At 64.4% G+C, this 54,321-nt stretch carries 46 protein-coding genes, 1 tRNA gene and 1 pseudogene; 17 read left to right on the forward strand and 31 right to left on the reverse strand.

Features of this window, described 5'->3' with window-relative positions; genetic code table 11:
• Positions 1 to 1,955, reverse strand: a 1,955-nt coding sequence (locus OSH12_RS25155) for an autotransporter outer membrane beta-barrel domain-containing protein (protein ID WP_266346399.1), incomplete at its 3' end; no start/stop codon positions are given.
• A 417-nt stretch (positions 1,956 to 2,372) separates the two neighbouring features.
• On the opposite strand from OSH12_RS25155, the gene OSH12_RS25160 reads away from it, so the two are divergent.
• From OSH12_RS25160 to OSH12_RS25170, 3 genes are all read left to right on the forward strand, one after another.
• Positions 2,373 to 3,992 (forward strand): winged helix-turn-helix domain-containing protein, encoded by a 1,620-nt coding sequence (locus tag OSH12_RS25160; protein WP_266346400.1) that lies wholly within the window; start codon positions 2,373 to 2,375, stop codon positions 3,990 to 3,992.
• A gap of 560 nt (positions 3,993 to 4,552) precedes the next feature.
• Entirely contained in the window at positions 4,553 to 8,839 is a 4,287-nt protein-coding gene (locus tag OSH12_RS25165) for an autotransporter domain-containing protein (RefSeq protein ID WP_266346401.1), read from the forward strand.
• A 92-nt stretch (positions 8,840 to 8,931) separates the two neighbouring features.
• Positions 8,932 to 10,374, forward strand: a complete 1,443-nt coding sequence (locus tag OSH12_RS25170; RefSeq protein WP_266346402.1) for an APC family permease — start codon at positions 8,932 to 8,934, stop codon at positions 10,372 to 10,374.
• A 35-nt stretch (positions 10,375 to 10,409) separates the two neighbouring features.
• Here the strand turns inward: OSH12_RS25170 and OSH12_RS25175 are convergent, their stop codons facing one another.
• Positions 10,410 to 12,107 (reverse strand): serine hydrolase, encoded by a 1,698-nt coding sequence (locus OSH12_RS25175; RefSeq protein WP_266346403.1) that lies wholly within the window; start codon positions 12,105 to 12,107, stop codon positions 10,410 to 10,412.
• Positions 12,108 to 12,433: 326 nt separating this feature from the next.
• Between OSH12_RS25175 and OSH12_RS25180 the strand changes: the two genes are divergently transcribed.
• Positions 12,434 to 14,944: a hypothetical protein gene (locus OSH12_RS25180; RefSeq protein ID WP_266346404.1), complete on the forward strand. Its 2,511-nt coding sequence runs from the start codon at positions 12,434 to 12,436 to the stop codon at positions 14,942 to 14,944.
• The gene (locus OSH12_RS25185) at positions 14,914 to 15,942 is read left to right on the forward strand and encodes an NAD(P)/FAD-dependent oxidoreductase (RefSeq protein ID WP_266346405.1); all 1,029 of its coding nucleotides are present in this window, start codon (positions 14,914 to 14,916) and stop codon (positions 15,940 to 15,942) included. Before OSH12_RS25180 ends, OSH12_RS25185 begins: the two co-directional genes overlap by 31 nt.
• A 133-nt stretch (positions 15,943 to 16,075) precedes the next feature.
• Here the strand turns inward: OSH12_RS25185 and OSH12_RS25190 are convergent.
• Together OSH12_RS25190 and OSH12_RS25195 are read right to left on the reverse strand one after the other, a co-directional pair.
• Positions 16,076 to 16,422: pseudogene (locus OSH12_RS25190) on the reverse strand (transposase); the annotation flags it as partial.
• A 123-nt stretch (positions 16,423 to 16,545) separates the two neighbouring features.
• The gene (locus OSH12_RS25195; protein ID WP_266346406.1) at positions 16,546 to 17,370 is read right to left on the reverse strand and encodes a hypothetical protein; all 825 of its coding nucleotides are present in this window, start codon (positions 17,368 to 17,370) and stop codon (positions 16,546 to 16,548) included.
• Positions 17,371 to 17,450: 80 nt separating this feature from the next.
• Here OSH12_RS25195 and OSH12_RS25200 point away from each other — a divergent pair, with 80 nt between their 5' ends.
• On the forward strand, positions 17,451 to 17,678 hold the full coding sequence (locus OSH12_RS25200) for a helix-turn-helix domain-containing protein (protein ID WP_266346407.1): 228 nt from the start codon (positions 17,451 to 17,453) through the stop codon (positions 17,676 to 17,678).
• 430 nt (positions 17,679 to 18,108) lie between these two features.
• Here the strand turns inward: OSH12_RS25200 and OSH12_RS25205 are convergent.
• Positions 18,109 to 18,184 (reverse strand) — tRNA-Ala (locus tag OSH12_RS25205).
• A 456-nt stretch (positions 18,185 to 18,640) separates the two neighbouring features.
• Here OSH12_RS25205 and OSH12_RS25210 point away from each other — a divergent pair.
• Positions 18,641 to 18,931 carry a YggT family protein gene (locus tag OSH12_RS25210; RefSeq protein ID WP_266346408.1) on the forward strand — a complete coding sequence of 97 codons (291 nt, stop codon included), beginning with the start codon at positions 18,641 to 18,643 and terminating at the stop codon, positions 18,929 to 18,931.
• The gene (locus tag OSH12_RS25215; protein ID WP_266346409.1) at positions 18,928 to 19,245 is read left to right on the forward strand and encodes a DUF167 family protein; all 318 of its coding nucleotides are present in this window, start codon (positions 18,928 to 18,930) and stop codon (positions 19,243 to 19,245) included. The genes OSH12_RS25210 and OSH12_RS25215 overlap by 4 nt, the downstream gene beginning before the upstream one ends.
• A gap of 149 nt (positions 19,246 to 19,394) precedes the next feature.
• On the opposite strand, the gene OSH12_RS25220 is transcribed toward OSH12_RS25215, so the two are convergent.
• The 4 genes from OSH12_RS25220 to typA all read right to left on the reverse strand — a co-directional run bounded on the left by OSH12_RS25220 (position 19,395) and on the right by typA (position 23,147).
• Positions 19,395 to 19,898 (reverse strand): DUF3828 domain-containing protein, encoded by a 504-nt coding sequence (locus tag OSH12_RS25220; protein ID WP_266346410.1) that lies wholly within the window; start codon positions 19,896 to 19,898, stop codon positions 19,395 to 19,397.
• A gap of 5 nt (positions 19,899 to 19,903) precedes the next feature.
• Positions 19,904 to 20,434, reverse strand: a complete 531-nt coding sequence (gene ppa / locus OSH12_RS25225) for an inorganic diphosphatase (RefSeq protein WP_266346411.1) — start codon at positions 20,432 to 20,434, stop codon at positions 19,904 to 19,906.
• A 142-nt stretch (positions 20,435 to 20,576) separates the two neighbouring features.
• Entirely contained in the window at positions 20,577 to 21,089 is a 513-nt protein-coding gene (locus OSH12_RS25230; protein WP_266346439.1) for a GNAT family N-acetyltransferase, read from the reverse strand.
• Positions 21,090 to 21,326: 237 nt separating this feature from the next.
• Positions 21,327 to 23,147, reverse strand: a complete 1,821-nt coding sequence (typA, locus tag OSH12_RS25235) for a translational GTPase TypA (protein ID WP_266346412.1) — start codon at positions 23,145 to 23,147, stop codon at positions 21,327 to 21,329.
• A 286-nt stretch (positions 23,148 to 23,433) separates the two neighbouring features.
• Here typA and OSH12_RS25240 point away from each other — a divergent pair, with 286 nt between their 5' ends.
• The gene (locus OSH12_RS25240; RefSeq protein ID WP_266346440.1) at positions 23,434 to 23,877 is read left to right on the forward strand and encodes a MarR family winged helix-turn-helix transcriptional regulator; all 444 of its coding nucleotides are present in this window, start codon (positions 23,434 to 23,436) and stop codon (positions 23,875 to 23,877) included.
• 139 nt (positions 23,878 to 24,016) lie between these two features.
• Here the strand turns inward: OSH12_RS25240 and OSH12_RS25245 are convergent, their stop codons facing one another.
• The 3 genes from OSH12_RS25245 to OSH12_RS25255 are packed head-to-tail and all read right to left on the reverse strand — an operon-like array spanning position 24,017 to position 27,142.
• On the reverse strand, positions 24,017 to 24,922 hold the full coding sequence (locus tag OSH12_RS25245) for a phosphate/phosphite/phosphonate ABC transporter substrate-binding protein (protein WP_266346413.1): 906 nt from the start codon (positions 24,920 to 24,922) through the stop codon (positions 24,017 to 24,019).
• 9 nt (positions 24,923 to 24,931) lie between these two features.
• A complete protein-coding gene (locus OSH12_RS25250; protein WP_266346414.1) occupies positions 24,932 to 25,909 on the reverse strand; it encodes an adenosine deaminase in 978 nt (325 codons plus the stop codon).
• On the reverse strand, positions 25,910 to 27,142 hold the full coding sequence (locus OSH12_RS25255) for a phosphopentomutase (protein WP_266346415.1): 1,233 nt from the start codon (positions 27,140 to 27,142) through the stop codon (positions 25,910 to 25,912).
• A gap of 176 nt (positions 27,143 to 27,318) precedes the next feature.
• Between OSH12_RS25255 and upp the strand changes: the two genes are divergently transcribed.
• Positions 27,319 to 27,948: a uracil phosphoribosyltransferase gene (gene upp, locus OSH12_RS25260; protein WP_266346441.1), complete on the forward strand. Its 630-nt coding sequence runs from the start codon at positions 27,319 to 27,321 to the stop codon at positions 27,946 to 27,948.
• On the opposite strand, the gene OSH12_RS25265 is transcribed toward upp, so the two are convergent.
• The gene (locus OSH12_RS25265; RefSeq protein WP_266346416.1) at positions 27,910 to 28,839 is read right to left on the reverse strand and encodes a transglutaminase-like domain-containing protein; all 930 of its coding nucleotides are present in this window, start codon (positions 28,837 to 28,839) and stop codon (positions 27,910 to 27,912) included. The two genes, upp and OSH12_RS25265, sit on opposite strands and share 39 nt — an antisense overlap.
• A 239-nt stretch (positions 28,840 to 29,078) precedes the next feature.
• Between OSH12_RS25265 and moeB the strand changes: the two genes are divergently transcribed.
• Positions 29,079 to 29,840 carry a molybdopterin-synthase adenylyltransferase MoeB gene (gene moeB, locus OSH12_RS25270; protein WP_266346417.1) on the forward strand — a complete coding sequence of 254 codons (762 nt, stop codon included), beginning with the start codon at positions 29,079 to 29,081 and terminating at the stop codon, positions 29,838 to 29,840.
• A 400-nt stretch (positions 29,841 to 30,240) separates the two neighbouring features.
• Here moeB and OSH12_RS25275 read toward each other — a convergent pair whose 3' ends face one another.
• Positions 30,241 to 30,414, reverse strand: coding sequence for a hypothetical protein (locus OSH12_RS25275; RefSeq protein ID WP_266346418.1), 174 nt, complete (start codon positions 30,412 to 30,414; stop codon positions 30,241 to 30,243).
• A gap of 269 nt (positions 30,415 to 30,683) precedes the next feature.
• On the opposite strand from OSH12_RS25275, the gene OSH12_RS25280 reads away from it, so the two are divergent.
• Entirely contained in the window at positions 30,684 to 31,736 is a 1,053-nt protein-coding gene (locus OSH12_RS25280) for a LacI family DNA-binding transcriptional regulator (RefSeq protein WP_266346419.1), read from the forward strand.
• A 222-nt stretch (positions 31,737 to 31,958) separates the two neighbouring features.
• Here OSH12_RS25280 and OSH12_RS25285 read toward each other — a convergent pair whose 3' ends face one another.
• Entirely contained in the window at positions 31,959 to 32,954 is a 996-nt protein-coding gene (locus tag OSH12_RS25285) for a 2-hydroxyacid dehydrogenase (RefSeq protein ID WP_266346420.1), read from the reverse strand.
• Between the two features lie 216 nt (positions 32,955 to 33,170).
• Here OSH12_RS25285 and OSH12_RS25290 point away from each other — a divergent pair, with 216 nt between their 5' ends.
• Positions 33,171 to 33,737, forward strand: coding sequence for an SH3 domain-containing protein (locus tag OSH12_RS25290; RefSeq protein ID WP_266346421.1), 567 nt, complete (start codon positions 33,171 to 33,173; stop codon positions 33,735 to 33,737).
• Between the two features lie 288 nt (positions 33,738 to 34,025).
• Here OSH12_RS25290 and irrA read toward each other — a convergent pair whose 3' ends face one another.
• The 7 genes from irrA to OSH12_RS25325 form a co-directional block, all read right to left on the reverse strand.
• Positions 34,026 to 34,478 carry an iron response transcriptional regulator IrrA gene (irrA, locus tag OSH12_RS25295; protein WP_323180733.1) on the reverse strand — a complete coding sequence of 151 codons (453 nt, stop codon included), beginning with the start codon at positions 34,476 to 34,478 and terminating at the stop codon, positions 34,026 to 34,028.
• Positions 34,479 to 34,622: 144 nt separating this feature from the next.
• The gene (locus OSH12_RS25300) at positions 34,623 to 35,837 is read right to left on the reverse strand and encodes an argininosuccinate synthase (RefSeq protein WP_266346422.1); all 1,215 of its coding nucleotides are present in this window, start codon (positions 35,835 to 35,837) and stop codon (positions 34,623 to 34,625) included.
• A gap of 208 nt (positions 35,838 to 36,045) precedes the next feature.
• A complete protein-coding gene (gene bfr, locus OSH12_RS25305) occupies positions 36,046 to 36,531 on the reverse strand; it encodes a bacterioferritin (protein ID WP_266346423.1) in 486 nt (161 codons plus the stop codon).
• Between the two features lie 95 nt (positions 36,532 to 36,626).
• Positions 36,627 to 36,878 (reverse strand): (2Fe-2S)-binding protein, encoded by a 252-nt coding sequence (locus tag OSH12_RS25310; RefSeq protein ID WP_266346424.1) that lies wholly within the window; start codon positions 36,876 to 36,878, stop codon positions 36,627 to 36,629.
• Between the two features lie 170 nt (positions 36,879 to 37,048).
• Positions 37,049 to 37,855 carry an FAD binding domain-containing protein gene (locus OSH12_RS25315; RefSeq protein WP_266346425.1) on the reverse strand — a complete coding sequence of 269 codons (807 nt, stop codon included), beginning with the start codon at positions 37,853 to 37,855 and terminating at the stop codon, positions 37,049 to 37,051.
• Between the two features lie 6 nt (positions 37,856 to 37,861).
• Positions 37,862 to 38,365, reverse strand: coding sequence for a (2Fe-2S)-binding protein (locus tag OSH12_RS25320; protein WP_266346443.1), 504 nt, complete (start codon positions 38,363 to 38,365; stop codon positions 37,862 to 37,864).
• A gap of 119 nt (positions 38,366 to 38,484) precedes the next feature.
• Positions 38,485 to 39,153 carry a CoxG family protein gene (locus OSH12_RS25325; RefSeq protein ID WP_266346426.1) on the reverse strand — a complete coding sequence of 223 codons (669 nt, stop codon included), beginning with the start codon at positions 39,151 to 39,153 and terminating at the stop codon, positions 38,485 to 38,487.
• A gap of 281 nt (positions 39,154 to 39,434) precedes the next feature.
• Between OSH12_RS25325 and OSH12_RS25330 the strand changes: the two genes are divergently transcribed.
• The 3 genes from OSH12_RS25330 to lspA are packed head-to-tail and all read left to right on the forward strand — an operon-like array spanning position 39,435 to position 41,762.
• The gene (locus OSH12_RS25330) at positions 39,435 to 40,415 is read left to right on the forward strand and encodes a class I SAM-dependent methyltransferase (protein ID WP_266346427.1); all 981 of its coding nucleotides are present in this window, start codon (positions 39,435 to 39,437) and stop codon (positions 40,413 to 40,415) included.
• A complete protein-coding gene (locus tag OSH12_RS25335; RefSeq protein WP_266346428.1) occupies positions 40,408 to 41,244 on the forward strand; it encodes a TrmH family RNA methyltransferase in 837 nt (278 codons plus the stop codon). The genes OSH12_RS25330 and OSH12_RS25335 overlap by 8 nt, the downstream gene beginning before the upstream one ends.
• Before the next feature lie 5 nt (positions 41,245 to 41,249).
• Positions 41,250 to 41,762, forward strand: a complete 513-nt coding sequence (lspA, locus tag OSH12_RS25340; protein WP_266346429.1) for a signal peptidase II — start codon at positions 41,250 to 41,252, stop codon at positions 41,760 to 41,762.
• Positions 41,763 to 41,771: 9 nt separating this feature from the next.
• Here lspA and OSH12_RS25345 read toward each other — a convergent pair whose 3' ends face one another.
• The 5 genes from OSH12_RS25345 to OSH12_RS25365 form a co-directional block, all read right to left on the reverse strand.
• Complete coding sequence (locus tag OSH12_RS25345; protein ID WP_266346430.1) at positions 41,772 to 42,218, reverse strand: hypothetical protein; 447 nt, start codon at positions 42,216 to 42,218, stop codon at positions 41,772 to 41,774.
• 141 nt (positions 42,219 to 42,359) lie between these two features.
• On the reverse strand, positions 42,360 to 43,496 hold the full coding sequence (locus tag OSH12_RS25350) for a DUF1688 family protein (RefSeq protein ID WP_323180734.1): 1,137 nt from the start codon (positions 43,494 to 43,496) through the stop codon (positions 42,360 to 42,362).
• Between the two features lie 160 nt (positions 43,497 to 43,656).
• A complete protein-coding gene (locus tag OSH12_RS25355; protein WP_266346431.1) occupies positions 43,657 to 44,031 on the reverse strand; it encodes a tudor domain-containing protein in 375 nt (124 codons plus the stop codon).
• Positions 44,032 to 44,323: 292 nt separating this feature from the next.
• On the reverse strand, positions 44,324 to 45,337 hold the full coding sequence (locus tag OSH12_RS25360) for an aldose epimerase family protein (protein WP_266346432.1): 1,014 nt from the start codon (positions 45,335 to 45,337) through the stop codon (positions 44,324 to 44,326).
• A 236-nt stretch (positions 45,338 to 45,573) separates the two neighbouring features.
• Positions 45,574 to 47,073 carry a phosphomannomutase/phosphoglucomutase gene (locus OSH12_RS25365; RefSeq protein ID WP_266346433.1) on the reverse strand — a complete coding sequence of 500 codons (1,500 nt, stop codon included), beginning with the start codon at positions 47,071 to 47,073 and terminating at the stop codon, positions 45,574 to 45,576.
• A gap of 280 nt (positions 47,074 to 47,353) precedes the next feature.
• Between OSH12_RS25365 and OSH12_RS25370 the strand changes: the two genes are divergently transcribed.
• Complete coding sequence (locus OSH12_RS25370; protein WP_266346434.1) at positions 47,354 to 48,313, forward strand: nucleoside hydrolase; 960 nt, start codon at positions 47,354 to 47,356, stop codon at positions 48,311 to 48,313.
• 277 nt (positions 48,314 to 48,590) lie between these two features.
• Here OSH12_RS25370 and OSH12_RS25375 read toward each other — a convergent pair whose 3' ends face one another.
• The 4 genes from OSH12_RS25375 to OSH12_RS25390 form a co-directional block, all read right to left on the reverse strand.
• On the reverse strand, positions 48,591 to 50,261 hold the full coding sequence (locus OSH12_RS25375; RefSeq protein WP_266346435.1) for a urocanate hydratase: 1,671 nt from the start codon (positions 50,259 to 50,261) through the stop codon (positions 48,591 to 48,593).
• 136 nt (positions 50,262 to 50,397) lie between these two features.
• Positions 50,398 to 51,531: a DUF917 domain-containing protein gene (locus OSH12_RS25380; protein WP_266346436.1), complete on the reverse strand. Its 1,134-nt coding sequence runs from the start codon at positions 51,529 to 51,531 to the stop codon at positions 50,398 to 50,400.
• Between the two features lie 19 nt (positions 51,532 to 51,550).
• On the reverse strand, positions 51,551 to 52,810 hold the full coding sequence (locus OSH12_RS25385) for a Zn-dependent hydrolase (protein ID WP_266346437.1): 1,260 nt from the start codon (positions 52,808 to 52,810) through the stop codon (positions 51,551 to 51,553).
• A 7-nt stretch (positions 52,811 to 52,817) separates the two neighbouring features.
• Positions 52,818 to 54,191 carry a dihydroorotase gene (locus tag OSH12_RS25390; protein WP_266346438.1) on the reverse strand — a complete coding sequence of 458 codons (1,374 nt, stop codon included), beginning with the start codon at positions 54,189 to 54,191 and terminating at the stop codon, positions 52,818 to 52,820.
• Between the last annotated feature and the right edge of the window lie 130 nt (positions 54,192 to 54,321).

The raw sequence follows: 54,321 nt of genomic DNA on the forward strand, positions 1-54,321 counted from the left end.
TCCTGCACATCGCCGATCCCGACAACCTGGACCTGGCGCGACGTGTCGATGTCGTTCCACGAATACGCAGCACCACCGCGCACGGCCCAACCATCCGACTGCCATCCGCCATAAAGCGCGACGTGATAGCTGTCGCTGGAACCGGAGGCCGCGATATCCGTGGCCTCGAAGGAGCTGTGGCTGTAGCCGCCGGCGATACCGAAACGCCATGTCTCGGCGACCGATACATCCACGCCGGTGACGAGGCCGCCGATCGAATCCGTGACCCGCGTCGCGTTGCTGCTGCCGTCGAATGCGCCCCAACTACCGAGGACCTGTCCCCACATCGCATAGGCCGGGTCAGACGCGGTCGCCGTCGCCGGATCGTTCGTCGCCGACAGGCCATCGATAGCCTGGAGCCGGCCCGCGTTCGCGCCGGCCAGCCGGTTGATCACCGCGTCGCGCAGGAAATGCGATTGGTTGGACAATACGCTGAGCGCGCTGGCGTGAAAGGACGCCCCGCCGAGGCTGGTGAAGGCGGAGCGTGCCTGCGCCTCGCTTGCGCCGACAACCTGCTCCCAGGCCGTGCCCGAACCGATCCCGTCCAGCACGTTCGCAACCGCGATCTCGTTCGGCGTGGAAGCCAACTCCGCGAACCGCTCGCTGCTGCGCGACGTGGTGAGATAGCCGTTGAAGCCGTCCTCGCTCAGGGTAAAGTTCAGGAACGGAAAATCGGCGACGGCGACCGTTGGCGATTGCACGGTGAGGCCGCCCGCAGTCTTCAGAATGGTATAGGTGGTGCCCGGCAAGACTGGCGACTGCGCAGTATCGTAGCGCTGGATCTCGAACGTGGAACTCAGAATGGTTGCGCTTCCGCCGACATCGATGAGATCGCTTGCACTGCCGTTGATCTCGACCGTGTAGTCCGACTCCGCCTCCATCGTCAGGTCGCCGCTGATATGCAGCGTGCCGATCGAATTGCCCGGTTCGATCTTGCCGTTGCCCTTGATGGTCGCGCTCTTCACGGCGCCATTGCCAGCCAGTACGCCCCACACATTGACGTCGGAACCGGCCAGCGAGCCCTTGACGACCAGCGTGCCCTTCTCGCGGACATTGGTGGTGCCGGTGAAGGCGCTGCTGTTGGCGGTCATCACGGTGGCGCCGTTGATGAACTCAAGGGTACCCGCGCCGGTGAATGCCGGCGCAAATTCGTATTTGCGGGTCTGGTCCGTGTGATTGAAGTTGATGGCGGCCCCGGATCGCAGGGAAATAACTCCCTGAAATTGTTTGACATATCCGGGCGCCACGGCGTCCGCCGCGTTGGTAGACCCCGCGCCAATGAACAGGTTCGAGGTGTTTTCCAGATCGGGGGACCCGTAGAGAGACAATTGCCCCCCGTCCGAGACGATGAATTTTCCAGCCTCCATGCGAAGATTGCCGGTCAGCCATTCCGATCCGGCTCCGGTGACCGTAATTGAACTGCTGCCGGACTTCAGATTGGTATTGTTCGAGCGGATATTTCCACCGTTGGACACAGTCACCGTACCTGTCCCGCCATTCGGGCCGAGTATGATGGTGCCGTTCGATATCCATGCGGCTCCCGCACTACTCACGGTCGCCGTGGTGACGTTATCGACGCCACTGCCCAGTTGCGCCGAATTCGTCGTCAGCGTCCCGCCTGCGGTGATAGCGAGCGAACTGTTGGAGCCGCCAAAGATGATTCCAGCGACGGCGGCACCGGGGGTGCTGATGGTCGGTCCCGGGATATAGACGACGGCGGTGTCTGCCGGCTTCGGTACACCGTTGGGGCCACTCGGTGGAATCTGCCAGTTTGCGGCGTCGAACCAGCTGCCTCCGGCAGGGCCTTTCCATTCGACGGTATCCGCGCGTGCAGCCGTGCCGGCCATCCACAGGCAGAGCGCCATCGCCGGCAGGATCGCGGCACCCGTCAACAGGCTGCGGCGATGACGTGTCAAACGGGCGTCCTGTCGCAAACCCTTTCGCGAAACCTGCATCGACTCGGCGCGATGCTGGATCGGACGATTTGTTGACTGCGCCATGGCGTCCCCCGTTTGCCGGTCGTCTTTGCGCACAGATGAATGACGGGGCTGGCCGGACACTATGTCTATGCGGCCATTTCTGGCTCAGATCGCCTATAGCAGGCGATTGTTTGCCTGATATTTGAAAGCGGCCATCATTCGAACGGGGGCCGCGGTCACGTACGACCCCTGCCGCCGGCAGACATGGACCGATCTTCGCCCGGCCGCCGCGTCCTGGGCATGGTAAGTTATGTGCCCTTACGGCATGGACCGAACCTCAAGCTTCGTACATTCTGCTGCCGTGGGTTTTCAGGGTTGCATGCCGTGTCGAGCGGCAGTCTGGGGCAAGTTCGGATGAAGCGTGGGATACCGCAGCTCGGCGGATGGGTGCTGGGGGATGTCGTGTTGGACGAGACCTGCCTGTTCGCGCATCGCAACGGGGAGCAGATCCGCTTCACGCGCAGCGAGCGCGCCCTCCTTCTCGTGCTTTCCCGGAACCCGCACCGCCTGATGCAGCGCAGCCAGCTGCTCGACGCGATCGCGCCGACCCAGCCCGACGCGTCCGACCGCAATGTCGACTTTCTCGTCAACCGCCTGCGTACCAAGCTCGGCGATAGCGCACGATCCCCACGATTTATCGCCACGCAATATGGCGAGGGCTACGTCTGGATCGCGACGAGTCCGCCGCCCGTTGCCCCCAGACCCGATCCGGCCCCGGTCAGCGGGCTTCTGGGGATAGCCCCCGTCGTCCCGCCACATGACAAGCGCCTTACCGACCGTGCGGACGCTGTCACCACGCATCTGCGCGACAGCATCGCGGGCCGGCTCGGCGCCGGCGAGACCGTGATCGTCCTGGGGCGTGACGAGGGCTCGGCGACGCAGGCAACGCGCTATGTCCTGAAGGTAAGCTTCCAGCAGAACGGGGATCGATTGGATTGCACCGCTACCCTGCGCGATGGCCCGTCACGGCGCATTGTCCGGGCTTTCCGGCTCGAGTTCGGCAACGCCACGATGGCCTCGATTATTCCGGAGGTGGAACGCGCCTCGATCGGCATCGTCGAGGCATTGCAGCGCAATCTGGCCGAGGCCTCGGAGGGGCTAGGCACACCCGCCGATCAGCCGCACGAAATCCGCCTGCGCAAGGCGTCGACCCTGCTGTCGGCCTCCAATCCGAACTGGCTGGAGAAAGGGCTGCAACTGCGTGACGCGCGGGCGGCTAATCCGGCCAGTGCGGACATCGCCCTGCAATGGTGCCTGCATCTGTTTGCGCGCCTTGTCCTCGCCAATCCCTTCACCGGCATCGGCCGCGATGAGCGCGACGAGATCGAGAGCGAGATCGAGGCAACCGTGCTGGATTGCCTGCCACTCATCGACACCAACCCGCTGCTGACGCTGACCGCAGCCAAGCTGCTCTATTTCGTCGATCGCGGTCATCTCGAGCTTGCCGAGGATCTTGCAGACAGGGCTTTTGACCGTATGGCTGACTCGGCTGCCGCCCTGCCGGTGCTCGGGCAACTGCGGCAGGCACGCGGCGACTTCGCCGCTGCGGTGGCATTCTTCGATCGCGGCATCGAGATGGCCGATCCCGATTCCGCGTTCGAAGTGCACATGCGGGTCCTCAAATATATCGCGCTGCTGGCGGCGGGCGACCGCGAGGCGCTGAATGTGCCGGCGGAGTTCTCCTACGAAAGCCCGCATTCGCCGCCGGACCTCAGCGTGATGGTCACCACACTGATCACGCCGGCCGGCCAACAACTGCCGAAGGCCGTCACCGATGTGCTGATCGCAGCCGGCCGCGAAGGCGCGCGCAACGCGATCGAATACACCTACATGACGTCCGTGCGCCATCTCACCTCGCTGCAGGCGCGCGCCAACATCATGCGGGGGCTCATCGGCCATTTGACCAGGCTGCATGGCAAGGATGTGGTTTCGCCTGCCGTCCTTGTCGGAGCAGGTCTGATCGCGGCGGCCTAGGCACGCGGTTCACCGCACTTTCACACGGTTGAAAGGGGAACCGCGACGACGGCTGGACCCTGCCGGCACGAACCGGACGAAGACCGAAACGCGCCGTCAGGTTGCGAGAGTCCGGATTGTTGACCAGGGCTCGAGTGCCTCGGCGACGCGCCTGCTCGCACTTTGCGAATCCCGGCGTCGAGCCGAAAGAGCCCGTCACCGATGGCAGCCGTCCCGATACGATAGGACGCCTTCCAGGCAGACGCGTTTGACGGAGCCCCGTGACCAGCGAGGGACGGGCCGAAACAGATGAACAGCCCGCGCTCGTCTTGCCGATTTGTTCCCGGCGAGACGGACGATGCTGGTTGGACAGTCCGATCCGCCACGGAACGACTGTCGCTTTCAAATACCAGACAAACAATCGCCTGCTATAGGCGGATCTCAGCCAGTCATGGCCGCACAGGCAGATTGTCCGGCAAGCCCAGTAGTTCGGGGATGAGGTTTCCTCCAACAGCAGGCCACCGGAAAAGAAGTCGCGGTCGTGTCCCAAGGCGGCAGTGGTGCGGGGTTCGGGGGCGATCATGGATAGCGAAACAATCCAGCGCGGCGGCGAACGGGTGACAGCGCGCCGGGCAACGTTTGCCGGCGTTCTTCGTCACGTCAATCCCCGCAATTCTATCTCGAGTTTCGCTTGCGTGATGCTCCTTGCGCTAGGGGTATCGGCGTACACGGCGCCGGCCTTCGCGCATGAATACCACGTCAGCAGCGAGGCGGGCCTGCGCAGCGCCCTCGGCATGGCGACGTTCGGTGACTCGATCACCTTCACGTCCGACATCACGATCACCTCGGACCTTCCGGTGATCTACAAGAGCCTCACCATCAACGGCAACGGCAAGACGTTGTCCGGCGGCGGAACGGCGCGGGCGTTCAACGTCTATGCCGATACCAATCTCTTTCCCGATCGCCGCGTGGCGCTGGAAATCAACGACCTGACGATCGCCGACGCCAAGGTCGTGGGCGGCAAAGGCGGTGATTCATCCCGCCTTGACCAGCAGAACAACACGTTCGTTTCCGGGGCGGGCGGCGGCGGCGGCGGTCTTGGAGGCGGCCTGTATGTCGGCGCCGGCGCCGACGTCACGCTGACCAATGTCAACTTCTCGAACAATCTCGCCAAGGGTGGCGATGGCGGCAGCTTCAAGATCCAGGCGGGCGGCGGCGGCGGGGGCGGCGGCGGCACGCGCGGCGATGGCGGCGAACCCCTGGCTTTCGGGCATGGCGGCTATGGCGGTGCCGGCTATGGCGGCGCCGGTCGCGGCGGCGACGGCGCCAGCAGCAATCTTGGCGGCGGCGGCGCCTATCCGGCGCAAAATGGCGGCATTGGCGGCGGTGGCGGCGGCGCCGGGACGAGCAACGGCCCCGCGGGGAATGGCGGTATTGGCGGCGGCGGCGGCGGCAACAGTTCGGGCGGCAAGTTCGGGGACGCCGGCCAGGGTGGCTTTGGCGGCATCGGCGGCGGACATGGCGCTTTGTGGGTCGATGCCCAGAACAGGCAGGATGCCGGCGGCGGCGGCGGTGGCGGCGGGGTCGGCGGCGCCATCTTCGTCGAGAGCTCCGGCTCGCTGGTCCTCAAGGGAAATCTCACCATCGCCGGCAACCAGGTGGCCGGAGGGGCCGGCGGCGGCGCCCACGGCCAGGCGGGCACCGGCGCCATCACCGGCATCTTCCTGCAGGGGTCGGGTATGCTCACCCTGGCGCCCGGCGCCGGCCAGGTACAGCGCATCAGCGACGAGATCGGGACCGAAACCGGGGTCGCGGGGGCGGGTGGCGACTATTACCTGTACAAGGAGGGGGAAGGCACCACCATCCTGACCGGCAGGAACCGCTTCACGGATCTGATCCAGATCGAAGCCGGAACCTTGCAGGGCAATGCGACGAGCCTCAGCGCTGATATCGAGAACAACGCCACGCTGATCTTCGACCAGTCCGTCGGCGGAACCTACGCCTACAACATCGCGGGCACGGGAATATTGTTCAAGGAGGGCGCCGGCACGCTCACCCTGACCGGAAACAACACCTATACCGGTCGCACCGGAATCCGGGATGGCACGCTGATCCTTGGCTCGTCCACCGCTCTCCATTTGTCCAGCCTCGTCACGCTCGACGGCGGCATGCTCGGCGTGGAAAACACCACGTTCAGCCTGGGCAACAAGGTCGAGATCTTCGAGGAGACGGTTCGGCCGAGCGGATTCTATGCCGGAACCGGCGGAAGGCTGGAGGTCAATGGCGTCGTCAGCGGCGGCCACCTCACCAAGACGGGCGCCGGCGACGTCGCGCTCAACGCATCAAACACGTTCGATGGCGCCACAGTAGCGGGCGGCCGGCTGCTGTTCAGCACAGACGCCAATCTCGGCGCGGCTCTCGGCACCATCATCCTCGACGGCGGCTACATCGGCACCACGAGCTCGGCCCCCGGCGGCCAGACCATCCAACGAAGCCTCGAACTTGCCAGCAATGGCGGCATCGACGTCGCTCAGAACACGCTGATCTGGGGCGGACAGATCTCGGGAAACGGCACCTTCGTCAAGACCGGAGAAGGCACGCTCCGCTTGACGAACGCCAATACCTATTCCGGCGGAACGGCCATCCTCGGCGGCACGCTGCGGGTCACGGCCGACAATGGGCTCGGCAAGGCCAAGACGGCCTTGAACATCGCCGGCGGGACGCTTTGGGCAAGCACAGGGTTCCAGAGTGACCGTCCCGTGACGCTCGGCATCGACGGCGGCGCCTTCAGGGTCAGCGATGGCGAGATTTTGACCCTCAGCGGCGAAATCGGCGGCGGCGGCCTCATCAAATATGGCGAAGGCACTCTGGAGCTACGGGGCGAGAGCAACACCTATACCGGACCGAACACCATCTATGCCGGGACGCTGGCGGGCCAGAGCAACACGATACGTGGCGACGTCGCCTTCGTCCAGGATAGCGAAAATCCCGATCCGGGCGTGCTGCTCTTCAACCAGACGACGGACGGCACCTTCGAATACAGCATCACGGGCGGCGGCTCGCTGGTGAAGGACGGGGCGGCAACCCTGACGCTGGCGGGAGTAAGCCGCTACACCGGCGGCACGACGGTGAACGCCGGCACGCTCAAGGGCAGCACGGTCAGCCTGCAGGGTGACATCCTCAACAACAGCGCGCTGGTGTTCGACCAATCGTTCGACGGCAGCCATATCGGTGAGCTGAGCGGGTCGGGCACGCTGACCAAGCAGGGTACCGGCCGGGTCGCCCTGACCGGCCAGGACAGCGCTGGCGGCGGCACCGTGATCAATGGCGGCACGCTGGCCGTGAACGGCAAGCTGACCAGCAACGTGACGGTGAACAAGGGCGGCACCCTGGCCGGCGCCGGCAATGTCGTCGGCAATATCGACGTCAATGGCGGCTCGATCGCGCCCGGCAATTCGATCGGAACGGTGCATATAAGCGGCGACCTGACAATGGCTGCCGGCTCCGACTATTACATCGAGATCAACGGTGCCGAGAGCGACCGGATCGACGTTGATGGCACGGCGACGATCCTCTCCTCGCGCTTCGAGATCGCGCGCTACGGCACGGCGAACGCGCCCGTCCTGCCCGGCAAGACCTATACGATCCTGACCACAGGCGGCGGTTTGACCGTGCAATCGCCGACAGTCGCCGTGGCCGACTTCCCCTTCATCAGTTTTGAGCTAAGCGAGGATGGCTTCAACGGCTATCTCACCACGGCAAGGAGCGACGAGCGCTTCGCCGACTACGCCGCGACGCCGAACGAGATCGCTGTGGCGAACGCGCTGGATGCCGCCGCGGGAAGCGCCGCCTGGCAGCAGGTAGTCGGCGCGTCGGAGGCGCAAGCCGAAGCGGCCTTCAGCAGCCTTGCCAATGCCTCGATCCATGCCAGCGCCCTCGGCGTCCTGTCCGAGCAGTCGCATTTCCTGCGGGATGCGCTGAATGATCGGCTGCGCGGGGCGATCGGTGGCAAGGCCAGCCCGGCCGCAGCGGGTGTGACCACAGTGCCGTCTGGCACGGCCTATGCGATCTGGGGCCGGGCGCTCGGCAGTTGGGGCTCGGCGGATGGCGACGGCAACACGGCCGACATCAGTTCCTCGATCGGCGGCATGATCTCCGGCGTCGACGTCACGGTCGACGATGCCTGGCGCTTCGGTATCGCCGGCGGCTATAGCCAGACGTCCTTCTCGTCGTCCGACATCGCCGCCTCCGGCTCCAGCGACAGCTATCACCTGGCGCTCTATGCCGGCTGGCAGGACGTGTCCGGCTTAGCGCTGCGGGGCGGCGCCGCCTATTCCTGGAACAAGATCGACACGACACGTCATGTCGCGGTGGTCGGTCTCGCCGGGCCGACGGAGGCCTCCTATGACGCGCCCACGGCCCAGGTTTTCGGAGAAGCCGCCTACAAGTTCGCCTATGGCGCAGCCGCCTTGGAGCCCTTCGCCAACCTCGCCTATGTGCATATCGACGGCGACATCAACGAGACCGGTACTGCTGCGATGGCCGGCAGCTCGGAGCTCGACACGACCTATACGACGGTCGGACTGCGCGCCTCGGCCGCGCTTGCGGCGGGCCTGACGGTGCGCGGCACCCTGGGATGGCGACATGCCTTCGGGGATGTCACTCCGGAAGCGACACTCGGGTTCCAGCCCGGCGCGGCGGCCTTTTCCCTTGCCGGCGTGCCGATCGCGGAAAACGCCCTCGTGACCGAACTCGGTGTCGACTTCGCGGTCAGCGAGAACGCCACGCTCGGCCTTTCCTATTCAGGCCAATACGCCACCGACGCCTACGAGAATTCGGCTCAGGCCAACTTCTCATTGAAGTTCTGATTCCAAGGACCGCCCCCGAAAACTGGCGGGGCGGCGCATGTGCTGCCCGCTTGCAAGTCTTGAAGATAGCCAAAATCGGTCGGGAGATATGAATGGCTTCAGCTGCGACTCTCGGACTATCGCTGTTTCGCCGCAAGCCGGTTCGCTCCATGGCCGAGCACGCCGCCGCCAATGCGGTGCACGGCACCCTCAGCCGATCGATTGGCTTGTTCCCACTGGTGATGCTGGGTATTGGCGCAACGGTTGGCAGCGGCATCTTCGTCGCCCTAACGGCAGCCGTTCCGGTATCCGGGCCTTCCGTGATCCTGTCCTTCGTCATCGCCGGTATCACGGCAGGCCTGACCGCGCTTTGCTACGCTGAATTGTCATCTACGATGCCCGTTTCGGGGTCCGCCTATTCCTACGCTTACGCAACGCTCGGCGAGTTCTCCGCCTTCGTCGTGGGGGCGTGTCTTTTGCTGGAATATGCGGTGTCGGCGTCGGCCATAGCGGTCGGCTGGGGACAGTATCTCAACGAGCTGTTCGGCGATGTAACCGGCTGGCGCATGCCGGACGCCATATCTCAGCCGCCGGGCGAAGGTGGCGTCGTCAACCTGCCGGCAGTCGCGCTGATCGCCATCTGCGCCACGCTGCTGATCCGCGGCACACGGGAGTCGACGACGGTCAATGCCATCCTGGTGGCCGTGAAGCTAGGCGTGCTGGCGCTATTCGTCGTCATCGCGCTGACAGCCTTCAGAAGCGAAAACCTCATCCCGTTCATGCCGCTTGGCTGGAGTGGCATCGGCACGGCGTCCGCGATGATCTTCTTCTCCTATATCGGTCTCGACACCATCTCGACCGCCGGCGACGAAGCCAAGGACCCGGCGCGGACTCTGCCGCTCGCCATCGTGATCTCCCTGCTGGTCGTGACGGCCATCTACCTGCTCGTGGCGATCGCCGCGGTCGGCGCCCAGCCATGGACCGCCTTTTCGGACCAGAACGCGGGACTGGCTGTGATCCTGCGCAATGTCACGGGCGCCACGTGGCCATCGATCCTGTTCTCCATCGGCGCCATCGTCTCGATCTTCAGCGTGACGCTGGCCGCGATGTTCGGACAGACCCGCATCCTGATGGCCATGAGCCGCGACGGCCTTCTGCCGACGGTCTTCGGCAAGGTGGACCCGGCGACGCAATCGCCCCGATACAACACCTATATCGTGGCGACATTCATTGCTGTCCTGGCGGCGGTGGTGCCGCTCGATGTGCTCGTCAATCTGACGAGTATGGGAACGCTGACGGCATTCGCCGTGGTTTCGCTCGGCGTCATGATCCTGCGCCGCACGCGCCCGGACCTCGAGCGTGGCTTCAAGGTGCCGCTCTACCCGTTCGTGCCGGTCGCCAGCGTCGCCTTCTGCCTCTATCTGATCATCGAATTGCCCCGGCTGACCCATCTGCTCTTCCTGGCCTGGGTAACCGGAGCGCTGTTGCTGTATTTCAGCTACTCGTTTCGCAACTCGGTCCTGGCGAAACCGCAGCCAGCAGGTTCGCCGCTTTGATCAGCAAGCAGGCCGCCGCCGCCGGCCCCCTCCCGTCATCGATGCCATGTCCCCATGCCGTTGCCGTCGAGATAGCCGACGCTGAAGGATACCGCCTTGCCGTCCTTCACCTCGAACTTGACCGAGGACAGCGAGCCAAAGGGCTGGTTCTCGCCGCGCGGGGCGACGGAGAATTCATCGCCGGTCCAAGGGGTGAGTTTCAGCCTGGCGGCTTTCGGACCGGCCGAAAAGAAGAGGTCCTGCCGGTCGAGATCGATCCTTGCCGGGCCAAAGTATTCGTTGAGATACGTGCCGACATAGGCAGCGGGCGCGCTGGCGGCAGCGGCTTTGGCGGGAGGCTTGGGGTCGACAAGATCGCCGGCCGGCTCGTAATAGTTCAGCAGGAGTGGGTGATACAGCGTGAACCAGTCGCGCGCCGAAGCGCCGTACCGGACGAAATCCATGAATTGGGTCGAAACGGTCTCCGCCGCTCCGACCGGGCCCGCATTCGTCAGCACGACGATCGCGACATCGGCGGTTGGAATCATCTGCATGTTGGTGGCGCCCCCCAGCGAGAAGGCACCGGAGTGGCTCATCATCGGCCGCCCATCGGCATCGACGCTGACATTAAAGCCATAGCCGTAGAAGCCCGATCGGGCATCCGGCGCTGGCGCAGGCGCGCTGAAGGCCTGGGCGCGCAGCATCGGCGCCAGTGCCTCGGCGCTGATCATCTGCGTGCCGCCGAACTTTCCGCCTGCCAGCAGAAGCTTCAGCCATTTGGCGAGATCGACAACATTCGACGACACCCCGCCGGCCGGGGACTGAGCGTCGGCATTCCGGTCATAGAGCGCCTGAAAGCGCCCATCCTCGAGAGCATGAAGCACGGTGCGGTTCTTGCGGGCGAGGAATTCCTGGTGCCGCGCGCTGGTGGACGCCATGCCCAATGGCGCAAACAGCGCCTTGGCGGCGAGTTCTTCCCATGTCTGTCCGGAGGCGGCGGCCACCGCCTCGGCGCCGGTTGTTATGCCGAAATTGGCGTAGTGATAGGAAATACGGAACGGGTCGAGCGGCAACAGGCGCAGCCGCTCGATGATGGTGCTCCGGTCGAAACCGAGATCCTCGAGATCATCACCCGCCGCGAGCGGCAAGCCCGAACGGTGCGCAAAGAAATCACCGATCGTGGCATTCGCTGTGACATAGGGATCGGCGAGCGCAAAGGAGGGCAGGAAGCGCACCACCTTGTCATCCCAGCTGACCTTGCCGGCAGTGACCTCGATGGCGGCAACCGTTCCGGAGATCGGCTTGGAAAGCGAGGCGATCTGGAACACCGTCTCTGGGTCGACGGCAGCGTCCTTGCCGATTTCGCGAACGCCGAAACCCTGGACGAAGACCGTCTTTCCGCCATGCACGACGGCTACCGCCAAGCCTGGAACCCCGCTCCGCTTCATCGTGTCCTCGACGATGGCCGGGAGCGCGGCAATCCCCTTCTCGATACCGCCGGGCGCCAGGGCGATCATGTCCTGGGGCGGGATGGCGCCGAGTTCAAGCGGGATCGCCAGAGGCGAAGATGCGGTCTGCGCATGGACCGAGGTCGCGGCAAGGGCGATCGAGCCGAGGAAGATCGCGCAGGCGGCACCCCGTCCGGTTACGCAGAATCTCGAAATGGCATGACGAAGCCGCAAGGCCGTAACCGCGCCACCGGCACGACCGCAATCGTCTCGCGACACCGTCACACTCATCTTGTTGGCCATCATGACGCCCCCTCCCTTTGCGTAGCGCCGGATGTACCGCCGCGATGATACACGAAGATGTTATTCTCCAGCCTGTCCGCGCGCCAGCGTGGCGCCTGCGAATTGCTTGGACCATCCGCATCGACGCTAGGGCAAGCGCTGCAATAGACCGGCCCCGTGCAGGGCTAGTGCGCATGCGGGAACAGCGCGGCCAGAACTTATACTTGGTGACACTCCCGCGGTGGCGGGCGCACCAGCAATTGGATGCGCAAGTGATTGTTTCGTTCAGCTAATTTCGTGCCAATATGACGTTGGGTCAGCCTGCGAAAGGCGCCCGGCTTGGGGGAGCCATGACAACCAGACGGGACTTTCTTCGGTACGCGGCGCTCGGGGCCGGCGCTTTCACCCTCTCACGCGCGTTGCCTGCCTTCGCGCATGAAGCGCCACGTCTGGTCGATGCGGTTTCGGCCGCCCTGGAACGCCTCGGCGGGGCGGGATGGCGATCGCTTCTCCTGGAAGCCACGGGCGGCGAACTGGATATCGGCGCACACGACCTTGCGAGCGAACTGACGAAGCCCTTGTCGCGCATCGACCGGACCTATCCCGGCTTCGGTGATTTCTCGCTCGCCGGCAAAAGCGCGGTCGAACCGGGCAGCCCTGACCGGAGCCTGCTTTATCATGCGTTCGCCTCGCCAACCGTCGTCATGGACCGCGCCGGTCGATCGCTCGGCGACTTCCCGAGCCTTGCCGAAATCGAAGCGGTGGAGAACTTCGTCTACGGCGTCCATCCTCCGACCATGAAGGATCTGCGGGACCGCGCCGGGGGAAATCCGTTCGGCATCGTCGTGTTCGCGCCGCAATATCAGAATGCGCCGATGTCCGTGCATGGCCGCCATGCGGAGCTTTGCTTCTCCCGTTCCGGCATCGCGCGCCTCGGCACGCTCGCCCCGACCTACGACGCGAAAGAGCGCGGCTTCGTTGCGGCGGACGAGGCGCGACCGTTCGACTTCCCCGTTCTGCCGCGACGCTTCGCGCCCTATCTCGCGATCGAGATGACTGGCGCGGCGGAGACCTTTGGGCCCCAGGATCCGCAGCCTGGAGACGAGAAACGCGCCTTCTGGGTGCCAATCCACAAGCTCTTCGGCGGCAGCGAATGCATCGCGGATCTCGACCTGGAGGTCGATCTGCGCCGCAACCTTCGCAATGACGGCCTCGCGCAGTTCCACCGCTTTCTCGACCTGCAGGGCCTCAAGAACAACTGGCGCGGCGAGGATCTCGAGAATTTTCCGTTCCTGATCAAAGACGAAAGGATCGGCTCCCTCTCGCAACGGCGCGGGTTCGGTGGCGGTCTACTGGAACCCCGTGCCAATCCGCTCGTCACGGCTGCCCAGTATGAAGGACGGTTGCTGACGTTTCCGGTCGACGGGAAACACACGTCGGACCTCGGCAATCTGCAACTCTCCACGATGCAGGTCCTGCCATTGGGCGATGAGGACGATCAGCCGAGCTACATGCTGGATTCGGCGCAGGATGCGCAGCGGCCAGCCCCTGAATACATCAACATCCGTCACCGCGTCCTTCCCAACGGGCAGGTCGAGAACCTGAATCTCCGGCCGGACATGGGCGAAATCATCGCGGCGGGAGGCTATGAGGCGCTGCACTACCATGATGGCGTCGGAGACGGCTGGATCGAGGCAATCTGCCCGCAACTCACCGAAAGCGTCGATGCGGTGAAGCCCGCCTATGCCATGGTGGCCCTGCCAGACTTCTTCCCTAGCGTCACGCAGCGCGACCTGATGACGTGGTGGCAGACCGAGGTTCCCGAGGCAATCCGGGGCTCGCTCTGGACCATCCACCCGCTCGCGCTTTCGCAGACGCGGATTGCCGGCAACATAACGCTGCCGGCCGGCTTCAGCCTGGACGACACCACGATCACGGCGATCGTCACCCAGCCCGGAGCGGCGCCTCGCGTCGCGCAGACGCCCAACGGCCCCTGGACGGTCCGCAAGACAGGCCTCCCGGACGGCTCGCCCGGTATGTTTGATCCAGGCTGGGATACGAGCCAAGGCCTCTATTATTCGGACCCGAACCTGCCGCTGCAGCGATTCATGGCCGGCTATGGCCTTGGCTCGCCCTTCATCGAGGATGCCAAGCTGTGTGCGGCGCTCGGGGCCTACTGGCCGGGCGTGGCGCCGGACTCGACGCGAACCTTCGCGCCCGACAAGCAGGCCGGCGGTCGCCCCTATTCCTATCCCACCATCGCCCCGCTGACGGATGAGGAAATCGGCAGCGCGCCGCTCGCCGACGGCCGGTATCTGTCCTGGGACGGCGTGCGCGGCCCGCAACTCATCGCCATCGAGGACCAACCGGTCGTCGCCTATCCCAATGCCTACCGGGTCGACTACATCGACATGGTCGGTACCATGACAGCCGCGCTGACCGCGCGCATCGATGCCAAGGAATACAAGCGACGCATCCTTGCCATGGCCGCCATCTACTGGGCGCTCGACATCCGCGATCCAGATTTCGTCCAACGCTTCGGGGCCGTCGACGCGGTCAATCAGGCATTGCGGGAAAAGGCTACCTGGGCCGTCCTCTCCTTCCGCACCGTCCCGGACGGCGATGCCGGGCTGAGCGAGGCCGAAACGGCGGCGTGCGAAAGCCTTGGCGATCCGGCTGGCGGTTCGCCCCGCTATCGGTTTCACGTCTTCCGCTGGGGCGCGCAGACGGTCGATCCGTCCGACATGCATACCACGCATGTCGAAGTGCTCGAGCAGGCAACAGCCTATGTCCGTGGCAACACAGTCTTGATAAAGCGCGCAGGGAAGCCATGGACCGCCGATCGTTCGATGCCGACATAGTCGTTGTCGGCGGCGGCCCGGCAGGCAGCGCCGCCGCCATTTCCTGCGCCCAGCGTGGGCTGAAGGTCATACTTTGCGAGCGCGAAAAAGGCGATCGCGACCGACCCGGAGAAACGCTGCATCCCGGCGCGGAGCCGATCCTGGCCCAGCTTGGCGTCGCCGGCCATCTTGCCGGCGTGACCGGCGCGCGCCACGAGGGGATCTGGATCGAAAAGTCCGGTAAACGCCACTTCGAGGCGTTCGGCGGCGGCGCCGGCGACCGCTGGATGGGCCTGCAGGTCTGGCGCGCCGATTTCGACGCCCTGCTGCTCGGCCGTGCCGCCGAGCTTGGCGTCGATATCCGCAGGGGATGCGCGCCGCGTGACGTGCTTCGCGCCGGCCCGTCCATTTGCGGCCTGCGGATGGCCGATGGCGATATCTCGGCCCGGATGGTGGTCGACGCAACAGGCTCCGCGCGCTGGCTCGGGCGCATTCTTGAGATCGATATGCCTCCCCGTTCGCCACGATTGATCGCCTTTTACGGCTACGTCGAGGGTGCATGCCCCGAACGTGACCTGGCTCCGCTCCTTGTCGCCGACGCCGCGGGCTGGACATGGACGGCACGCGTGAAACCGGGGCTCTATCAGTGGACGCGCATGCGGTTCGGCGAGACGGCCTCCGCGATCGTCCCACCCGAGGAACTGAGCCGCCTTGCTCCGGTCGGCCGCATGAAGGGGGCGGATGTCACATGGCGAATGGCGAGCCAAATCTCCGGTCCGGGTTGGTTTATCGTCGGCGACGCGGCGGCGGTGCTGGACCCGGCATCTTCGCATGGCGTGCTGAAGGCGCTGATGTCCGGAATCCTCGCCGGCCAGCTGATCGAGGCGAGCCTCTCCGGCAAGGCGCCGCCCGCCGAATTGTCGGCTAGCTATCACCGCTGGCTGGCCAGATGGTTCGAGACCGACATCCTTCAACTGGGGCGCTTCTATCGCGAACTCGGCGCGACGGAATTCGCCTGACCCGATCCGGCGTTCCGATGGGGAGCCGTCAACTTGATCGCCAGCGATCGGAGGGCATCGCGCAGAGTCGTGGCTATGAACTCCGGGCCGTTGTCGTAGTGTACATAAGCGGGCGGCCCGCGCAGGATCATAAAGCGCGACGCTCCGACACCTTTAGCTCTGCCCGCACCTTGTCGATGCACGCCCGGCGACGGGAAGGGCTCAGAAGTTTCCCCGGGCCGCCTCCGGCAGGATGAGCTTGTCAAGCGTCAGGTCCGGCACCGCACGACGCAGCCGCATGTTCTCGACCTCCAGCGCCTTCAGCCGTTTGACCTGGTCGGTCTTCATGCCGCCGTACTCCGACCGCCAGCGAAAGTACGTCGTCTCCGTCACCACGATCGTCTTCACCGCCTCCGAGATCGACCGACTCCAACCTGTCAGCACGTCAACCTCCCGCAGCTTGGCTATCATCTGTTCGGGCTTGTGACGCTTCCTGGCCATGTTCGGCTCCATTCATTCTGGTCATCAGACCAAGATAAGGAATGGATCACTTCAAAGGCGCAGACCAGTCAGCCAAGACCTCCGATTTGACCGACACCGGAGGCCTCAAGGCTGGCATCAGCGCTAAAGACGATTGCCATCGGCCATCCAGCGCAGAAGAGCCATAACGACGTCAGACCGATATCGCCCTTCGATGTCGAACCGTAGGGCGACATTAGGCGAGCGCTCCATGAGGGTTTTCTTATCGCTGGCGTAAACACTATACGGCTGACGAAGCTGATGACGATGTATGCCAAGTTCAAGCTGTCCTTTCAGTCGGCAGTGAGAAAGTTTGAGTGAGAAGCTGCCGTTGCTGATCGCCCCTTCTCTGTCGAGATAGATAGCGGTCATTCTCCGTGACCGCATGCTATCCAAAGCGACCGATACAACCGACTTGATCGGGGTGTCGCTCTCCATTCCGATCTTGACTGCGCCAGCGCGGAGGTCGGCACAAAGCTCCTCTAAGCATGGTTGAAATGTCAGCTTGCGGATTAACGACAGCAAATGGCGGATAGCCTTGTGGCGGCGTCCTTTAAAGAACAAGCCCTCCTCGTTTTTTCTAACATGGGTGCCGTCGAGAAACATAATTTCCATGGTGGATGATTTAATGTACGGGATGAGATTCATCCGACTCTCAAAAGCGCCTCCCTCCACCGCAACTACGTCAGTGAAGCGATAATCCCTGTTTCCAATCGATATATGGGTATCGAAGACAGATATTTCTTCGAACTCCGCCATTGGAGCTTTCGGCCTGCTCTCCAAGGGGGCGGTATGGCTGCGCGTCGGGATAGCGACACCCTGAAGGGCTTCGAGACGCCTGCGGTAGTCGTCAACATCGATTGCGCCTGTTGCGAGTTGCCGGTCGAGAGTTTGCTTAGCCGACCGATCCAGGCCTCCCATTTCAGTCATCCCCAAATCCTCCAGCGCGCATCGCACGTTACATACTATAGTTGATAAAATCGAGGTGCGTAAACTGCGATCGATGGGCCATGGACATTCGGGCCCTAGTTGGAAGGAATTTCGCGCGCATCCGGCGGGAGAAGGGGCTTACCCAAGAGCAAGTCGAAGAGCGCTCCGGCTTTAGTCAGCAGTACCTCAGCGGCCTCGAACGCGGTAAGCGAAACCCGACCATCCTCAGCCTACATGAGCTCGCACACGCCCTTGGCGTCACCCACCTAGATCTTGTTCGGCCGGACGGCCGAGAAGACAGCCGATGAGAGATCTATTCGTCGTGCGGTCGGAGCGCCTACTACATGACCGCGGCTAACGATGGCCGGTGGCTGGACCGCCTAAGGTAGTGCGATTAGCGTCGTCATCTTTCCGACGGGGCCGATCACGAAATGGCTCACCGATCCGGACGCCAAGTTAGCGGCGCAAAGCTGAGCGGAGTTCTACGTTGCGCTCACGCCCGCCTGTCACAGTGTAGCCATAGCTACAGATCGGAATGCGGCTTCGCTGCCGCCGGGCTTTTCGTACTACGAGGCACCAGCCATCTGACGCCGGGATTTCAACGGTTTTGAGAAGCCTGCATTTCATGGCAGATTGAAGTCTCGCCCGAAGGACGTCGATACACTCCCATTTTGGTGAGTGCATGGTGAGTCGGTGGTTCGGTTCCCTAGGACAATACATCTAAGCTATTGAAATAATTGGTGGAGCCGAGGGGAATCGAACCCCTGACCTCTGCAGTGCGATTGCAGCGCTCTCCCATCTGAGCTACGGCCCCGTCGCGTGGCGACGCCGATATTTAGGAAGACCGGCGGAAGGCTGTCAAGCGACACGAAAACGTCGCGGCAGCATCGTGCTCGCACTGGGTAAGCCCTCGTGCCAGAGGCCGAACCACGCCTTGTGGGCGCCTCCTGCCAGCGGTCAGAACTTGGCACGTGGCATGCCGCTTCGCCTGGGGCCAGAACCGGGCCCGTGGATGCCGCTCCGCTGAGAGCGAAATCGGCGCCGCTTCGCGTGGCGAAAACGCGACCAAGCAGGGCGGTGGAGCCTTGCGCCGTTTCGGAGAGCCGACGAAATTCTCCAGCGGATGGCCCTTGCGCGAAAGCCTGGCGCTGCCGGCCGAGGGGCTGGCGCTTCGGCTCGGGGCTCGCGTTGTCGCCCGTGGGTTGCGGTGGGGGCAGCCGGTCGCTACATCAGGACTTCCAAATTCTTCCGCGACCATCCCGGGAAACCCATGCGCGCTATCCTCGACGTCGTTATGATCGCCCTCAACCTCTATTGGTGGATCGTGATCGCCAGCGCCCTGTTCAGCTGGCTCTACGCTTTTGGCGTGGTCAATCCGCGCAACCAGGTCGTCGCCTCGATCGGAAAATTCCTGTACCAGGCGACCGAACCGCTGCTGCGCCGGATCCGCGCCTTCATGCCAAGCCTCGGCGCCATCGACATTTCGCCGATCATCCTGCTGCTCGGTATCATCCTGATCCAGCAGGTCATAATCCGCTACATCTACCCCAACGTCTTTTGAGTGATAACGGCTTCTTTCGCGTCGGCGCCGACCATGTCGTGGTCCAGTTGCGCCTGACGCCGAAGGGCGGCCGGGACGGGATCGATGGGATCGGCGCGCTGGCCGACGGCCGCGCGGTCATCCTGGCCCGCGTGCGGGCAGCGCCCGACAAGGGGGCGGCCAATACGGCGGTCGAGATCGTGCTGGCGAAGGCGGTCGGTGTGCCGCGTTCGGCCGTGTCGCTGATCTCAGGCCATACGGCGCGGCTGAAGAGCCTGCGCGTCGACGGCGATGTTCCGGAAATTGTCGCACGGCTGGAGGCGCTGGCGGGGTAGGGCGCTTTCGAGCAACCTGTGCCCTGCCTGCCGACAGACCCTCACCCTGACGTCCCTCAAGCGGTGCGGGAGCGCACAGCGCCCGATCTCCCCGTGGACACCAGGCTGGTCGTAGCGCCCTGTCCCGCTGGGGGAGAGGGCGAAGGGCTTCAGTGCGAGTAGAGCCCGCGCAGGGATCTGTTCGGGAAGAGGATGTCGCGGATGCGCCAGCCGTCCTCGAGCAGCACGAGCTGCAGGTCGATCCGCTTGGCTTCGCCGAAATTCACGAAGGTGACATGGCCCTCGGCCCGCTCGGGCGTGCTCGCCTCGACATCGATGCGGATGTCGGCAATGTCCCAGTCCTGCGCGTCGATGAAGGGATCGCCGTCGAGTTTTGGCGCGTCGCCGATCGCCGCCGCTTCGGCGCTATCGTCGATCATCCGCTGGGCGAGGCGCGGCTCGAACAGGCTGCGGATGGTTTCGGCGCTGTCGAGCGGCATGCCCTCGCCGCCGGGCTCATAGCGTTCGTAGATCGCCGAGACAAAAGCGGCCGGATCTCCGAAGAATGGCGGATCGTCGGCGGCAACCGACGATCCGATGCTTGTCGAGGTCAGGCTCACGCCGAGCGTTGCGACCAGCAGGAGGTGCGCGATGCCGCGCCGCGTGAGCGACATCGAGATCAGGCCTTCTTGGCGCGTTCGATGGCGTCGACGATCAGCTGCTGCGCCTCGTCAATGTCGCCCCAGCCGGTGATCTCGACCCACTTGCCGTTTTCGAGATCCTTGTAGTGGCGGAAGAAGTGCTCGATCTGCTGCAGCGTGATCTCGGGCAGGTCCTTGTAGGACTTCACGTTTTCGTAGCGGCGGGTCAGCTTGGTCGACGGCACGGCCAGGATCTTCTCGTCCTCGCCGCCCTCGTCGCGCATCTTCAGAACGCCGACCGGGCGGCAGTTCATGATCGCGCCGGGGATGATCGCGCGCTGGTTGGCGACGAGCACGTCGATCGGGTCGCCATCGCCGCAAAGCGTATGCGGCACGAAGCCGTAATTACCGGGGTAGCGCATCGGGGTGTAGAGGAAGCGGTCGACGTAGAGCGCGCCGGCCTCCTTGTCCATCTCGTACTTGATCGGCTCGCCGCCGACCGGAACTTCGATGATGACGTTGATGTCGTGCGGGGGGTTCTTGCCGATCGGAACAGCATCGATGTTCATAGCGGGTACCTCAATGGGAAAGAGGGCTTCCCTTTACGAGGCGCCATCCCGGCCTGCAAGCCCGAATTCGCCGCAGCCCAGCTGTGCCCAAGGGGATCGCATGGGGGAACGGGGAACATGGGTGGATGGGATGATGCCCGGCTCAGCCGCGGGCGAAGGCGAAAGCGATCTTGACCAGCACCTTGTCACCGAAGCGTTCGCTGCCGCGCGCGATCTTGCGGCCGCCTGCATTCTTGTAGAAGCGGCAGGCGCCCTCGTTTTCGGCCAGCGCCCAGACGACGGCGGAATCGAAGCCGTGCCGCAGCAATTCGCGCCGGGCCGCCAGGAAAAGCCGCGTGCCCAGGCCGACGCCCTGATATTCCGGCCGCATGTAGATTTCGTAGACTTCGCCACGCTGGACCAGGTTTCGCGCCCGGTTGGGGCCATAGGTCGCGTAGCCGACCACCGTGCCGCCGACATCGATGACGACGATGCCCGTGCCGCGCCGGATGGCTCGATGCCACCAGGCCGCGCCACGCCGCGTGATCATCCGGCCGAGTTCCCTGGCCGGGATCAACCCATCATACGCCTGACGCCAAGCGCTATCGTGAACGGCGGCGATGGCCTCCGCATCACTGGCTTCTGCGCGACGTACATCGATCGACAGCGTGCTCATGTCGACCAAGATATGTCCGAGCTTCGCGTCGGGGAAGAGGCTTTTTGGTTTCCGTCGTTCGTCTTTGTCGCGACGTGACAAGGCGGTCACGCCAAAGCGCCGCGAAGGCTCATGCGCCAGCACCAAAACCGGGGCGAGGCGCCGCCCGAAAATGAAAGAAAAACGGCGGCGCCCTGGGGCGCCGCCGTAAAATCTTCGTGCTTGAGGCGAGAGCCGCCGATCCGCAATCGTGCTGGATCAGGCAGTCTTGCTGGAACGGTCAGCGCGCTTGCGGGCCGTGGGGTCGAGGATCGCCTTGCGCAGGCGGATCGACTTCGGCGTCACTTCGACCAGCTCGTCATCCGAGATCCAGGAGAGCGAACGCTCGAGGGTCATGCGGATCGGCGGCGTCAGGCGGACGGCTTCGTCCTTGCCGGCCGAACGAACGTTCGAGAGCTTCTTGCCCTTGAGCACGTTCACTTCGAGGTCGTTGTCGCGGGTGTGCTCGCCGACGATCATGCCCTCATAGACCTTCCAGCCGGGCTCGATCATCATCGGGCCGCGATCTTCGAGGTTCCAGAGTGCGAAGGCGACAGCCTCGCCCGACTCGTTGGCGATCAGAACGCCATTGCGACGGCCGACGATCTCGCCCTTGTGCGGGGCGTAGGAGTGGAACAGGCGGTTCATGATCGCCGTGCCGCGCGTGTCGGTCAGAAGCTCGCCCTGGTAGCCGATCAGGCCGCGGGTCGGAGCGTGGAAGACCAGACGCAGGCGGTCGCCGCCGGAGGGGCGCAGCTCGATCATGTCGGCCTTACGCTCGGACATCTTCTGGACGACGATGCCGGAATGCTCCTCATCCACGTCGATGATGACTTCTTCGATCGGCTCGAGCGTCTGGCCCGAAAGGTCCTTCTGGAAGACCACGCGCGGACGCGAAACGCCGAGCTCATAGCCTTCGCGGCGCATGTTCTCGATCAGGATGGCCAGCAGAAGCTCGCCGCGGCCCGAAACGATGAAGGCGTCCTTGCCGTCCGACTCTTCGATCTTCAGCGCGACGTTGCCCTCGGCTTCCTTCATCAGGCGGTCGCGGATCATGCGGCTGGTGACCTTGTCACCTTCGGTGCCGGCGAGCGGGCTGTCATTGACCATGAAGGTCATCGACACGGTCGGCGGATCGATCGGCTGCGCCTTGATCGCCTCGGTGACGGCCGGATCGCAGAACGTGTCGGCGACGGTGCCCTTGGTCATGCCGGCGATGGCGACGATGTCGCCTGCCACGCCTTCCTCGATCGGCTGACGCTCGATGCCGCGGAAAGCCATGATCTTGGAAACGCGGAACGACTCGACCGTCGAGCCGTCCTGCGACAGGACCTTCAGCGTCTGGTTCGGCTTGACCGAGCCCGACGTGATGCGGCCCGTGATCAGGCGGCCGAGATAGGGGTTCGCCTCGAGCAGGGTTCCGATCATGCTGAACGGACCTTCCTCGACATGCGGCTCCGGCACATGCTTCAGCACCAGCTCGAACAGCGGCGTCATGCCATCTTCCGGCGAGCCGTCGGGCGAATTGGCCATCCAGCCGTTCTTGCCGGATCCGTAGAGGATCGGGAAGTCGAGCTGCTCGTCGGTGGCGTCGAGGGCGGCGAAGAGGTCGAACACCTCGTTCACGACTTCCTGGATGCGGGCGTCGGCCTTGTCGACCTTGTTGATCGCGACGATCGGCTTCAGGCCGAGCTTCAGCGCCTTGCCGACCACGAACTTGGTCTGCGGCATCGGGCCTTCAGCGGCGTCGACGAGAACGATCACGCCGTCGACCATGTTCAGGATGCGCTCGACTTCGCCGCCGAAATCGGCGTGGCCCGGCGTATCGACGATGTTGATGCGGTTCTCGTGCCAGGTGATCGAGGTCGCCTTGGCGAGAATGGTAATGCCGCGCTCTTTTTCGATGTCGTTCGAATCCATGACGCGCTCGGCGACGCGCTGGTTGTCACGGAAAGAACCGGACTGCTGAAGCAGCTTGTCCACGAGCGTTGTTTTGCCATGATCGACGTGCGCGATGATGGCGATATTGCGAAGTGTCATTTGCGAATCCGAAAAGGCGCGGCGGCGTCGGACAGGTGCCTCGAGACGGCCAGCATATTTTGCGGCGCAAAATGATCGAAAAGGCTACGAAACGCAACCTCCCATCCTGAGCCGTTCTTTGCAGGCCACCTATCTCGCAATTGTGACGGGGTCAAGTGGGGAGGTGAAGCCGTGCCATCTGTTCGTCAGCTTGACTGTTTTATCGAATTTCCTGATAATAAGATGAGAAATTGGTATAATAGTTTGGTATACTTATGCTTAATCGGAGAGTCACATCTTGGCCGCCATGATGGAAGATCCGCTCGGATTAGTGTTGGTTGACGTGGCGCGGTTACTGCGGAGGCGCTTCGAGAAGGCGCTTGAAAACGCAGGGCTCGGGTTGACGGTCGCCGAAGCGCGAACGCTTGCTTTCGTGAGCAGGCGTCCGGGGCTGCGACAATCGACCCTCGCCGACGAGCTCAGCGTCGAGCCCATGACCCTGGTGGGGTTCCTGGATCGGCTGGAGGCTGCGACTCTGGTCGAGCGGATACAGGATCCTGCCGACCGTCGGGCCAAGCTGATCCGTCTCACCCCGAACGCCGCCGGCGTTGTCAGGCGCATCCGAACGATCGGAAAGTCCGTTCGTGAAGACGCTGAACGCGGCATCGATCCCGACGTGGCCGAGACGATGCGGCTGGCGCTGCTGAAAATGCAGGATAACCTCTTGAGCCGCGACGACCTGCTCGCCTGAGCGGCCCCGTCAAAACTCGCTCCGTAATACAGAGCCCATTCCGTTCGGCCGATCGGATGGGCTTTCTTGTTTGTGGGAGAGGGCCCCGCTTCTGAGCCGCCCCGCTTTTCTCACGCGATCTCGCGTCGCTCGAAAACGGCTAGTCCTTGCCGGGGGCGATGTTCAAGAATTCGGCCAGGTGTCGATAGAGCACGGGGTCGGCGGCGACGAAGCCACCGGGATAGCCGCGCTCGATGGCGTCATAGGCGTCGGGGTTGGTGTTGCGCATGTCCGTCAACGCTTGCAGCAGCCGCGATTTCGCCATGTCCGGCAAATCCTTTCGCACCACATGCGGACCGAACGGGATCAGCTCGGATTGCCAGATCACCCGCAGGGTCGAGGGGGACAGCGCGCCATCGCCGGCAAGGACGGCGAGCGGGCCGGAGCCGATCGCCGGGCTGAGCGGCTCGCTGGACGAGGACCAGGCCGTGGCGAGATCGACCTCCCCGGCGATGAGCGCGCGCAGCGCCGTCTCGCTGTCAGCGGTCTCGACGATACGCAGGAAATAGCTTTCGGGATAGATCCCCTCGCTGGCAAGCCCCGCGAAGGGCGCGCGGCGGCCGGATAGCGAATCCTTGGCGCCGACGGCAATCCGCGTGTTTCTCGCATCGGCGAGCGAGGTGATCGCGCTATCGCTCTTCGTCACCAGCAGGGCGCGAAAACCGCGAGCGTGGTCGGCTGTTGTCGGTTGAACCAGCGGCTCGGCGCAGACGCATCGCTGGTCGAGCGCGAGGAACGCGAGCGAAGACAGCACAGTATACTGGACGCGTCCGGTCGATTGCGCCTCGATCAGCGCTTCATAGGAGCGGGCCGGGAACAATTCGACTGGAACCGCCAGCGCGTAGTGCAGGTACGAGCGGAATTTTTCCAGCCGCGCCACCTCATAGGCGGGATTGTCGCCCGCGATGAAGCCAACCCGCAACGTGCCGACATCGTCGCGCCAGTCCGCCAGCGCGGGCGAAGTGAGGGCCAGCAGCAGGGCGAACCAGGCGATGATGTGGCGCATGTCTTGTCCTCAGCTGGGCAGTCGGGCGAGCAGGCGGGCCCGCGTCGGTTCATCGACGAAGGCGGCTTCAAGCGAGGTGCGCGTCGCCGCGATCAGCTCGGCGTCGGACAATCCGAGATCCGTCGACAACCACTCATATTCCGCCCCGATCGAAGAACCGAAATAGGGCGGATCGTCGGAACTGACAGTGACGCGGGCACCGGCATCCTGCAGGCGGCTATAAGGGTGGGCGGCAATGTCCGGATAAAGCCCGAGCGCGACGTTCGAGCCGGGGCAAAGCTCCAGCACGATGCCTTCCTCGACGATGCGGCGAACCAGGTCGGCATCCTCGATGGCGCGCACACCATGGCCGATCCGGCTGACGCCGAGATGGTCGAGCGCGTCGCGCACGCTCTGCGGGCCGCCGAATTCGCCGGCATGGACCGTCAAGCCAAGGCCGGCCTCGCCGGCAATGCGAAACGCATCCGCGAAATCGCGCGGGTGATGCATGCGTTCATCGCCCGCCACGCCAAAGCCGGTGACGAGCGGGTGCGGTTCGTTGGCGACCGTCTCGGCGGCGACCAGAATCCGGTCCGGGCCGTAATGGCGCACGCCGGTGGCGATCATCCGTCCGACGATGCCCGTCGCAGCCTCGGCGTCGCGAATGCCCTGCGCCAGCCCCTCGACATAATCCTTGTAGGTCAGGCCGGAGGCTATCGCGTGATCGGACGAGATGAAGACCTCGCCATAGATCGCGCCCTCGGCGGCAAGGCTGGAGAAGTAGGTGAAGGTGAGGTCGCGATAGTCTTCCGGCGTGCGGAACACCGCGGCGGCGCGGTCATAGGCGTTGAGGAAGCTGGTGAAATCATGCCAGGCGAAGTCGCCGTTCTCATCGAACAGGCCGGCGAGGTCGACGCCGTGCCGCGCGCCGATACGGCGCACGAGATCGGGCGAGGCCGCGCCCTCGACGTGGCAATGCAGTTCGGCCTTGGGGATATGGGCAACCATCTAGAGAAGACTCCGTCCATGTCGTCCGGGCGCCAGCCCGAGATGCGCCGCGACCGTCTCGCCGATATCGGCAAAACTTTTTCGCGCGCCAATGTTTTTTCCCGGCATCGGGGTGCCGTCCGCGTTTCGTCCGAAGGCGAGGATCGGCACCTGTTCGCGGGTATGGTCGGTGCCGCGCCAGGTCGGGTCGCAGCCATGATCGGCCGTGATGACGACGAGATCGCCGGGCCGAAGCGCCGCCTCGATCTCCGGCAGTCTTGCGTCGAACGCCTCCAGCGCCGCTGCATAGCCCGGAACGTCGCGACGGTGGCCGTAGAGCATGTCGAAATCGACCAGGTTGGCGAAGACGAGATCGCCGTCCTTCGCCGCTTCCATCGCGGCCAGCGTCGCATCGGTCAGCGCTGCGTTGCCGGAAGCCTTGTTGACGTCGCTGATGCCCTTGTGGGCAAAAATGTCGCCGATCTTGCCGATGGCGAGCGTCCGGCCACCGGCTGAGATCACGCGGTCGAGCAGTGTCGGCTCCGGCGGCGGCACAGCGTAATCGCGCCGATTGCCGGTGCGCTCGAACGTCTCGGCCGTTTCGCCGATGAAGGGGCGGGCGATGACACGGCCGATTGAATAGGGGTCGACCAGCCGGCGCACGGTCTCGCAAAGCGCATAAAGCCGCTCGAGCCCGAAATGGCTTTCGTGCGCGGCGATCTGGAAGACGGAATCGGCCGAGGTGTAGCCAATCGGCTTGCCGCTTCGGATGTGCTCTTCGCCAAGCTCGGCCAGGATGGTGGTGCCGGAGGCGTGTTTGTTGCCGAGGATCCCAGGCACCTTCCCCTCGCGGACAATCGCGTCGGTCAATTCGGCTGGGAAGCAGGGCTCGGTTTCCGGAAAATAGCCCCAGTCGAACGGCACCGGCACGGCGGCGATTTCCCAATGGCCGGACGGCGTATCCTTGCCGTTCGAGACCTCCGCCGCATGTCCGTAGATCGCGTTCCTTCCGGGAGCGGGGAGGTTGGCCGGCCAGCTGCCGCTGGCGCCCTGGGCGGCTGCGCCAAATCCGAGACGGCCGAGATGGGGCAGAAGCAGGGGGCCGGAACGCAGGCCCTCCCGGTCGCCGCGCCCGCTCGCGCAGGCTTCCGCGATGTGGCCAAGCGTGTTTGCGCCCGCGTCGCCATAGGCCGAAGCATCCGGCGCGCCGCCGACGCCGACGGAATCAAGAACAATCAGGACGGCACGCGACATGAAAGGACAACCTGAACGATGGGACGCTCAGGATAGGCCGGGGTGCCCCCGCGCCACAAGCGGGACCGTTCCGTGGGGACAATCCGCGCTGCCGGGACATGTTGACGTGGCGGCGCGGTTTCCAGCGCTTGAACGGCAGGCTACGGTGCATGCAACCAAGACAAGCGAGGCCAATGATGAACAGCGTGACGGTGATCAATCACCCCCTGGTGCAGCACAAGCTCACCATCATGCGCGACAAGCACACGTCGACGGCGGGCTTCCGCCGGCTGCTGCGCGAGATCTCGACGCTGCTTTGCTATGAAGTGACGCGCGATCTCGAAATGACGACGACGACGATCGAGACGCCGCTGACCGAGATGGAAGCCCCGACGCTCGCCGGCAAGAAGCTGGTGTTCGCCTCGGTGCTGCGCGCCGGCAACGGCCTGCTCGAAGGCATGCTCGACCTCGTGCCGGCGGCGCGCGTCGCCCATGTTGGCCTCTATCGCGATCCGAAGACGCTGCAGGCGGTCGAATACTACTTCAAGGCGCCGGACAGCCTCGACGAGCGGCTGACCATCGTTGTCGATCCGATGCTGGCGACCGGCAATTCGGCGATTGCCGCCGTCGACAAGCTGATCGAGCGCGGCGCCAAGGATATCCGCTTCCTGTGCCTGCTCGCCTCGCCGGAGGGCATCGCCAAGTTCCAGTCCGTCCATCCGACCGTTCCGATCTTCACCGCCTCGATCGACAAGAACCTGAACGAAAAGGGTTATATCATGCCGGGTCTAGGCGATGCCGGCGACCGGATGTACGGCACCAAGTGATCCGTCACCCAGCGATCCGTCACCAACGGATCCGCTAGCGGGTCGGTCGATCTCGGCCGGCGATTGGCTGTCGAGGAGTCCCGGCTTCTCGATTTCCTCGGTCCGCACGGTAAAACTCACCAGCGTGGCGTTGCCAAAACTATTGGTCAGCGCCACGTCGGTTGCGTCGCGGCCCCGCGCCATCACCACGCGGCCGATGCGCGGCTTGTTGTGGCGGGCGTCGAACGTATACCAGCGACCGTCGAGATAGGCCTCGAACCAGGCCGAGAAATCCATCGGCGCCGGATCGTAGGGAACCCCGATATCGCCCAGATAGCCGGTGCAGTAGCGCGCCGGAATGTTCATGGCGCGGCATAGCGCGATGGCGAGATGGGCGAAGTCGCGGCAGACGCCGAAACGCTCATTATGCGCCTCGAGCGCCGTGCGGGTCGGCCTTGCCAGTGGATAGCTGAAGGTCAGGTGATTGTGCACATAGGAGACGATCGCCTGCACGCGCGAGCCATTTTCCGGCAGATGACCGAACAGCGGCCAGGCGACGAAGCCAAGATGGTCGGTCTCGCAATAGCGGCTGCCGAGCAGGTAGACGAGGCATTCTTCCGGCAGTTCCTGCACCGGCAGGATGCGCGCCTCCGGCGCAACCACATCGGGCTCGCCGTGATCATAGACGACGCCCTCGGTCCAGATCCGGGTTCGGCCGGCCGGCAGCACCGTCCGGCTGGCGAGATTGCCAAAACCGTCTAGATAGGTGTCGATCGACACCACCGGATCGGAAACGAGATAATCCTGCTGGATCATGCGGTCGCCGATACTGGGATGCACCCGGAGCATCATCAGCATGGGCGTGGGCTGCGGGCATTCGAAAGCAATGTCGAATCCGATGCGGATGTGCATGACGCCTCTCTCCACGAAATGGGTTTGATTTCCCAATGCGTCGGCGGGCCGAAGCGTTCCGTAGCGGTCTGGCGGTAGTTTAGGCAGTCGCTGCCGCCATATTGTCCATTGATCCAGGGTGGGCAGTGACTTGGAGCCTCGGGCCCTTCGCAAAAACGGAGAAGGCTCTGGCTCCTGCCGCGTCGCGTTTCTTCACGCGAACCGCTGCGCATGTCGCTCGAAACGCTCTAGGATGGGCGATGACCTTTTCTTCGGATGAAATCGAGCGCTATGCGCGTCACCTGTTGCTGGCGGAAGTCGGCGGGCCGGGGCAGCAGAAGTTGAAGGCGGCGCGCGTGCTGGTGCTGGGCGCTGGTGGGCTCGGCGCGCCGCTGATCCAGTATCTGGCGGCGGCCGGCGTCGGCACGATCGGCGTCGTCGACGATGACCGTGTCGCGCTGTCCAATCTGCAGCGGCAGGTGATTCACGATACGGCCGGCATCGGCAGGTTGAAGGTCGAGAGCGCTCGCGACGCCGTGCAGCGCCTCAATCCGAATGTCGCGATCGAGACGCACGCCCTGCGGCTCGATGCGCAAAATGCCGATGCGCTGCTGTCGACCTATGATGTCGTGGCGGACGGCACCGACAATTTCGAGACGCGCTTCCTCGCCGCCGATCGCTGCGCCGAATTGCGGAAGCCGCTGGTCACGGCGGCGGTCGGGCGCTTCGACGGCTCGCTGACGACACTTCTTCCTTGGGCCAGCAACGCCGAAGGCGTCCGCAATCCTGGATTTCGCGACCTGTTTCCCGCGCCGCCGCCGCCCGGCCTGGTGCCGAGCTGCGCCGAGTCCGGCATTTTGGGCGCGCTCACGGGTGTGCTGGGCAGCCTGCAATCGGTCGAAGTCTTGAAGCTGATCGTCGGCATCGGCGAGCCGCTGATCGGCCGGCTGCTCCTCGTCGATGCGTTTTCCATGCGCTTCGAGACCATCCGCTACAAGCGGAAGACACCTGCGCGAGACTAAGTCAGGAAACGCCCTCTGCATTACTCCGCCCTCAACATCCTGAGGAGGCCCGCAGGGCCGTCTCGAAGGACGCAAAGAGGACATGCAAACCCAAAGGAAACTCCTTTAGGCTGTGCGTCCTTCGAGACGGCTTTCTCCGAAAGCCTCCTCAGGATGTTGGACATTGGGGCTGCACCTATCAGCGTTCTGTAGCGCGAGGTGAGAAGCTGGACTTCCGCGAAGTTCGCTTGCCTGAAACATCCTTCCTCACCTCTCCCTGAGGGAGAGGTCGACAGCCAAAGGCTGGCGGGTGAGGGTTTACGGCCTCACCGGATGGTTTCCTTAACGCTCACCCGGAGCTGCGCTTCGACCTCTCCCTCAGCGGGGCGCAAAGCGGGAATCGACCCAGATGTTTCTTGCTTTAGCGGATAAGGCCGAACAGACCGAGTAGGCCGATAAAGGGAATGGCGGGATGGCGCGATCCGCGCAGGCCGTCCTGCGGCGGTGTCTCGGCGCGCCGGCTCTGTGCGGGCGGAAGCTCGCGCTCGAAGCGGTCCTGATACAGGCTCTTGAACAGATAAGTGGCGGGAATCATGATGACTCCTCCTGATCGATGAATTATGAATCGATTCAATTCACGGTCGCACGCACGTCGATTGAACCGGTTCAAGATAGGTCTTCGCAAAAAGCTGGTCAAGCGAAAATTGAACCGATACAAGGATGGTGTCAAAAATTCTGTTCCCGCGACCAGCGAGCGCGGGGCAGGCGGGTGTCGGGCTGACCGCGTGGCGCTAGAATGTCTCGACGCGGAGGCGCGCGGCGGTATCGCCGTCCGCAGCGGAGCGGAAGGAACGTGAAACCGGAATGAAGCGCGCGATCAAGCTTTCGGATGTGGCCAAGGCCGCTGGTGTCTCTCAGGGCACGGCCTCGAATGCCTTCAATCGGCCGGAGATCGTCCGTCCGGAAGTGCGCGAACGGATCGAAGCGGCGGCGCGTGAGCTTGGCTATGCCGGGCCGGATCCCAAGGGTCGCCTGCTGCGCGCCGGCAAGGTCAACGCCATCGGCGTCGTCACCACATCGCCGCTGGGCTATTTCTTCGAGGATCCCTACGCCCGCGCCATCATGACGAGCATTTCCGAGGCGTGCGACGTGCATGGCGCCGGCATTTCCCTGGTTTCGGCGGCGAACGAGGAAAAGCTCGCCTGGAACATCCAGAGTGCGATTGTCGACGGCTTCATCCTGTTCTGCATCGAAGGCGGCGCCCGGCTTGTCGAGCTGACCCGCGAACGGCGGTTGCCCTTCATCGCCCTTCAGCTCGAAGGTCTGGATGAGACGATTTCGGCCATCGGCATCGACGAGTTCTCATCGGCGCGAACTGCCGGACGCCACATCATGGCGCTCGGTCACCGCGACGTCGCCATTTTGGCGCTGGAACTCACGGAAGGCCATATCGGGCCGGTGTCGGAGACGGAGGTTGACGCCGCGCTCTATTCGACGACGCGAAACCGCATCCGCGGCTATCAGGCGGCGATGGTGGAATTCGGCGTCGACGCTGCGACGGCGCCGATCTTCGAGACGGATCACACTTCGGCCAGCGTCGAGGCCGCGCTGGCAGAGCTGTTCGGCTCCGACCGCCCGCCCACGGCGCTGCTTTGCATGTCCGACCGTGTCGGGTTGATCGCGCTAGATTGGCTGCGGGCGCGAAAAATCTCCGTGCCGGGCGATGTTTCGGTGATCGGATTCGACGGTGTGCCGGACGGCGAAATTTCCAATCCGCCGCTCACGACCGTGGCGCAGCCGATCGCCGCCATGGGCCGCCAGGCCGCCGACATGATTCTGGGCGGCATGAATGAACCGCACCGCGAGCAACTCCCCGTCGACCTGATCGTCCGCGCGTCAACCGCCGCGCCGGGGTAGGGCACTTAAACTCGACCATCATCCTGAGGTGCCCGGCAAAGCCGGGCCTCGAAGGAGGGTCCAGGGATAACCACTTGTTGCACGCACGTCGTCTGCAAGCCGGCGTGCTGGACCCTCCTGACTTCGCTTGCGCGAAGCACCGCAGGATGATGGCGGAGGGGGCGGCCGAAGCGACGCTCCCGAAAAAATCCGAATCCGGCTTAGCGGTGATGCTTAGCCGACTCAGAGCATCGAGGGCAGGACGCGATCCGGCGGCTTGTGGCCGTCGAAATAGGCGCGGATGTTGATGAGAACTTTTTCGCCCATGGCGATGCGGCCCTCGATCGTCGCCGAGCCCATATGCGGCAGCAGCACGGCCTTGCCCTTGGCGGCGAGGCGCAGCAGCTTCGGGTTCACGGTCGGCTCATGCTCGAACACGTCGAGGCCCGCGCCGGCGATAGCGCCGGTCTCCAGCAGCTTGGCCAGCGCGTTTTCGTCGATGACGTCGCCGCGCGAGGTGTTGACTACATAGGCTTCGGGTCGCAGCAGCTTCAGCCGTCGTTCCGACAGCAGGTGGAAGGTGCCGGGCGTGCGCGGGCAATTGACCGAGATGATGTCCATCCGGGCCAGCATCTGGTCGAGGCTGTCCCAATAGGTCGCCTCCAGCCCTTCCTCGATCTCCGTCGAGAGGCGATGGCGGTTGTGGTAGTGGATCGACAGGCCAAACGCCTTGGCGCGGCGGGCCACGGCCTGGCCGATCCGGCCCATGCCGACAATGCCGAGCCGCTTGCCTGCCATGCGCCGTCCCAGCATCCAGGTCGGCGACCAGCCGGCCCAGTCATGGTCCGGCGTCAACACGCGCGATCCTTCTACCACCCGGCGCGGCACGGCCAGAATCAGCGCCATCGTCATGTCGGCCGTGTCCTCGGTCAAAACGCCGGGGGTGTTGGTGACGGTGACTCCGCGGGCGAGAGCTTTTTCCACATCGATGTGGTCGAAGCCGTTCGAGAAGCTGGCGATCAGCTTCAGTTGAGGGCCGGCCTCGGCGAGGATCGCGCCGTCGATGCGGTCGGTCACGGTCGGAACCAGAACGTCGGCGACTTTCACCGCCTCGATCAGCGCTGCCTGCGACATCGGCCGGTCGTCGATGTTCAGCTGCGTGTCGAATAATTCGCGCATTCGCGTTTCGACCGCGTCCGGCAGCCGGCGCGTGACGATGACAAGCGGCTTCTTCTTCATCGCGTCGGCCTCTCCGTTGAGAGCTCCTTAACCATGGAGCGTCACACTATGCGCGTCGGCTGGTATACCCCGTCGCTGCGTATCTCGATCCTCTACCAGACAGCCCGTCGATCATAAATGGTTCGGAGGTCGGGCGTTCGGGAAAGAACTTCCGGTCGCAGCCTCGGGCGATAGAAGAGGGGTGATTACGCGATGGTTTTGTCTGCAATCCAGGGAATGTCCGCTCGGCTGCGTTTTGCGCGCCAGGTCCCTCGTGCGCTGGCCGTCGCGTTGGTGGCCTCCCTCGCTCTCGTTGCCCAGCCGAGCCTGCCCGCCGTCGCCCAGGGCGCGGCCGGCGCGACGCCAAAGCTCGGGCCGAGCGGCCTGCCGCTACCACGCTTCGTCTCGCTCAAGGCCGGCCGCGTCAATGTTCGCGTCGGTCCCGGCCAGGGCTACAAGGTCTCGTGGGTGTTCACCCGTTCCGCTCTGCCGGTCGAAATCGTCCAGGAATTCGACAACTGGCGCCGCATCCGCGATTCGGACGGCGCCGAGGGCTGGGTTTTCCACAGCCTGCTCGTCGGCAAGCGCACGGCCGTCATCGCGCCCTGGCAGGATGGCGACCCGCTGCCGATCCGCGCCAACCCGATCGACACGGCCGAAATCACGGCCTATCTGCAGCCCAAGGTCGTTTCGTCGGTTTCAAAGTGCGAGGATGGCTGGTGCCGGCTGATCGACAAGCGCTTTCGCGGCTGGATCAGGCAGAGCAATCTCTGGGGTGTCTATCCGGACGAGGACCTCGAGTAAGCAAGCCTTGAGGGGAGCAGCCTTGAAGTAAGCAAGCCCTCGCCCGCAAGCGGCCGAGGGCTTTTTGGCATGCGCGTTCATATGTGCGCGTCATCCCGCCAAACGCACGCGCGTCGCCCTCGTGGAGAGGGCTGATGGTCTTTCAGGAGATGCTCACAAAAAAAACGGACCGCCAGCGATCCGGGATTGGGATCGATCCGGCAATCCGGCGCGACAGGGCAGGGGCCGCCCCGTCTGCGCAAATCCTTCGGTCTCGCTCGGTGAATCGGACGAGACGCCTTCAGGCGATCAGTTGCCGATGCGGCGCAGGCGGACGACGATGTCGACGCGCGTGATTTCCATGCCCTCGGGCGGCACCGGAACGTCTTCGACCCGCAGCGTCGACATCGGGATATCGAGAACGCGGTTCTCACCCTCGACGTAGAAGTGGTGGTGATCGTCGACATTGGTGTCGAAATAGGTCTTCGAGCCGTCAACCGCGACTTCGCGCAGCAAGCCGGCTTCGGTGAACTGGTGCAGCGTGTTGTAGACCGTCGCCAGCGACACCGGCACGCGATGGCTCATCGCCTCTTCGTGCAGGCCTTCGGCCGAGATATGGCGATTGCCGCGCTCGAACAGGATCTCCGCCAGGGCCAGGCGCTGACGCGTCGGACGCAAGCCCGCCGTACGCAGCATGACGCGCACTTCCGAAACCTTCTTGTCGGCGGTGCGGGTTGCTTTTCTGACGAGGTCCATACGCATTTGGGATCTGTCCGTATCTTGACGTTCGAGGCAGCGAAACTGGCCCTCATCCCCGGAAGGCCGGGCCAGTCCAGATAACCTAACTCTAAAGTGAAGCTTTAGCAACAGGCCAAAAAACTGGCCTGTTGCCTCGCTTCTGGAGCGTCAGCCCAGCTTGTTGCGGGCTGCGAGCGTGCGCAGACGAAGCGCATTCAGCTTGATGAAGCCTGCCGCGTCCTTCTGGTCGTAGGCGCCGCGATCGTCCTCGAAGGTGACGAGCGCGTCGGAATAGAGCGACTTCGGCGACGAACGACCGACGACGATGGTGTTGCCCTTGTAGAGCTTCAGCCGGACCGTGCCCTCGACATGCTCCTGGCTCTTGTCGATCAGGGCCTGCAGCATCTCGCGTTCCGGCGCGAACCAGAATCCGTAATAGATCAGCTCCGCATAGCGGGGCATGATCGAATCCTTGAGATGCGCGGCCTCGCGATCGAGCGTCAGGCTTTCGATGGCGCGGTGGGCGGCGAGCAGGATGGTGCCGCCGGGCGTCTCGTAGATGCCGCGCGACTTCATGCCGACGAAGCGATTCTCGACCAGGTCGAGACGGCCGATGCCGTTATCGCGGCCCAGGTCGTTCAGCTTGGTCAGGATGGTTGCCGGCGACATGTGGACGCCATCGATGGAAACCGCGTCGCCCTTCTCGAAGCCGATCTCGACATAGGTCGCGACATCGGGAGCGTCCTCGGGCGCCACGGTGCGCATGAAGACGTAGGGCGGGGCTTCCTGCGACGGGTCTTCCAGAACCTTGCCCTCGGAAGACGAGTGCAGCAGGTTGGCGTCGACGGAGAACGGCGCTTCGCCGCGCTTGTCCTTGGGAACCGGGATCTGGTTCTTCTCGGCGAAATCGAGCAGGTCGGTGCGGGACTTGAAGTCCCACTCGCGCCAGGGTGCGATGACCTTGATGTTCGGGTTCAGCGCATAAGCCGAGAGTTCGAAGCGGACCTGGTCGTTGCCCTTGCCGGTGGCGCCATGGGCGATCGCATCGGCGCCGACTTCCTTGGCGATCTCGACGAGGCGCTTGGCGATCAGCGGCCGGGCGATCGAGGTGCCGAGCAGGTAGGTGCCCTCATAGAGGGTGTTGGCGCGGAACATCGGGAACACGAAGTCGCGGACGAATTCCTCGCGCACATCCTCGATGTAGATCTGCTTGATGCCCATCATCTCGGCCTTCTGGCGGGCCGGCTCGAGCTCTTCGCCCTGGCCGAGATCGGCCGTGAAGGTGACGACTTCCGCGCCGTATTCCAGCTGGAGCCACTTCAGGATGATGGAGGTGTCGAGCCCGCCGGAATAGGCGAGGACGACCTTCTTGACATCGGACATTGTGAGGCCGTTTCCGCGAAAATGAAGGATGGCTGCGCTTATAGTATGCCGGCAACCGGCCAGCAACCGCGGCCGGGTTCCCGCCGCCCTGACAGCCTGGCTCAAAAAAAATCCGGCGCCGCTGCGGTGTGGTGAACCGCTGCGGCGCCGGAGAGCCTCGGGTATCCCCAAGGCTACGCAAACAGGTGAACCTGCTTGAGCGAATGCGTTATTCGGCGTCGTTGCTCGGCGCGGCCTGGAGCTGGCAATACAGTTCCTTGCCAAGCTCGTTGTAGAGGCCGAGCTGGGTCTCGAGGAAGTCGATGTGACCTTCCTCGTCATGCATCAGCTCTTCGAACAGGGCCATCGAGACATAGTCCCCGGCGGCGAAGCAGACGTCGCGGCCTTCCTTGTAGTAGTTCCGCGCCACGTATTCGCCGCGCAGATCCGCCTCAAGGACTTCCTTGACGTTCTGGCCGATTTCGAGCGGGTCGAGAACCTGCAGATTGGGGAAACCGTCGAGGAAGATGATGCGCGCGATCAGCTTGTCGGCGTGATGCATCTCTTCGATCGACTCGGCCCGCTCCTTCTTGGCGAGCTTCGTGAAGCCCCAATCCTCGGTCAGGCGGTAGTGCAGCCAGTATTGGTTGACAGCCGTCAGCTCCAGGCGAAGCGCACGGTTGAGATACTCGATGACCTTGGCATCGCCCTTCATGGCGGCATCCTTTTCTGGAATTGTTCTAAATCCAGAATAGGGCGCAAGGTCGCTATCGTCAAATGACAATTCGGAATCGGGACTCCGGCGAGGCATCAGCCGAAGGCGGCGATGTCCTCGGTTTCCTCGGAGCTGCTGCCGAGCGGCTCGGGGCAGGTGACGATGGCGCCGGACTCAGCCAGCAGTTTTCGCACGAGGATGAAACAGACGGTGCACTGCGCCTTGGCGCCGAGTGCACGGTAGACGCGGGCGGGCGTCAGCGGGCGGCCCGGCGTCTCGCGCGCCAAACGCTCGGCCGTCTCGAGGATGAGGGTCTTGGTGAGGTAGTTGCAGGAACAAACGATCATGACAGCGGACTAGGTTGCCTCCGTGGGCTTCCGTTTTCCAAGAGATAAGCCTTTGTGACCGCGCCCGCCAGCCGTTCCTCGACCGCCGCCGCCATGAGTCGCACGCGCATAGGTGGGCGCTTGTCTCGTACCGCTTTGGCCGGGACCGGCAAATCGCTCGCCCTATTTCGTCACGACGAACCAGCCGCCGCCACGGCGCGCTTCGCCATTACCTTGACGAGGTTGGCCCGGTATTCGGCCGAGCCGTGCAGGTCGGCCAGCATGTTGGCCGGATCGACGACGATGGCATCGAGCGCGGAGGGCTGGAAATCCGCCGTCAGCGCCACCTCGAACGTGGCGTCGCGGTAGACGCCGTCCTGGCCGGCCCCGGTGACACCGACCCGCACGCTGCCATCCTCAAGTATCGCGACGAACACGCCCGCCATCGCATAGCGCGACGCCGGATTGGGGAATTTGGCGTATGCCGCCTTCGCGGGGATCGGGAAGGCGACGGAGACGAGGATCTCGCCATCCTCCAATGCCGTCGTGAACAGGCCCTGGAAGAAATCGGCGGCTTCGAGCGTGCGCTGCGTCGTCACGATCGTGGCGTCTAGCGCCAGCACCGCGGCCGGATAGTCGGCGGCCGGGTCGTCATTGGCGAGCGACCCGCCGATCGTGCCGCGATGGCGCACATGCGGATCGCCGATCTGGCCGGCCAGGGCTGCCAGCGCCGGGAACACGGCCCGGATTTCGGCCGATGTCGCCACTTCGGCATGGGTGACGGCAGCGCCGATCGTCACCGTGTCGGCGGTCACGACGATGCCCTTCAGTTCCACCAGCCGGGCGAGGTCGACAAGGTCGGACGGCGCGGCGAGGCGCTGCTTCATCGTCGGCAGCAACGTCATGCCGCCGGAAAGATAGCGCCCCTCGGCGGCAGCGGCGAACAGGCTCTTCGCTTCGTCGAGGTCGCGCGGGCGATGATAATTCGTCTCATACATCGTCGTTCACTCCGCCGCCTGGACGAGGCCGGGATGGCGCTGGCCGGCCATGTGGTCGGCGGCGGCCTGGATCGATTTGACGATGTTGTGATAGCCGGTGCAGCGGCAGATATTGCCCTCCAGCTCATGCCGGATGGTCGCCTCGTCGAGCCGTGCGTCATGGCGCTCGATCATGTCGACAGCCGCCATGATCATGCCCGGCGTGCAGAAGCCGCATTGCAGGCCGTGATGTTCGTGGAACGCCGCCTGCACCGGGTGCAGTTCGCTGCCATGGGCCAGCCCTTCGATGGTCAGGACAGCCGAGCCGTCGGCCTGCGCCGCCAGCATGGTGCAGGATTTCACCGCCTTGCCGTCGACATGCACGACGCAGGCGCCGCATTGCGAGGTGTCGCAGCCGACATGCGTACCGGTCAGGCCGAAGGTTTCGCGCAGCAGCGTGACAAGGAGCGTTCGGCCCTCGACATCGGCCCGTCGCTCCTTGCCATTCACGGTCATGGATACGCTGGTCATCATCTCTCCCTCTCATCTCCGGCGGCCTGTGGTGGGCGAACCGGAAAGTTGACGCGCACCGTGCTCCTTGTTGGCTCGCGTCTTCACGCGAACCGGAACCCTGGTCGCTCGAAGACGCTTTAGCGGGTTGTGACCGCCAGGAAGCCGATCACGACGATCAACGCCAGCAGCCCCCAGACATAAGGCCCGCCGAGGAAGCCGCGTCCTGCCGCGACCTCGACCTCTTTCTCGATCTCTTCCGCGACCTCGGCCAGATCCTGCGATTCGTCGTCGATCTGGTGTTCGATCCGGTCGGTTTCCAACTCGTCGGCGATCTCGGCTTCGCCCGGCGTCGCCAGCGGCGGCGCTTCGCCGCTGAGGCGGGCGGCGAACGCGCCGAAGAATTCGTCGGCCATCTTCTTCGCCGTGGTGTCGATCAGCCGCGAGCCAAGCTGCGCCAGCTTGCCGCCGACCTGTCCCTGCACGTCATAGGTCAGGATGGTGTCGTCGCCATCCTCGGCGAGCCGTACATTGGCGCCGCCATTGGCAAAGCCCGCGACGCCGCCCTTACCTTCGCCGCGGATCGTGTAGCTCTCGGGAGCGACGACATTGGAGAAGGTGACGTTGCCGACGAAGGTCGCCTTGACCGGTCCGACCTTGGCCACGACCTTGGCGGTCATGGCGTCGTCCGCCGTCCGGGTCAGTTCCTGGCAGCCGGGAATGCAGGCCTTCAGGACTTCGGGGTCGTTCAGCGCCCGCCAGACATCATCGCGTCCGGCCGGAATTCTGTATTCGCCCGTCATTTCCATGGATCATTGTCCTTGTGAGCCAGGCAGAAGATGATTGTCGCCAATCCGCTGCCCGTCCGCGCGTTGTGGCGGAGGTCTTGTCTGGAATGATTATGCTTGCATGCGTCTTGGGCGACGGCAAGCCGCGACTTGGACGACGTCAAGCCGCCCTTTCGTCGATCGCGGCAAGGGCGTGCGGCGCCGAGAACAGCCGGCCCGCTGCGTCAATAACGGCGCGCCGCGCATCACGTTCCTTGCGCGGATCGATTGGCTTTCGGCGCGGCGAACGCTATGAACCGAACATGACGACTGCTCCCGAGATTTCCATCGCCCCCTCCGCTTCCCAGACCCCGGCTTCGCGCTGGCCGGTCATGCTGACGACCGAGGGTTGGTCCGACTATGCGTTGATCGATTCCGGCCACGGCCGGAAGCTCGAACGCTATGGTCCGTTCCGGATCGTCCGCCCCGAGGCGCAGGCGCTCTGGACGCCGCGTCTCTCCGCCGAGGAATGGGATCGCGCCGATGCGATCTTCACCGGCGCCAAGGACGAGGATTCCGACGGCCGCTGGAAATATCACAAGCCGCTGGGCGAGACCTGGCCGATGGTCTGGCCGCTGCCGCGCGCCGTCGGCGAGGGCGAAATGCGCTTTCTCGGGCGCTTCACAGCCTTCCGCCATGTCGGCTTCTTCCCCGAGCAGGAAATGCACTGGGCCTGGTTCGGCCAGAAGATCCGCGAGGCGAAATACGCGGATCCCAAGCGCCAGCCCAAGATCCTGAACCTGTTCGGCTATACCGGCATCGCCTCCTTCGTCGCGGCGATGGCCGGCGCGCAGGTGACGCATGTCGACGCCTCGAAGAAGGCGATCGGCTGGGCGCGCGAAAACCAGACCATGTCGGGCATCGCCGATCTGCCGGTGCGCTGGATCGTCGACGACGCGATGAAGTTCGTGCAGCGCGAAGTGCGCCGTGGCTCGAAATATGACGGCATCATCCTCGATCCGCCAAAGTTCGGCCGTGGTCCGAATGGCGAGGTCTGGGACATCTTCGAGCGCCTGCCCGAGATGATGGCGCTCTGTCGCCAGCTGCTCTCCGACGACGCGCTGTTCCTCTGCCTGTCGGCCTATTCGATCCGCGCCTCGTTCATGGCGATCCACGAGACCTCGGCCGAGGCGCTCGCGGGCCTGCCAGGCACGCTCGAATCCGGCGAGTTGCTGATCCGCGAGGAAGGCGGCGGCCGCACCCTTTCCACCTCGCTCTTCTCCCGGTGGTCCCGCGATGCCTGATCATTCCTCGATTGCCGCTCCCGGCTCGGTCAAGACCGTCACCAGCCTGACCAATCCGACGATCAAGGATATTCGCGGCCTGGCGCTGCCGAAGAACCGCAAGGAAAGCGGTCTGTTCGTCACTGAGGGCATGAAGCTGGTCGCCGACGCGGTCGAGGAAGACTGGCCGATCAAGATTCTCGTCTACGGCGCCAAGGTTGCCGACCATCCGGTAGTCCGGCGCGTCGCGACGACCGCGCATGCCCGTGGCGGCGACGTGCTGGAAGTCTCGGAAGCGGTGCTGGCCAAGATTACCCGCCGCGAAAATCCGCAGATGGTCGTCGGCGTGTTCGAGCAGAAGCTGACGCCGAAGAGCGACATCAAGCCCGGCCCGACCGGCGTCTGGGTGGCGCTGGAAGGCATCAAGGACCCCGGCAATCTCGGCACCATCATTCGCACCGCTGACGCTGTGGGCGCCGAGGGTGTCATCCTGGTCGGCGACACGGTCGATCCGTTCGGCGTCGAGGCGGTGCGCGCCACCATGGGCTCGATCTTCCACATGAAGCTCGCCCGCATGAGCGTTGCCGAATTCAAGGAATGGCGGAAGGGCTGGCCCGGCATCGTCGTCGGCACGCATCTCTCCGGCAAGTCGGATTACCGCACCATCGATTATGACCGGCCGGTGATGCTGTTCATGGGCAACGAGCAGTCGGGCCTGCCGGAAGATCTCGCCGCCACCTGCGATCATCTGGTCAAGATCCCGCAGGCGGGCAGGGCGGATTCGCTCAATCTGGCGATTGCCACGGGCGTGATGCTCTATGAAATCCGCCGCGACCGGCTGAAGCTCTGATCCGCATGTCCGAAACGCCGTCCGAAACCACCGTCGCCGCCCGCATTCCCGGCCCGTTCTCGGCGCTGGGCCTGTCGGTCATGGCGCTGACGATCGTCATCGATCAGATTTCCAAGTGGATCGCCGACGCCAATCTCGTCTACCAGCAGGGCGTCGAATTCCTGCCTTTCGTCGCGCTCTACCGGGTCAACAATACCGGTATCGCCTTCTCGCTCGGCAACAGCGCCGACAGCCTGATCCTCATCGTCCTGACGGCGATCGTGACGGGGATCGTGCTTTACGTCTGGCGCGGCTCGACCGACGGTGGCCGGCTTGCCACCACCGGCTTCGCGCTGATTGCCGGCGGCGCGGTGGGAAATCTGATCGACCGTGTCTGGCACGGCCATGTGATCGATTTCCTGTATCTGCATTGGGGCGAGCGCGGCTTCTTCGTCTTCAATCTCGCCGACGTCGCCCTGACCCTCGGCCCGATCCTGCTCGCCTGGGTGTTTCTGTTCCAGGGCGGGAAAAAGGGCTGAGATCGTCTTTCAGCGACCAAACGCGTCGATTGCTGCGCCCTGACATGCACCGACGGCTCCAGCGAAGAGCAACTCGCCAACTGTCGTCTTTGCTCGGCCCAGTTGTCGGCGCAGTTCGCCACGGACCGGCTCGACAGCGCCGAGTGGTTTCGACGATTGGGCGAAGAGGTCCCGTGCCATGCCACGCGTACAAGACGCGACGCGAGCGGCGATGGGCTGGACCCCACACGCGGCGCCAGCCGGGTTCAGCGGAATTTCGTTCCAGGCTTCTGTCTTCTTCTTAAGATAGGCCATCGATGCTGCGCGCTGGGTCGCACTCAGTCCGGCCTTGCTCAACAAGGATGACGTTGCAGTTGTCTCCTTGCGTAGATCTAGGGTCGGGCAACCCGGCGCGGCGCCTGCCAGATCGAAGGCCAGTAGGCTGAAAGTCAATGCGACGGAGATCTGCTTTATCATTCGTACATCCAGTTCGTGGTGTGCCTGCATTCGGTGTCCGAGCGGATGTGAAGGTCTGCCTCTAAAGCACCGTCCCGTCGTTTTCGATGCGCAGCGCCGGCCCGCCATCGACGTGCGTTTCCGGATCCTGCGTCCACCCACCTAAGTGACGGCTTGCATCACCTTGGCCAGCGGCAACGCCTCGGCGTCGAGCCCGAGCTTTTCACGCACCAGCACGGCGACGCTGTCGAGCAGCGCCACCGTCAGCGCCCGCCCTTCGACGGTGAATTCGTCCCCGTCCAGCGAACGCTTGCCGGCCGGGGCATGCCTCGGCACCAGAACGCCAGCGTCCAGGAAAAGCGTGCCGATGCGGTCGTCCGGAATCCCCGTCAACACGTCCAGATCAACCACCTCGACCCCGGTCCAGAGCAGTGGTTCGATGAGAGAGTAGCTCAGCCATTGTGCCGGCTGGTGCAACGGTACCAGGCCGCTGGTCGGGTCGTCCGTCACGAGCTTTGCATGTTCGAACGTGTCGCCCAGCGCCACGCCGTCGCGCAGCAGGGAACCTGGCCAGAGCGGGCCGAGCGCTTCCTGTACCAGGTCGAAAATCTGGAGCGCCGAAACCCTCCCGTCCTCGTCGGCAGTGGCCAGCACCTTGGCGAACAAGCCGCCCGGCCGCGCTTCGCCTTCGCCAAACAGATCGGCGCGGTCGGCAACGATCCGCCCGAGCTTGTTGAGGAGCCGGACACGGTCTTCAAGCCCGGCCATCGGGTTTTCGGGTGTTACCTGAAAGGCTTCGGCGAGATCGGCAGCATCCAGAACGGCCAGCGCCGCCGCATCGACGCGCAGCGGGTCGGCCGGGTCCTGCGAGAACAGGCCGGAGGCGAACAGGACGAGGCTCGCCACCCCAACGCCCTCGGAGCCCGACAAAGTCTCGCCCGTCATCGCCTCGTGATAGTGCCAGTCCGGTCCGGGATCGGAGTCGAGAGCCACGCTGACGATGGCGAGATCAAAGGCGGCGCGGCCGAAGACGAGCGGATCGGTGATGCCGGCGGCATCCACCAGCCCGCCAAAACGATCGATCTGCCCGGCCTCGAAATCGCGCCAGCGCGAATGGAAGGGGATGTCGAGATCGGGATAGTCGGCGCGGATCGTTTCGATGACGGCGTCCGCCGCCGCCGGCAGCTTTTTGAGATCGACAACAAAGTGGTCGAGCTTTCCGGCGATACCGAGTTCGAGCAGAAGGTTTGCACGCTCGCGCACGGCGCTGGCGGAGAGCAGGGAGGAAATGGCGGCCAAGGGGTTCTCCGTCAAAGCGATGGGCGAGGGATCTCTCACGGCCCAAGCGGGCTTCGCTCTAGCAGATATTCACGCTCGCCGTCATGCCGGATGAGAGCGAGCAAGGCACGCATCCGGCGCTCGGTGTGAAAAAGGCAGGCCTTTGGCCTGCCTTGGCGTCCTACTTGGTTCGGCAGCGGCCGGTCTTGGTCGTTTCCTTGTCGCCGTCGTCATAGGCGATGCCGATCTTCTCGCCGGCCAGGGAAGAGATCGTCCCGGCGTACCAACTGCCGGCGCCCTTGTAATTGCACTCGACCTTGGTGCCGATGGTCCAGTTATAGGGGCGGACCGCCTTGATCTTTACGGTTTCCCGATCGCCGTCATCATAGCGAACGGTGATGTCGTCGCCCTGCAGCTTTTCGATGACGCCCGGAAACCAGTAGCCGGCGTTCTTGTAGTTTCCAAGAACCCAGTCACCAGCCGTCTGCGCGCTCGCGCCGCCGATTGTTGCAAGAACAACGGTTGCCGCCAGCAGGATCGAAGTCGATTTTTTCATGAAGCCCCCAAACGAAGAATGCGCCGATCCACGAATGGATCGACGCACCTGCCTTATACGGAAGTTCGCCGCTTCGCCATGAAGGCTCGATGCCGGAGGCAACGACGAAAACAAGATCCATCCGCTTTGGAGCGCCATTCTTCACCTCTCCCTGAGGGAGAGGTCGACGGCCAAGGGCCGGCGGGCGAGGGTTTACGGCCTCACCGGAGGGTTCCCTAAACCCTCACCCGGCTCTTCGAGCCGACCTCTCCCTCAGGGAGAGGTAAGCACAGATGTTTGGAGCTTTCTCCGCTCAGCCTGTGCGGCTGAAGCGGAAAATCGTCTCCTGCCGATAGGTCTCGCCGGGGCGCAGAATGGCGTCCGGGAAATCCTTCTGGTTCGGCGCGTCGGGGAACAGCTGCGCTTCGAGGCAGAGGCCGGAATTGGCGCCGTAGATCTCGCCGTTGAGGCCTGGATCCTGCGCCTTGGTCATCTGGCCGCCGTAAAACTGCACGCCGGGCTCGGTCGAGGTGACATCGAGCGCCAGGCCGCTCTTCGACGAGGCAAGGCGGGCGAGCGTGTGCGGCGTTGCCGTCTTCTCGCGCGTCACGACGAAGTTATGGTCGTAGCTGTCGACGATGCGGTCATGCCCGTCGCCGACCGGGCGACCGGCGCGGAAATCATATTCCGTGCCTTCGACAGGGCGGAACTCGCCGGTCGGGATCTTGCCTTCGTCAACCGGCAGATAGGTTTCGGCCGGAATGGTCAGGACGTGGCCGCGGATTGTCCCCGCGCCATCGAGATTGAAGTAGCTGTGCTGGGCCAGATTGACCGGCGTCGGCTTGGTCGTGGTGGCGGTGATCGAGGTCTTGAGCGTGCCCGGCGCATCGATCGAATAGGTCAGCTCGACCTCGAGCTTGCCCGGATAGCCCTCGTCGCCATCCTCGCCGGTGATGGCTAGCGTCACGCTCGAGGCATCCGAGCGGACCAGCTTCCAGACGCGGGTGCCAAATCCCTTGAAGCCGCCATGCAGATGGTTCGGCGCCTCATTGGGCGAGACCTGGAAATCCTCACCGTCGATGGTGAAGCGGCCACCGGCGATGCGATTGGCGAAACGGCCGGCGACGGCGCCGAAATAGTTGGGATTGCGGACATAGCCTTCGATCGTGTCGTAGCCGAGCACGAGCGGATGCGGCACGCCGGCAAGGCGGATGTCCTGGATCACGGCGCCATAGGTCAGGATCGTGGCGGTCAGGTCGCCATGGGCGATGGTCACGGCTTCGACGGCGGTGCCGTCCGGCAGGGTGCCAAAGGAGCGGGCGGACATGGGAGCGTCTCCGGAAAGTTTGTCGTGTTCTAGGGCCAGATCATATCGGAGGATCCGGCATTTCACCTCTCCCTGAGGGAGAGGTCGGAGCGCAGCTCCGGGTGAGGGTTTAGGGAACCATCCGGTGAGGCCGTAAACCCTCACCCGCCGGCCTTCGTCCGTCGACCACTCCCTCAGGGAGAGGTGAAGAAGTGCGCTGGTCTTCCACGTTTCTGTCCTGTTCTGGCGCAGAGGCCTCAGATGGTCTGGTTGTAGGCGCCGACTTCCGGATTCTCGCGCAGCGTCTCGTCGACGGCCTTGAACATTTCGCGCATCCGCGCTTCCGAAACCGGGCTTTCGACGACGACGACCATTTCCGGCTTGTTCGACGAAGCGCGGACGAGGCCCCAGGTGCCGTCCTCGTTGACGACGCGCACGCCGTTGACGGTGATCAGATCGACGATCTTCTGGCCGGCGACGAGTTCGCCCTTGGCCCGCTTTTCCTCAAAGCGCGCGACCACCTTGTCGATGACGCCATACTTCTTTTCGTCGTCGCAATGTGGCGACATGGTCGGCGAGCCCCAGGTCTTGGGCAGCGCATCCTTCAGCTCGGCCATCGACCTGCCGGGGTTGCGATCGAGCATGTCGAGGATGGCGAAGGCGGAGACCAGGCCGTCGTCATAGCCACGGCCGATCGGCTGATTGAAGAAATAGTGGCCGGACTTTTCGAAGCCGGCGAGCGCGCCCAGCGCGTTGACGCGGCGCTTGAGATAGGAATGGCCGGTCTTCCAGTAATCAGTCTTCGCGCCATTGGCGAGCAGCACCGGATCGGTGGCGAACAGGCCGGTCGACTTGACGTCGACGACGAAGGTCGCGTTCGGATTGAGCGCCGAAAGGTCGCGCGCCAGCATCACGCCGACCTTGTCGGCAAAAATCTCGTCGCCGGTATTGTCGACGACGCCGCAGCGGTCGCCATCACCGTCAAAGCCGAGGCCAACCGCCGCGCCATGCTCCAGCACCGCATCGCGGATCGCGTGCAGCATCTTCATGTCTTCGGGGTTCGGATTGTAGCGCGGGAAGGTGAAATCGAGATTGGCATCCATCGGGATGACTTCGGCGCCGATCATCTCCAGCGCTTTCGGCGCGAAGGCGCCGGCCGTGCCGTTGCCGCAGGCGGCGATCACCTTGATCGGGTGCTTCAGCTTCGGCCGGTTGGTGATATCGGCGAGATAGCGCGCCGGGAAGTTTTCATGGAAGACGTAAGCGCCGCCGCCGCGAAGATCGAAGGCGGCCGTCAGCACGAGCTCCTTCAGGCGGGTCATCTCGTCCGGGCCGAAGGTCAGCGGTCGCGCCGCGCCCATCTTGACGCCGGTCCAGCCATTCTCGTTATGCGAGGCCGTGACCATGGCGACGGCCGGCACGTCGAGATCGAACTGGGCAAAATAAGCCATCGGCGTCACCGCGAGGCCGATGTCATGCACCTTGACGCCGGATGCCATCAGCCCGGTGACGAGCGCCAGCTTGATCGAGGCGGAATAGGAACGGTAGTCGTGGCCGGTGACGAGCTCGCGCTTGACGCCCATCTCGCCGAGCAGCGTGCCGAGACCCATGCCGAGCGCCTGCACGCCCATCAGGTTGATCTCGTCGCCGAACAGCCAGCGCGCGTCATATTCCCGGAAGCCCGTCGGCTTCACCATCGGCTTCGATTCGAAGTCGTAGGTGTTCTGGACAAGCTTGGGCACCGGCGTCGGAAACATACGAAACTCCCGTTCGAAACATCGGGTCGGAGAGTGGCGTGTAAATCGTTGCCAAAGCAACACTGCGCACGCGAGAACCGATGGAGAAGATAGGCCGGCACATGCGTCGGTCCTGTGTCGGGCGGGATGGCGCGCGGTTCGTTGCGGACATGCGGCCAACTCGGTTTCCGTCGTCTTGACGCTAGCCGGCGCTCGCCCCTAACGTCCTGACGCCTCTTTTGGATTCCCGCCTTGCGGAGAGTCGAAAAGACCCTTTCCCGACCCGCATGGAGTTCGCCGCGTGGCCCAGAAGCTCATTCTCGACGTCGATACCGGAACCGATGACGCGGTCGCCATCATGCTGGCGGCGCTGCATCCGGCGATCGAGCTGATCGGCGTCACCACCGTCAACGGCAATGTCGAGGTCAAGTTCTGCACCGACAATACGCTGCGCGTCCTCGACCATATCGGTCGCTCCGATATCCCGGTTTATGAGGGGTCGAACCGTCCCTTCGTGCGCGACAATTTCCCGGTCGCGCGCGGCGTCAGCGACCAGGCTTCCAAATTCCATGTCGAGACGCTGCCGGTTCCGGCGGCGAAGTCGAAAAGGGCCGACAAGGGCGCCGTCGACTATCTGGTCGAGACCTATCGCAATGCCAAGGAGCCGATCGTGCTGATGCCGGTCGGCCCGCTGACCAATATCGCGGCAGCCCTCGCCGCCGATCCGGATTTCGCCAAGCGCGTGCCGGAGCTGATCATCATGGGCGGCGGCCACGAGATCGGCAACATGACGCCCTCGGCGGAGTTCAATATCTGGGCTGATCCGGAAGCAGCCGCCCGCGTGTTCTCGGCCGGCTTCGAGAAGGTGACGCTGGTGACCCTCGACGCGACGCACCGGGCGCTGATTTCCTACGCCGATTGCGATCGCCTGAAGGCGCTGGGAACCCCGGCTGGTCAGGCAACGTCCGACATCGTCCGTTTCCGCATCGAGATGCACGACATCGCCCAGAAGATGGACGTGCTCGGCACCGCGCCGGTGCATGACGCCGTCTGCGTCGCCTATCTGGTCAATCGCGACGTGCTGACGACGCGCCATCTGCACGTCGATGTCGAGACCGGCGGCGCGCTGACGGTCGGCCGCACGGTGATCGACACGCATTTCCGCGGCAACCGCGCCCCGAACGCCCACGTCGCCTTCGACGCCGACACCACGCTCTTCGTCGACATGCTCGCCGAAATCTTTGCCCGCCCGCACGGGTAGGGCAGTAGGCCGAGCTCTGTCTTCACCTCTCCCTGAGGGAGAGGTCGGAGCGGAGCTCCGGGTGAGGGTTTAGGGAACTATCGGGTGAGGTCGTAAACCCTCACCCGCCGCACGCAGCCGCCAGCCCCAAACTCCGGCGTCATCCTCGCGTAGGCGAGGATCCATTCAGCCGGGTTTCCGGGAGTTTCACGCGAAAAAACCTCGGCTGCATGGGTCCCGGGTCAAGCCCGGGATGACGGCGAGGGTGGGGCAGGGGACGGTGGACGGATGATGTCGATCACCCCCGCCGGACCACCTTTTCCGACGGCACGTCAAACCGCTGGATGCCCTTCGCCGCCGCTTCGTCGAGCGCGTCCTCATAGCCGGCGTCGGCATAGCGCATGACACCGAGCGAGGTGTCGTTGGTGAGCGCGCGCGAAAGGCGCTCGCCGGCAGCCGGGGTGCCGTCCGCGACCAGCGTCACGCCGGCCGAGGTCATGTAGCCGGCATAGCCGCCGCCGCCCGAATGCACGGTGACGAGATCGGCGCCGGAAGCCGACAGCGCCATCGCGTCGAGCAGCGGCCAGTCGGCGATCGCATCGGAACCATCGCGAAGATTCTCGGTCATGATGTTGGGATGCGCCATCGCACCGGCATCGAGGTGATCGCGGGAGAAGGCAATCGGGCCTGACAGCGCGCCCGCCGCCACCATGTCGTTGACGGCGAGCGCCAGCTCGGTGCGCGCGCCATGGCCGAGCCAGGCGATCCGTGCCGGCAGCCCCTCGAACGGTACGTTTTCCCGCGCCAGCCTAATCCAGTTGGTGACGATCTGGTTGTCGGGAAAGCGTTCCAGCACGAGATCGTCGATGCGGCGGATGTCGTCGGGATCGTTGGAGAGCGCCATCCAGCGGAACGGCCCGATGGCGCGGGCGAACAGCGGCCGCAGATAGGCTTCGGTGAAGATCGGGATGTCGAAGGCGTTTTCGACGCCCGCCTCGCGCGCCTGGGTGCGGATCAGATTGCCGTTGTCGAACACGACCGAGCCGTGCTTCTGGAAATCGAGCATAGCGCGGACATGCGGGACGATGGACGCGCGCGAAAGCGCCATGAGTTTCGCCGGATCGCTTTGCCGCAACGCCCGAACCTCGGCGAGGGAGATGCCAGCCGGCACATAGCCATAGACGAGGTCATGCGCCGAGGTCTGGTCGGTGACGATGTCGGGATAGATGCCGCGCCGGAAGATTTCTGGATAGATCTCGGCGGCGTTGCCGACGAGCGCCACCGACAGCGCCTCGCGATGATGGCGTGCGTGGGCGATGCGCTGCAGCGCGGTGTCGAGGTCGGGCGCGATCTCGTCGACATAGCCGATCGCCTTGCGCTTTTCCGCCCGCTCGGAATCGACGTCGACGGTGAGGATGGCGGCATTGGCCATGCGGCCGGCCAGTGGCTGCGACCCGCCCATGCCGCCGAGGCCGGCGGTCAGGATGAAGCGGCCCCGGAGATCGCCGCCGAAATGCTTCTCGGCGATGCGCATGAAGATCTCGTAGGTGCCCTGGATGACGCCCTGGCTGCCGATATATTGCCAGGCGCCGGCGGTCAGCCCACCCCAGCAGATCAGCCCCTTCTGCTCCAGCTCGTAGAAATATTCGGCCTTCGCCCATTGGCCGACGATGTTGCAATTGGCCATGATGACGATCGGCGCCTGGACCTGCGTCTTCAAAATGCCGATCGGCTTGCCGGACTGGACGATCAGCGTTTCGTCCTCGTCCATGGTCTTCAGAGCCCGGACGATGGCGTCATGCGCCGCCCAGTTGCGCGCTGCCTTGCCGAGCGCCGCATAGACGATCAGGCTGTCCGGATCCTCGCCGACCGAGAGCACGTTTTCCAAGAGCCGCAGCAGGCCCTCCTGCCGCCAGCCCTTGCAGCGCAGCGTCGTTCCCGAGGTGACGGGATAGCGGGGATTCGGCATGGAAGAGGCCTCGCGGATCAAGGGTGCGTGCTTCGAGGCCACCCTGCGGGCGGCACCTCGGCATGATGGACAATGGGATTTGCAAAACCAGCCCCCATCCGGCTGAGGTGCGAACGCAGCGAGCCTCGAAGACTCGCTACTTCTTCTTCCGCTTCTTCTTCGCCTCGTCGGCAAATACATAGCGCGCGATCTCAATGCCCATCGCCGCCTCGACCGGCGGATAGACGGAGGGGTCGAGCACGCCGGCCGAGAGCGGGATGATCGCCTTGGGCACATGCAGCACATGCACGGTCATGCCGACGCTGAGTTGGCCGACCGAAAGCGGCTCGCCGTCCTTGTCGAGCGTGGTGATGACATCCGGGAAGGTGGCGAGCCGGGCGCCGCCGGCATCGTCGATCGCCATGTACTCGTTCATCACATGTAGCGTCACCGCCTTGTCGCCGGCGCCGATGACGACGGTGCCGATGTCGAAGGCGGCGTTGGTATAGACGACGTCCTTTTTCGCGATCCGGCCGGAAACGGCGATATGGCCGCCGGTCGCCTTGCAGATCGCATCGATGACGGCGGTGGCGCTGCCCCGGCCGCTGCCCTTGCCTTCCGCCGCGAGGATCGCCTCGCCCAGCGAAAGCGCCATCGAGATGCCGCCAAGCGCCGCGTTCTTGCGCACATAGGAAGCGCGAACCGGATTGCGGGCCGAGGCGATGAAGCCCCCCGACATGTCGGATGCCGTGCGCAGGATCGGCGACACCTTGGCCGTCGCGCCGCGCACCACCAGCTCGATATAGCGGTTGTCGGCGCGGTTGCCGCCGACGGCCGTCTGGATTGTTGCTTCCGGCGAGGCAGCCAGCCCGATCGAGCCCATGTCGCCGGTCGGATGCGCGCGGATGTCGCCGACCGCGTCGAGCACCTTGGTGCCGAGGATGGCGGAGGGCAGCCAGCCATTCAGCGTCGACGAGCGGCCGTTCTGGCCGACCATCAGCGCCGTGATCGTTTCGCCAAGCGCCTCTTGCAGAAGCCGCACGGCGTTCACATAGTCGACGCCCTGCATTTCCCAGGCGGTGGTTCCGGCCGGCGCGCCGATGGCGGCGGCGGTGGCCACCCAGTCATTCTTGTCGAGTTCGTCGACCGTGACCAGTTCCGGCTTGCCGATCCGTACGGCGGCGAGCCCCAGCATCCGGCCGTGATCGGCCCAGCCGCCGCCACCGGCCGCGTAGACGGAGCCGCCGCGCACGGCGGGTTCGACGTCTTTTTCGGTCAGGATGCGGCCCATGGCGTTTCTTCCCCTTTGGCTAGGCGAGCATTTTGTCGAGGCGGAGCACGGTCTCGTGCAGCACGGCGGCGCCGGCGGCGATCTCGCCCGGCTCCGACCATTCTTCCGGCGTGTGGCTGCGCCCGTCCTTGGACGGGATGAAGATCATCGCCGAGGGCGCAACGCGTGAAAACCAGGCCATGTCATGGCCGGCGCCCGACGCCATGCGGCGCGGCCCGAGGCCCAACGCCTCGGTCGATTGTTCCAGAACGTCGAGCAGCAGCGGATCGGAAAGCGCCGGGCGGTTGTCGGAAATGGCGCGGAATTCCGTGATCCGCGCGCCCGTGCCGGACATGGCGCGCAAGATCAGCGGCTGCAGTTCGGCGACAAAACCTTCCATGAAGCTCCGTTCCTCGGCGCGCGTATCAACCAGCAGCGTCACCCGGTTCGGCACAACATTGGCGGCGTTGGGTTCGACACGGAATTCGCCGACGGTAGCGACGAAGTGGCCGTGCCCTGCCTTGGCCCGGCGGCGCGCATCCTTGGCAATGACCGAGACGGCGGCGGCGGCCCCGGCCAGCGCATCCTGGCGCACATGCATCGGCGTCGTGCCGGCATGGTCGGCCCGGCCCTCGATGACGATTTCCAGCCGCGTGATGCCTGCGATCGCTGTGACGATGCCGATGTCGAGGCGCTCGTCCTCAAGAACCGGACCCTGCTCGATATGCATCTCAAGATAGGCGGCGATGTCGCCGCGCTGGGCCTCGTCCAGATAGGCGGCGTCGCCTCCCATGCGATCGATGGCGTCGCGCAGGATCTCGCCCGATTCCGGCGCCGCGCGATCGAGCTGGTCGGCTTTCAACTTCCCGCAAATGGCGCGGCTGCCGATGCAGGAAAGGCCGAAGATGGAAACCTCTTCCGCCAGGCAGTCGATCACCTCGAACGGATGGTCCAGCTCCGTGCCGTCGCGCTGGAAGCTGCGGGCGACGGCGATGCCGGCCATGACGCCAGCCGTGCCGTCGAAGCGGCCGCCATCCGGCACGGTGTCGCTGTGCGAGCCGATGACAATGGCCTTGTGTTCGGAAAAGCGACCTTCGCGCCGGCCGATCATGTTGCCGGCGGCGTCGAGCCGAACGGTGAGCCCCGCCTCGCGCATTCGCCCGGCGACGAAGGCACGGCCTTCGAGGAACACCGTTGAAAAGGCACGGCGAGTCCAGGGCCGCTCCGGTTCGGTGATGGTGGCGAGCACCATCAGATCGTTCCAGAGCTCCGTCTCGTCGATCGGCAGGTTGTTGCGCATAAAGGGTTCAGATCTCGATCGGCAGAGTGGGGGGAGGCCGTACGAAACGTCCGAAGCCGGGTTGGGCCAGGACGTCGCGTCCGTCGAAGGCCTGGATTCCGCGCACAAACGTGCCGCTCACCCGCCAGGGAAGCGTCATGCCGTGATACGGACTCCAGCCCACCACATTATGCCCACTCGCCGCCGCATCATAGAGCGCCGGCTCATGAGTCAGCACGGCGATATCGGCGTCCTTGCCGACCTCCAGCGCGCCCTTCTCGTGATCGATACGGAAATGGCGGGCGGGGTTTTTCGCCATCAGCCGCGCAGCCCATGTCAGCGGCAGGCCGCGTTCCAGCGCGCCCTTGATGAAGAGCGGCAGCATGACTTCGAGCCCCGGCACGCCGGAGGCGTTGTCGAGCATGGCGGGCTTGGTCTTGCGGTCCTCCGACCAGGAAACGTGATCGGTCGAGACCAGCGTGACGTTGCCGAGCGCCAGTTGTCGCCACAGCGCCTCAACCTCGGCGCGCGGCCGGATCGGCGGGTTGATCTTGGCCTTGCCGCCCAGCCGGCAGACGTCGTTTTCCTCGTCCAGCGTCAGGTAATGGATGCAGACTTCCACCGTTGCCGCATGCCCCTCGGCCCGGTAGCGCGCCGCCAGCTCCGCCCCGCGCGCCAGCGACGAATGCACGACATGCGCCGGGCAGCCGGTCAGCGCCCCGGTCTCGAAAATCTCGACATCGGCGAGCAGTTCGGTGATCGGCGGCCGCGACAGGCCATGCGCCCGCCAGTCGGTGATGCCGGAAGCGCGGACGCGGGCCATATGCGCGTCGACCGCTTCGTGAATCTCGTTATGGACGCCGGCCGTCAGCCCGGTCGGCGCGATCGCGGCAAAGCAATCGGCGAGCAGCGCCGGAGGAATGCGTGGAAAGCGCTTTGCGTCGGTGCCGAAGGTGGAAAATTTGAACGCGGCGACGCCGGCTGCCACCATTTCGCGGATGCGCGCGGTGCCTTCCTGCGGGTCGATGGTGCCATAAAGCGCAAAGTCGACGCGCGCCTGCGGTCCGGCATGGTCGAGCTTTCGTTGCACCGCCTCTGCCGAGCAGACGAGATTGCCCTCGTCATAGGGCATGTCGACGATGGTGGTGACGCCGCCGGCCGCCGCCGAGCGGGTCGACCAGATGAAGTCTTCCTGGTCTTTCTGGCTCAGCGAATGCACTTGGGCGTCGATGGCGCCGGGCAGGATCAGCGCGTTTCCTAACGCGTGTTTTTCGCGCGCCGAGGGCGCTTCGCCCTGGCCGACCATGGCGATCTTGCCGTCGCGCACGGCGACAAAGCCGCCTTCGATGACGCGTTCGGCGGTGACGACGGTTCCGGAAAGGACGAGATCGAAATCGCTCATGCTGTCACCGGGCGGTTGTTGCGGTTCAGGGCCTTGGGGCGGCGTGCGTGGTTCGAGACGCAGCCTTCCGGCCGCTCCTCACCATGTTGAAGGTTTTGGTGGGGGAGAGGAAGGCTGGAGAGAAGACCAA

The sequence above is a fragment of the Kaistia terrae genome, assembly GCF_026344005.1.
Taxonomy (GTDB): domain Bacteria; phylum Pseudomonadota; class Alphaproteobacteria; order Rhizobiales; family Kaistiaceae; genus Kaistia; species Kaistia terrae.

Bases quoted from the DNA above. Each gene is read 5' to 3' on its own strand.
- OSH12_RS25170 (WP_266346402.1), top strand. From the start codon at position 8,932: ATGGCTTCAGCTGCGACTCTCGGACTATCGCTGTTTCGCCGCAAGCCG.
- OSH12_RS25195 (WP_266346406.1), bottom strand. From the start codon at position 17,370: ATGACTGAAATGGGAGGCCTGGATCGGTCGGCTAAGCAAACTCTCGAC.
- upp (WP_266346441.1), top strand. From the start codon at position 27,319: ATGAACAGCGTGACGGTGATCAATCACCCCCTGGTGCAGCACAAGCTC.
- lspA (WP_266346429.1), top strand. From the start codon at position 41,250: ATGTCCGAAACGCCGTCCGAAACCACCGTCGCCGCCCGCATTCCCGGC.
- OSH12_RS25380 (WP_266346436.1), bottom strand. From the start codon at position 51,531: ATGGGCCGCATCCTGACCGAAAAAGACGTCGAACCCGCCGTGCGCGGC.
- irrA (WP_323180733.1), bottom strand. From the start codon at position 34,478: ATGCGTATGGACCTCGTCAGAAAAGCAACCCGCACCGCCGACAAGAAG.
- OSH12_RS25230 (WP_266346439.1), bottom strand. From the start codon at position 21,089: ATGAGCACGCTGTCGATCGATGTACGTCGCGCAGAAGCCAGTGATGCG.
- OSH12_RS25200 (WP_266346407.1), top strand. From the start codon at position 17,451: ATGGACATTCGGGCCCTAGTTGGAAGGAATTTCGCGCGCATCCGGCGG.
- OSH12_RS25175 (WP_266346403.1), bottom strand. From the start codon at position 12,107: ATGATGGCCAACAAGATGAGTGTGACGGTGTCGCGAGACGATTGCGGT.
- OSH12_RS25360 (WP_266346432.1), bottom strand. From the start codon at position 45,337: ATGTCCGCCCGCTCCTTTGGCACCCTGCCGGACGGCACCGCCGTCGAA.
- OSH12_RS25365 (WP_266346433.1), bottom strand. From the start codon at position 47,073: ATGTTTCCGACGCCGGTGCCCAAGCTTGTCCAGAACACCTACGACTTC.
- OSH12_RS25220 (WP_266346410.1), bottom strand. From the start codon at position 19,898: ATGTCGCTCACGCGGCGCGGCATCGCGCACCTCCTGCTGGTCGCAACG.
- OSH12_RS25165 (WP_266346401.1), top strand. From the start codon at position 4,553: ATGGATAGCGAAACAATCCAGCGCGGCGGCGAACGGGTGACAGCGCGC.
- OSH12_RS25255 (WP_266346415.1), bottom strand. From the start codon at position 27,142: ATGTCGCGTGCCGTCCTGATTGTTCTTGATTCCGTCGGCGTCGGCGGC.
- OSH12_RS25325 (WP_266346426.1), bottom strand. From the start codon at position 39,153: ATGGAAATGACGGGCGAATACAGAATTCCGGCCGGACGCGATGATGTC.
- OSH12_RS25315 (WP_266346425.1), bottom strand. From the start codon at position 37,855: ATGTATGAGACGAATTATCATCGCCCGCGCGACCTCGACGAAGCGAAG.
- OSH12_RS25355 (WP_266346431.1), bottom strand. From the start codon at position 44,031: ATGAAAAAATCGACTTCGATCCTGCTGGCGGCAACCGTTGTTCTTGCA.
- ppa (WP_266346411.1), bottom strand. From the start codon at position 20,434: ATGAACATCGATGCTGTTCCGATCGGCAAGAACCCCCCGCACGACATC.
- moeB (WP_266346417.1), top strand. From the start codon at position 29,079: ATGACCTTTTCTTCGGATGAAATCGAGCGCTATGCGCGTCACCTGTTG.
- OSH12_RS25240 (WP_266346440.1), top strand. From the start codon at position 23,434: ATGATGGAAGATCCGCTCGGATTAGTGTTGGTTGACGTGGCGCGGTTA.
- OSH12_RS25385 (WP_266346437.1), bottom strand. From the start codon at position 52,810: ATGCGCAACAACCTGCCGATCGACGAGACGGAGCTCTGGAACGATCTG.
- OSH12_RS25390 (WP_266346438.1), bottom strand. From the start codon at position 54,191: ATGAGCGATTTCGATCTCGTCCTTTCCGGAACCGTCGTCACCGCCGAA.
- OSH12_RS25180 (WP_266346404.1), top strand. From the start codon at position 12,434: ATGACAACCAGACGGGACTTTCTTCGGTACGCGGCGCTCGGGGCCGGC.
- OSH12_RS25275 (WP_266346418.1), bottom strand. From the start codon at position 30,414: ATGATTCCCGCCACTTATCTGTTCAAGAGCCTGTATCAGGACCGCTTC.
- OSH12_RS25330 (WP_266346427.1), top strand. From the start codon at position 39,435: ATGACGACTGCTCCCGAGATTTCCATCGCCCCCTCCGCTTCCCAGACC.
- OSH12_RS25300 (WP_266346422.1), bottom strand. From the start codon at position 35,837: ATGTCCGATGTCAAGAAGGTCGTCCTCGCCTATTCCGGCGGGCTCGAC.
- bfr (WP_266346423.1), bottom strand. From the start codon at position 36,531: ATGAAGGGCGATGCCAAGGTCATCGAGTATCTCAACCGTGCGCTTCGC.
- OSH12_RS25335 (WP_266346428.1), top strand. From the start codon at position 40,408: ATGCCTGATCATTCCTCGATTGCCGCTCCCGGCTCGGTCAAGACCGTC.
- OSH12_RS25320 (WP_266346443.1), bottom strand. From the start codon at position 38,365: ATGACCAGCGTATCCATGACCGTGAATGGCAAGGAGCGACGGGCCGAT.
- OSH12_RS25160 (WP_266346400.1), top strand. From the start codon at position 2,373: ATGAAGCGTGGGATACCGCAGCTCGGCGGATGGGTGCTGGGGGATGTC.
- typA (WP_266346412.1), bottom strand. From the start codon at position 23,147: ATGACACTTCGCAATATCGCCATCATCGCGCACGTCGATCATGGCAAA.
- OSH12_RS25345 (WP_266346430.1), bottom strand. From the start codon at position 42,218: ATGATAAAGCAGATCTCCGTCGCATTGACTTTCAGCCTACTGGCCTTC.
- OSH12_RS25265 (WP_266346416.1), bottom strand. From the start codon at position 28,839: ATGCACATCCGCATCGGATTCGACATTGCTTTCGAATGCCCGCAGCCC.
- OSH12_RS25210 (WP_266346408.1), top strand. From the start codon at position 18,641: ATGCGCGCTATCCTCGACGTCGTTATGATCGCCCTCAACCTCTATTGG.
- OSH12_RS25280 (WP_266346419.1), top strand. From the start codon at position 30,684: ATGAAGCGCGCGATCAAGCTTTCGGATGTGGCCAAGGCCGCTGGTGTC.
- OSH12_RS25310 (WP_266346424.1), bottom strand. From the start codon at position 36,878: ATGATCGTTTGTTCCTGCAACTACCTCACCAAGACCCTCATCCTCGAG.
- OSH12_RS25245 (WP_266346413.1), bottom strand. From the start codon at position 24,922: ATGCGCCACATCATCGCCTGGTTCGCCCTGCTGCTGGCCCTCACTTCG.
- OSH12_RS25290 (WP_266346421.1), top strand. From the start codon at position 33,171: ATGTCCGCTCGGCTGCGTTTTGCGCGCCAGGTCCCTCGTGCGCTGGCC.
- OSH12_RS25375 (WP_266346435.1), bottom strand. From the start codon at position 50,261: ATGCCGAATCCCCGCTATCCCGTCACCTCGGGAACGACGCTGCGCTGC.
- OSH12_RS25250 (WP_266346414.1), bottom strand. From the start codon at position 25,909: ATGGTTGCCCATATCCCCAAGGCCGAACTGCATTGCCACGTCGAGGGC.
- OSH12_RS25185 (WP_266346405.1), top strand. From the start codon at position 14,914: ATGGACCGCCGATCGTTCGATGCCGACATAGTCGTTGTCGGCGGCGGC.
- OSH12_RS25285 (WP_266346420.1), bottom strand. From the start codon at position 32,954: ATGAAGAAGAAGCCGCTTGTCATCGTCACGCGCCGGCTGCCGGACGCG.